Source organism: Brucella oryzae (assembly GCF_041929965.1).
Classification (GTDB): domain Bacteria; phylum Pseudomonadota; class Alphaproteobacteria; order Rhizobiales; family Rhizobiaceae; genus Brucella; species Brucella oryzae.
The window spans coordinates 170,434-227,457 of record NZ_JBHEEO010000004.1 but is presented as its reverse complement, the minus strand read 5'-3'; the positions used below and the strand labels follow the sequence as shown (position 1 = coordinate 227,457).

Below are 57,024 nucleotides of genomic sequence, written 5' to 3'. Positions count from 1 at the left end.
CACACGCCACATCACGTCGGCCTCGACTTCACTCACCTTGCCATCGGCATAGACCATTTCCCACATCAGACCAATCAGGTCTAAACGTGCCTGATAGTCGAGCTGCCGCTTCAGAACCGACGTGAAATCTGACGGGTCGATTGCTTCCTGATCGGCCTTTTCCGCCGCACGGATCAGCCGTTTCAGGCTATCGCCTTTCAAGCCATATTTCAGCGATAGCATGGACGAAAGCTTCTTCCGCTCGCTTTCACGTGTTTCGCCGTCGGCGTCCATGATGTGATAGAGCAGAGCGGCAGCGGCCAGCCTTGGATCGTCATTGGAAAATTTTTCGCTCCGGTCGCGAAAACTATTAGACGGAAGTTCCTTCAAAAAATCCAAGAGACGATCGAACATTTACCCTCGCTGCCACATTCACTGCTTGCCGACTGTAAACCGGTTCCCGGATATTTAGTTAGCAACATCGAAGGTAACGGGCTAAATGCACCAGGCAAGGCGGTAAACTGTCTTACACCGCCGTTTGCCGCCCAAGAGATACGCAGCGTTGTTTTTCGGCAACGATTCGCGGAAAGCCTGATCAGAAAAGCTTCAATCCGCTCTGCGCCTTCTGCGAAGATTTGCTTTCGTCGACGCCCGGATCGTCTACCACGATATGAGCGCGGTGCGGCTCGCCCTCTGCATCGTCTGCCACCACATCGGCCATGGGAGGCCGCGCCTCGTCGGCCTTTTGTGCCGGAGGGACCGGCGTCAGTCTGACAGGCTCGGCAGCAGGAACGACGACTTCAGCTTCCTCCACCTCCTGAACCGGCGGCGTTCGCTCCACAGGGGCAGATATTTCCGCCGCGTCAGCCTTGTCCCGAGGCTCTGTCAGAACAATCTGATTGACCGACTTCGCTTCCACCGGGCCCTTGATTTCGGGCTTTTCCGCTTCAATCGCTGGAGCAAGTTCCACGACGGGAACTTTCCACTCGAAACTGTTGAGCCGCCCTGTAACCGGCGATACCGGTGACCATTGTTCGGAAACATAGCCATCGGCAGTCCACGCGGGATCGCGCGGCGCCTTGACGGCGCGCGCCAGCCATTCACGAACCTTGCCCTGATCGCCGGTTTCAGCTTCTTCAATATCGGCAAGCAGCAGATAGGCGCTTTCACGCGGCGAAGCGCGCAGGACCTGCTCGGCATTGTCGCGAGCAAAACGATAATCGCCTGCCTCATAGGCAGCCCGAGCGAGAACAAGACTGCCTTCGACATTGTTGGAGCGCAGCGATACAAGATGCTTGGCGCGCTTCAGGCGATCCTGTGCTGTATCGCCGGACCGGGCATAGACATAGGTTGAAGCGATATCGGGATGCGGAAACCGCTTCCAGGCCGCTTCCAGAATTTTCGAGCCTTTCCGCACATCACCATCGGCGAAAAGAGCACGCGCAGCAACCACGGCGGCGGGCACCAGGTCGGGCGCGAGCTTGTTCGCCTCCAGCGCCATCGCCTTGGCCCGTGCATGATCGACATCGACCACCGCCATCGCCTTGGCGGTCAACAGTGCGGCGCGTTCCTTCTTCACCACATCCTTGCTATGGCTAAGCGCCTGCTTGCGCGCGTCGACAAGCTTCAGCGCCGCATCCCAATCACCCTCTGCACAAAGCTGCCCCATCATGGCCGACGAGGCCCACTCCAGCTGCGGCGCTTGGGCAGCAGCTTCGGCGGCATAATGATTGGCGGCTTCACGTGCACCGACGCGCTGGGCTTCGATATAAAGCCCACGCAGACCGAGCAGGCGTGTCTCGGGGTCTTCCACCATCGCCTCAAAGCCCCTGCGAGCATCTTCCGTGCGCCCTTCCAGCATCGCGGTCTGCGCTTCGAGAAGCTTTATCAGGGGTTCCTGGTCGGAGCTGAGCAGCTTGCCCGCCTGTTTGGTCATGCGGCGCGCTGCTTCCGCATCGCCGGCACCGGCTGCAATCAATCCGGTTGACAGCGACTGATAGCCACGATCACGCTTGCGCGCGCGAAAATGCCGGCGCAGTGTGTAGGGAGACTGGATAATGCTCTTAATCAGCCACCACAGAATGAGAATGGCCGCGACAATGGCAACGATCCCCGCAACGGCAGTTATCAGCGGCACATTATAATGGTTACCCGCGAAGGTGACATCGAGTTCGCCCGGACGGTCCGCAAGCCAGGCAAAGCCGAAACCAAGCGCAGCAACAATGACGAGATAGAACAGGACACGCAGCATCGGCCCGCCTCCTATTGACCGGAAGAGGCCGGAGCCCCGCTGGTTTCACCTGCCGAAACCTTCGGTTTCAGGCTGTCCGCAACGAGACGCTGTACAAGTATATCCGCATCACGCCGCGCCCGCACCTGGTCGGCAAATTCCTGCGAGGCTGCCTTTGCATCGGCAGGCAGTTGCTCCCATTCGCCAAGAGCCCGCTCCAGATCGCCAGCCTGAATCGCGGCCTCCATGCGGGCCGTGATCGGCCCGACCCCGGTGCCGCTGACATTGCCTGCAACAGGGCGCACACTGACCAGCCCCCTGGCGCTGGCGACAAGCTGGTCCCAAATCCCGGCATCGGCAGGCAGTTTGTTTTCGGTCGCGACAATCCGGTTCGCGACTGCACCAAACCACGCATTCAGATCGGCAACGGTCGGCACGCCCTTGTCGGCGAAAGCGCGCAGTTTTTCGATGGACGCGGCATTTGGAGCAACCGAAGCGTAAGTGTCGAGCTCCGTCTTGAACGAACCGCCACGATCGATCGCCATTTTCAGCGCATTTGCCGCAATGAGCGCCGTCGCGTCGGGCTGGCGTGAAGCCTGAGTGACCTTTTCCTGCAGGGATGTCAGTTTCGATTCGAGCGATGAAATCGTACCGCTGTTTCCCGTCACTCCGGCGCTCGCCTCATCGGCCCGGCTTTGCGTCGCTGAAAGCTTGTTTTCCAGCGCGTCCAACCGCTCTGTCAGGGCAGAGGTATCGGCCGCCACTTCCTGTCCCGCCTCTTTCGGCAAGGCCGCGAATTGCTGCTGAAGATCGGCCAACGAACCTGCGACCGCTTCCGCCTTGATCTCGGCTGCCTGCACATTCTTTTCCAGAGATGCAAGTTGCGCACGGCTTGCATCGTCCAGGGGCGCAGGTGTCGGATTGCTCCGCAGATCGGCGATCTGCTGCTCCATATGCGCCAGCTGTTCCGCTGCCACTCTTGCGCCTGGAGAGGGAATTACATTGCCCCATTGCAGCGCAAGCAAGCCGCCGAGCCCGATAATACCACCGGCGATACCAGCCAGAAGATGCGACGCCCCCGTCCCGTTCTTTTGCGCAGGCTGCTGGGTTTCTGGTTTCACGCCCGAGGTAAAGGGCGGCTTGGTATATGTCGAACTTTCCGGCGTTTCCGTCTTCGGGGTCTTTTCGGCGGTTGCCGCGTCCGGTTTGGGTGATGCAGGCTTCGGGGTTTCCGGCTTTGGGTTCTGAGGTTTCGAAAAATTTCCTACCGGCTCCGCGTCTGGCATCGCCTTCGCCGGTTCGTCAACCCGCTTCACGTCCGATGGATCGAGATTGATCGTCACAGGATTACGGGCCGGTTTGGAATGTCGCGGAGTGCCGGGTTTCGCCATGGATCCTCTCGTAAATGCCGATTGGTTGCCTCAGACTCTAACAGATAAAATCGCCAGATGAAGGAAGGTTGCGCCGAAATGAGTCAAAGTTTGGCAAACAGCCGGAAAAGTCCTGCTTCATCGGGATGGTCTGCCACAAGGGCATTTGCCCGCCAGATCGGCGGCAGGCAGTCAGCCACACGGGCAGAAATGCACAAAAACCGCGTTTTCTCGTCAAAAGGCGGTGTGATTTCACGCATCGCTTCAACGAAGCTCGTCGCAGCAACGCCGGAATAAAGCATGACCGCGACAAAAGGCGCGCCATGAAGCACGTCCAGAAGTGCAGCGGTCGCATAGGAAACCGTCTCCGTATCGTAGACATCCACCACACGCATATCGAGTTTCGCAGCCCGCATCTCGTCTTCGAACACCGGCTGGCGTACGCGACCAGCGAGATAAAGAACACGAGATTGTTGGGGAAGATCGCACCGCATCGCCGCCGCGAGACGAACCGCATCGCCGCCGCCATCGATCACCTGACCGAACCCGGCCTTCCGCGCCGCCTGCGCTGTTCCCTGCCCCACGGCAAAGAGCGGTAAGCCAAGAAACGGCTTCAACTGTTCCGTGTCGATGTGGTGAAAGGCATGGGCGCTCGTTACCGTCAAAGCCGCAAACGGGCCTTCTGGTACAGCAAAAGAAAGCGCAACAGTCCGGCTGAGCGGAAGCAGAACCGGCTCATAGCCCCTCGACGCCAGTTTTGCGGCGGTCCGCGAGCCAGCCGGTTGCGGTCGCGTCACCAGAACGCGGCCGCGAGATGGGATTTGTGCTGGCTCCGCCAAATCTACTCCCAGCCCTCGAAGAATTGGGGACCGGCCTTCGCGCGCAGATATTCTGCGGCTTCCGTACCGAGTGCGGCAGCGTTCGATACCGGACCTTCCGCTCGTGTCTCGTGCGCCTCGGTCCCATCCGGTTTCAAAATCATGCCGTGGAACGAAACCCTATCGCCGTTCACTGTTGCAAGACCGGCAATCGGCGTGCGGCATGACCCGTCAAGCGCGGCCAGAAATGCCCGCTCGCAGGCAAGCGCAATACCGGTTTCGCGATGCGCAAGGGGTTCCAGCAGCGCATCGATGCGCACGTCACCGATACGTGTCTCAATCCCGATGGCGCCCTGTCCCGGCGCGGGCGGGAAACTTTCCGGATCGACGAGTTCGGTAATGACATCGCCAAGACCCAGACGCCGCAAGCCCGCACAGGCGAGAAACGTCCCGTCGACTTCTCCGGCGTCCAGCTTACGCAACCGCGTCTCGACATTGCCGCGGAAAATCACCACTTGAAGGTCAGGACGAAGGCGGCGGATCAAAGCCTGACGGCGCAATGATGACGAACCGACCGTCGCGCCCTGCGGCAGATCGAGAAGGCGGGAAGCCGTACGACCGATAAAGGCATCACGCGGATCTTCGCGCTCAAGGAAAATGGAAAGATGAAGACCATCAGGCAGAACCGTCGGCATATCCTTGGTCGAATGGACGGCAAGATCGATTCGCCCTTCCGTCAGCGCCAGCTCGATTTCTTCGGTAAAAAGTCCCTTGCCCCCGATCTCGGAAAGCGCGCGATCCTGAATGCGGTCGCCCGCTGTCGACATGGGAATGATTTCGATGGCTTCTTCCGGCAGACCATGTGCCTCCATCAGGCGGCGACGTGTCTCGTAAGCCTGGGCGAGAGCAAGCTTGCTGCCCCGCGTGCCTATCTTCAACGTGCCATTCTTCAAGGATGCTGTTTGCATATTGCGTCGTCCATGGTACCGGATTTTTCAATGAATTATGAGACAGGCAGGGTCTAACCGCAAATGCGCATTCTTGGAATAGAAACAAGTTGCGACGAAACAGCCGCCGCTATCGTCGAACGTGACGGGAAGGGCGAAGGACGGATTCTGTCCAATGTGGTTTTAAGCCAGATCGCAGAACACGAACCCTATGGCGGCGTGGTGCCGGAGATTGCCGCCCGCGCCCATGTCGAAGCGCTGGACCGGCTGGTTGCCCGCGCGCTGGACGATGCCGACATGAAACTTGTCGACGTTGACGCGGTGGCAGCTACAGCGGGACCGGGACTGATCGGCGGGCTGATCGTCGGGCTGATGACCGCCAAGGCGCTGGCCATGGCGGCGCAAAAGCCGTTTTATGCCGTCAATCATCTGGAGGGCCACGCCTTGACGGCGCGGCTAACCGATGGCCTGCCTTTTCCCTATTTGCTGCTGCTCGTTTCCGGCGGTCACACGCAAATGGTGCTCGTGCGCGGCATTGGCGATTATGAACGCCTTGGCACCACGATTGACGATGCACTTGGCGAAGCCTTCGACAAGACGGCAAAGCTTCTGGGCCTCACCTATCCGGGCGGTCCGGCGGTCGAACGCATGGCGCTTCAGGGCGATCCGAAGCGATTCGCCCTGCCGCGGCCATTGAAAGGCGAAGCACGGCTCGACTTTTCCTTTTCCGGTCTTAAGACGGCAGTGCGCCAGGCGGCAACCGAACTCGTTCCCTTGTCGGATCAGGACGTGGCTGATATGTGCGCATCTTTCCAGGCGGCGGTTGCCGACACTCTGTCCGACCGGGTGGGCCGTTCGCTCGAACGTTTCAGAAATGAATTCCACGATTGCGAAACACCGGCGCTTGTCGTGGCCGGCGGGGTCGCAGCCAACAAGACCCTGCGCGCAGCACTCGAAACGCTTTGCGCCCGCCACGGTTTCAGCTTCATCGCGCCGCCGCTTGACCTTTGCACCGACAATGCCGCGATGATCGCCTGGGCCGGGGCTGAACGCGCCGCAACCGAGGCTCCCGACAAGCTTGACCTTGCGCCGCGCTCGCGCTGGCCGCTCGATGAAAAGTCCGCACCGCTGATCGGAACCGGGCGACGGGGAGCCAAGGCATGAGCACGAAAATTGCCATTCTGGGCGGCGGCGCCTGGGGCACCGCCCTTGCGGCCATGGCAAGCACCAGCGGCCACGACACATGGCTTTATGCCCGCGACGACGAGACTGTCGAAGCGATCAACCGGACACACCGCAATCCGCGCTATCTGGGCGAAATCGCGCTTTCCCCCGCAATACATGCAAGCACGGATGCGGCGGCTGTCGTCGAACATGCGAATGCGGTTCTGGCCGTCATCCCGGCGCAGGCCATGCGCGCCGGACTGTCTGAATTGAGTGGCCTCATTCCGCAAGGCGCACCCATGGTGCTTTGCGCCAAGGGGATCGAACGCAGCACCGGACGGCTGATGTCGGAGGTCGTGGCGGAAGTCCTGCCAAACCACCGGATCGCCGCCCTTTCCGGTCCGAGTTTCGCCACCGACGTGGCGCGCGGGCTTCCGACCGCAGTGACAGTTGCCTGCGAGGATGCGGCAACTGCCGACCAGCTCGCAGCACTTTTATCCGGCCCGGCTTTCCGCTGCTATTCGACAACCGATCTCAAGGGCGTCGAAATCGGCGGTGCCCTGAAAAATGTGCTGGCCATTGCCGCCGGTGCTGCCGTCGGGCGCGGCTTTGGCGCCAGCGCGCAGGCTGCACTCGTCACACGCGGATTTGCCGAACTGCGCCGCATCGGTCAGGCCATGGGTGCAAGGCCCGAAACCATCATGGGCCTTTCCGGCCTCGGCGATCTGATGCTGACCTGCTCGTCGTCGCAATCGCGCAATTATTCCTATGGATTGGCACTCGGGCGTGGCGAGGATCTGACCAATCGCCCGCTTGCCGAAGGCGTAGCGACCGCACCGATTGCCGCCGAATTATGCCGCAAGCATGCTATCTCCGCACCCATCATCGATGCAACAGGCGCGCTGCTTGACGGCATCATCACCATTGACGAAGCCGTAACGGCTTTGCTCAACCGACCACTCAAGACCGAAGATTAGAGCGTGATCCCGAAAAGTGGGAACCGGTTTTCGGACAAGATCATGCTCGAACGGAAAGGATAATTGACAATGCTTTTTGCTCTTCTGTGCAACGACAAGCCGGACCATTTGCAAGTGCGCCTCGACACGCGCCCTGCGCATCTCGACTATCTCAAGGGTCTTGGTGACGGGTTGAAATTCGCAGGCCCCTTCCTCGGTGAAGACGGCAAGCCGAACGGCAGCCTTGTGGTCGTCGAAGCCGCCGACAAGGCTGCTGCAGAAAAGATCGCCGCCAATGATCCCTATGCACTGGCAGGCCTGTTTCAGGACGTGACCGTGCGTCCATGGAACTGGGCGATCAACAATCCGGCCAACGCTTGAGGCTCATGACTGATGGCTTATTGGCTATTCAAATCCGAACCGTTCAAATGGTCATGGGAAATGCAGAAAGCCCGTGGCGAAAAAGGCGAGCAGTGGGACGGTGTGCGCAATTATCAGGCGCGCAACAACATGCGCGCCATGAAACTGGGCGACAAGGGCTTCTTCTACCATTCCAATGAAGGGCTGGAAGTGGTCGGCATTGTCGAGGTCTGCGCATTGGCGCATCCCGACAGCACGACGGACGATCCGCGCTGGGAATGCGTGGATATCAAAGCTGTCCGCGACATGCCGAAGCCGGTGACGCTGAAAGATGTGAAGGCCAATCCGAAATTGGAAAAGATGGCGCTCGTCACCTCGATGCGGCTTTCGGTACAGCCCGTAACGGAAGACGAATGGATCGAAGTCTGCCGCATGGGCAGACTAGATGCGAACGACATCTGATGCTCGATCCGGCCCATAAAAGCGCGCGCGATTTCATTCTGGCCAATACCAGTCTGCAAGCGCCGCCACACGTGCCGGAAATTCGTCTGCATCTGGCCGATGAAGCCCACGACCTCTGGCACAAGACGGAGGAAGAGCTCGCCACCATCGGCCTGCCGCCGCCCTTCTGGGCTTTCGCATGGGCGGGTGGTCAAGGTGTCGCCCGCTATATTCTGGATCATCCCGAAACGGTGAAAGACAAGACGGTGCTCGATTTTGCATCGGGTTCCGGCCTTGTCGCCATTGCCGCCATGCAGGCGGGCGCATCAAGCGTGCTGGCGTCGGACATCGACCCCTTCGCGCTTCCGGCCATCGAGATCAATGCATCCGCCAATGGTGTGTCGGTTGTTCCCTCATTGGATGACCTTATCGGGAAGGATGATGGCTGGGACATCGTTCTGGCTGGCGACGTCTTTTATGAAAAGCTGCTCGCCGGGCGGCTCATTCCCTGGTTTGCAAAACTTGCCGAACGTGGCGCAAGCATCATCGTCGGCGATCCGGGACGCGCTTATCTGCCAAAGGAGCGGTTGCAGCAGTTTGCCGTCTATACCGTGCCCGTCACCCGCGCCCTCGAAGACGCGGAAGTGAAGCGCACGACCGTCTGGGCGTTTATTTAAGCGAAGCGCTTGGCCCCGGCCACGCAGACGACAACCACAGCCGCCGTCGCCACCATGCCCATGCTGACGGGTTCTCCTGCGATACCGGCTGCCAGCATAAGGCCAAAGAAGGGCTGGAGAAGCTGCAACTGGCCCACCGTGGCCGCTCCGCCCTGCGCAAGGCCGCGATACCAGAAGAAAAAGCCGATCAACATCGAAAACAGCGAAACATAGCCGAGGCTTATCCAGGCGGGTGTGCCAATGCCTGCCCATGTCTCAGGTCGGGTCATGAAGCTCAGCGGCAGCATGACCGGCAGCGAGAACACCAGCGCCCAGCAGATTACCTGCCAGCCGCCGAGTCTGCGCGAGAGTTGAGCGCCTTCGGCATAGCCCAGCCCGCAGACGACAACTGCAGCGAGCATCAGCACGTCTCCCAGAAGCGTGGACTGGCTTCCCTGTCCATAGGCATAGGAAGCGACGATGAGGCTTCCAACCACTGAAAACAGCCAGAACATCGGGCGCGGATGCTCTCCACCGCGCAAGACGGCGAAGATTGCCGTGGCGAGCGGAAGCAGTCCTATAAAGACAATCGCATGGGCAGATGTCATATGCTGGAGGGCAAGACCCGTCAGAAGCGGGAAACCGACAACCACGCCGAGCGCCACCACGATCAACGAGATCGCATCGTTACGGCGGGGAAAGGGTTCCCGAAACGCCAGCAGAAGCGCCAGTCCCAGCACGCCTGCAATCGATGCGCGCGCCATTGTCAGGAAGGTCGGATCGATATCGATCACCGCCATCCGCGTCGCCGGCAGCGAGCCGGAAAAAATCAATACGCCCAAAAACCCGTTAATCCATCCAGCAGTTTTATTCATTGTGTCTTTTCGGCTTTCTCTAAAATCGTATAAGGATTCATGGGACAATGCCGCGAAACGGCCTGAATAATCAGGGACAGTTTGTAGACAATTTTGACAAACTGTACTGGTACGAAGGATAGTACAGATGATTTCGACGGGCCTCTTGCGCAGCCTCGAAGCCGTAGAAGCCGCCTATGCGGGCGGGGAAATCGAGCGCGGCGATGAAAACGCCGCCGCCGACAGGACTCCGCTCGTCGAAAAGGTGATGGGCATCATTCGCGGACGCATCACCGCGATGAGCCTCGCGCCGGGCGCGCGGTTGCCTTCGATCCGCCGCCTTGCGGAAACGATGAACGTCTCGAAATCCACCGTCGTCGAAGCCTATGACCGGCTGGTGGCTGAAGGCATCATCCAGTCACGGCGCGGCGCGGGTTTCTATGTTTCGGAGCGCGCACGCCAGCCCTTTTCGCTCGCCACCAACACGCCGCACAGGGAACGCCAGATCGATCCGTTCTGGGTCATGCGGCAATCACTTGAAGCAGACGACGCCACGCTGAAGCCCGGATGCGGCTGGCTGCCCGACGCATGGCTTCCGCAGGACGCGATCCGGCGCGCCATGCGCATGGTCGCCCGTGACGAGACGAGCAATCTTGCCACCTATGGCGAACCGCTCGGCTTTCGCCCCCTGCGTCAGCATCTTGCGCACCGGCTTGGCGAACAGGGCATCGACGTGTCGAGCGGCGACATATTGCTGGCCGATTCCGGCACGCAGGCCATCGATCTCATCTGTCGCTACCTGTTGCAGCCGGACGATACGGTTCTGGTCGACGATCCCTGTTACTTCAACTTTCAGGCAATACTCCTGACGCACCGGGTAAAACTCGTCGGCGTGCCCTATACGCATACCGGCCCGGACCTCGAAGCCTTTGCGAGAGCGGCCAGCGAACACGCGCCGAAACTCTATATATCCAATGCCGGGCTGCATAACCCGACCGGCGGCTCGATGACACCGGCCACAGCGCACCGGCTGCTGAAGCTTGCCGAAGCGCATGGCGTCACGCTGGTCGAGGACAATATATTCGGCGACTTCCACCCCTCGCCCGCGCCGCTGCTGGCCGAACTCGACGGTTTCGAGCGCGTGCTGCATATCGGCAGCTTTTCCAAGACACTCTCCGCCGCAGCCCGCGTCGGCTATATCGTCGGCCGCCGCGACTGGATCGACGGGCTGACCGACCTGAAACTCGCCACCAGCTTCGGCGGCAATGCATTGTCGCCGCAGATCGTGCACGCCCTTCTGACCGATGGTACCTATCGCCGCCATGTCGACAGCCTGCGCACCAAGCTGGCCGATGCCATGACGCTGACGGCCAACCGCCTGAAAGCGGAGGGCCTCACCCTTTGGACCGAACCGCAGGGTGGCATGTTTCTTTGGGCAAAATTGCCGGGTGGACTGGACTCCGGCCAGATTGCCCGGCATGCTCTGGAAAAAGGTGTGCTGTTGGCACCCGGCGATGTCTTCAGCCCGTCGCGCACGGCAAGCGGCTTTCTCCGCTTCAACGTAGCGCAATCGCTGGAACCGTACATTTTCGCAGTGCTGCGCGATGCGATGAGAGATGTCCGCACCAAAATCGACGGCTGAAAAAATCCTTCAACATTAGCGTTCCCGCATCGAAAACAATTTCAAGCAAAAGAGACACAGTCATCCGGACGGCTGCGGTTATACTCCTGCGACATGTCTTTGGAGGAGACATCGCGCAACTCATCGTCGGTACCGTGTCGAAAGACATGGCGCCATGACGGTTCTGCGCAGGGAGAACGGAGAGAGCAGGTTGGCGATGCGTTCGCGCCTGCTGGGAGGGAGTATCATTGAATACGCACCAGTCCGGGGCGGATACGCTTTCGCGTCCCGAAGATGAAAAACTGTCTGTCACCGCCAATTTGGCTTATGGCTTCCAGCATGTGCTGACCATGTATGGGGGCATCGTGGCGGTTCCGCTGATTATCGGTCAGGCGGCGGGTCTCAGCCCGACTGAAATCGGCCTGTTGATTACCGCATCCTTGTTTGCGGGAGGTGTTGCAACCGTCCTGCAGACCATCGGCATCCCCTTCTTCGGCTGCCAGCTGCCTCTGGTTCAGGGCGTCTCGTTTTCGGGCGTCGCCACCATGGTGGCCATTGTCACATCCAGCCAGACCGGTGAAGCAGGCTTGCAGGTTGTGCTGGGCGCCGTCATCGCAGCAGCCGTCATCGGCCTTATCATCACGCCGATATTCTCGCGCATCACGCGCTTCTTTCCGCCGCTCGTCACCGGCATCGTCATCACCACCATCGGCCTGACGTTGATGCCTGTTGCGGCGCGCTGGGCGATGGGCGGAGACAGCAACAGCCCGGAATTCGGCAGCATGGCCAATATCGGTCTTGCAGGCCTCACGCTGGTTATCGTTCTCATTCTCAGCAAGATGGGCAATGCCACAATTTCCCGGCTTTCGATCCTGCTTGCCATGGTCATCGGAACATTCATCGCCTGGGCGCTCGGCATGACCGATTTTTCGCGGGTCGGCGAAGGTTCGATGGTGGCCCTGCCGGAAGTTTTCCACTTCGGCATGCCGGTGTTCAGCCTTGCGGCAACGCTGTCGATGTTCATCGTCATCATGGTCACGCTCGTCGAGACGTCCGCCGATATACTGGCTGTCGGTGAAATCATCGGTACGAAAGTGGATTCGCGACGTCTCGCCAATGGTTTGCGTGCAGATATGCTTTCAAGCATCCTGTCGCCAATCGTCGGCTCCTTCACGCAAAGCGCTTTCGCGCAGAATGTCGGCCTTGTCGCGGTAACGGGCGTGAAAAGCCGTTATGTGGTTGCAACCGGCGGACTGATCCTCATCACGCTCGGCCTCCTGCCGGTGATGGGCCGGGTGATTGCCTGCGTTCCTCCCGCGGTTCTGGGCGGAGCGGGCATTGTCCTGTTCGGCACAGTGGCTGCAAGCGGCATCCGCACCCTCGCGAAAGTCGACTACGAGAACAATATCAATCTCATCATCGTGGCAACTTCGATCGGCTTCGGCATGATCCCGATCGCCGCACCCCAGTTCTATCACCACTTCCCGACCTGGTTCGAAACCATCTTCCATTCCGGCATCAGCTCGGCAGCGTTGATGGCCATTGCGCTCAACCTGATGTTCAATGAAATCAAGCTTGGTAACAGCAACCAGATGTCGGTCTTTGCGGAAGGAACCGAACGCATCATCCGCCATCACAACATCGCGGAACTGCACGACGGAGATTATTTCCTGAACGGCAAGCTCTACGATGCCAAAGGTAATGAAGTCAGGGTCGTCGCTGCCGCCGCACACTGACACAATTATCTCAGGACGCGGATCACGGTCCGGTCCGTCAAATGAGGCAAAAGGCGCGCCATGTCGGCGCGCCTCAATGCTATGCAGCCTTCAGTCGGGATGTAGCCAGGGCGCGCCAGATGAAAGAAGATCGCACTGCCGCATCCACGACGGCGCGGCGCGATATTCCAGTCCATAACTATGCAGACGTCATAAATATCGTCTCGCCGCCACATATCCTCGTGGCTTGCCGCATAAGGCAACCTTACCGGACGGTTGTAATTGGCGTCAGACGGTGCATCGCACCAGCCATCCAGACGGCGAACACGGCCCAACAGTAGCCGCGATGACGGCAGCAAACCCTTGTCGCCGCGCCGGTATCCGTAGAGCAGCCGCATGGTCGCCAGAGGCGTCGCTCCGTCACCTTCGCGCTTGAAAGCGCTGATTCCCCCCTTGCCAAGAGCGCATTCCAGCACCAGATTGCCCGCAACAAGCAAGCCGCGCGTTTTGTGGCCCGGCTTGGCTCGGACATCGATGATGCCGATTCCCCGGCTGTTTTCGCATCTGGTCAAGCCCCCGCCTCCGTGACATGCATGTTTCGAACCGTTGTCGGCGAGAGCAAAAACCTGTTTCGCGTTTCGCCGCTTCAACTTGTCTTCATTAAATGTCATAAAACACCAAGAGCCATTTAAATCAAAGAGTAACGAGGACAGGCATGACAGGCCGTACGATACTGATTGTGGACGATGACGAAGATCTCCGTTCCATTCTCGTCGAACAGCTGGAGCTGTGCGAAGAATTCCAGATTCTGCAGGAAGACAATGCCACAAAGGGCATACAGACTGCACGAAACGGCATTGTAGACCTCCTGATCATGGATGTCGGCCTGCCGGATATGGATGGACGTGAAGCCGTAAAACTGCTGCGTAAGGGCGGGTTCAAGGCGCCAATTATCATGCTCACCGGTCACGATACGGAATCGGATACGATTCTCGGTCTCGAATCAGGCGCCAATGATTACGTCACCAAGCCGTTCAAATTCGCAGTGCTTCTGGCACGCGTGCGCGCGCAGCTACGCCAGCACGAGCAGAGTGAAGACGCGACTTTTATCGTCGGGCCCTATACGTTCAAGCCGGGCCAGAAGCTGCTTCTCGATGAGAAGGGCAGCAAAATCCGTCTTACCGAGAAAGAAGCGGCAATCATCAAGTATCTCTATCGTGCCGGCGACAAGGTTATCGGCCGCGATGTGCTCCTTGAGGAAGTGTGGGGTTATAATTCGGGTGTGACCACGCATACGCTGGAAACCCACGTCTATCGTCTGCGCCAGAAAATAGAAAAAGATCCGTCGAATGCGGCGCTTCTGGTCACAGAAAGCGGGGGATACAAGCTTGTCCCATGATGGACAGCGCCCGATGCAGGTGTATTGACGATCCATGGCGCTTGATGACGATATTCGCATTCTCGGTACGGTAGGCCTGTTCGAGTCTTTCACGCCCGAACAGTTGCGGTTGCTTGCCTTCGGTGCGGAACGTCTCGTTCTCAGAGCCGGGCGCGAGCTTTTCCGTGAAGGGCAAAGCGCCGATTGTGCCTATATCGTCGTATCGGGCAACATCACTCTGTTTCACGAACAAGACGAAGGGCGGATTGCGATCCGCCCCGTCGGCCCCGGCGCCATGATCGGCGAAATGGCCCTGATCGCACAGACCTCGCGTCTCACCGGTGCGGTCGCTGAAGCGGAAACCGAGGTTATCCGCATAAGCCGCGCAATCTTCCGGCGCATTCTGGAGGAATATCCGGAAGTGGCGGCAGCGCTTCATGCCCATATCAGCCGCAATCTCGTAGAACTGATCGGCGAAATCGAAAAAGTCGCACCGCGCCTTAATGGCGATTAAAGCGCGAACACCCTTTCCATTCCGATAGCATCGAGAAATGTCTGATCGTGGCTCACGACGATCAATGCTCCTTCATAGGCATTGAGAGCGGTTTCCAGTGCCTCAATGGAATCAATATCCAAATGATTTGTCGGTTCATCGAGGATCAAAAGTTCGGGAAGCCTCGTTCCACCGAGAACGCAGGCAAGCGCTGCCCGCAACAATTCGCCCCCGCTGAGACTATCGGCAAGCCGTGAAGCTCCCTCGCCGCGAAACGAAAAACGTGCCAGCGCCGCATGCGCATCATTGTCGTTCGATCCCGGATTGAGACGCCGATAATTTTCATAAAGGGTTTGGCCGCGATCCATCAGGCTCATCTGCTGATCGAACATCGCCACGCGCGCCGGGCGCATAACGGTTCCGGCTACGGGCTGAAGCTCCCCCGTCATCAGCCGCAACAGGCTGGTCTTACCTGCCCCATTCGCCCCCGTGACAACCACCCGCTCGGCTCCGACAATCTTCAGCGACAGGTCGCGAATCACCGGGCAGTCGGCTTGAGGCCCGCCCGAGACATTCTGCATATCCAGCATGACGCGACCGGAAGGCGGAACCGCGCCAGCCACATCGAAATGCATCGGCTTTACCCGTTCGACTTTTGCCTCAGCCTCCCGCAACTGCTCGCTGGCCCGGCTGGATTGGCGCTCCGCCAGTGCATCGCCTCGACCTTTCGACTGCTGGGCGCGGTCTTCCCGGGCATCGAGCAGCATCTTGCTCATCCCCGCATCAGCCCGCGACGCGCGGCCACGCGCATCGCTGCGCGCCTGTCTTTCGGCTGCAGCCTGTGCCTTGCGTTCGACCTGCTTGACCTCGCGTTTCGCCATTGCGAGATCGCGCGCTGCCGTCTCCCGCTCTTCAGTCTTTTTCCCGTGGTAAAAATCCCAGTTGCCGCCATAGAGCCGCAGGCCATCTGGGGATAATTCAGCTATCGCGTCCATAGACTGCAGCAACTCGCGGTCATGGCTGACCACCACGGCTGCACCGCGCCAGGCAGCCAGCAAATCGACCACTGCCAAACGACCGGCGCGATCGAGATTATTGGTCGGTTCATCCAATAGAATCAGGTCAGGCTTCCGGAAAATAAGGGCTGCAAGCGCCGCGCGCGTTTGCTGACCTCCACTCAAGGCGGAAAGGAGAGTATCAGGAGCCATCTCGGGCAAACCCAGTTGCTGTAGCGCGTCGACAAAGCGCTGCGGCAAAAGCCAGTCGGCCTCATTCAGATCGCTGTCACTGGCCAATCCCTCTTCGACACGCGCCAGAATATCGAAATCTGCCCGCGCATCGAAAAGGTCTGCGAGCGTCTCGGGATCATCGCCGCCGGCATTCTGCCGCAGCACACCGATAGTCCCGTTTACGGTCACACTTCCGCTTGCTGGAAGCAGCGCACCACTCATCACGCGCAACAGCGTTGATTTACCCACGCCATTGCGCCCGACCAGACCGATGCGGCCTGCGGCTATGCTGAAATTGATGGATTCGAAGAGAGTACGGCCATCAGCCGTAACGCAGGAAATATCCTGAAGAGTTAGAAGAGCAGACATCGCGAACCATGGAAACGTTGAAAACACTGGTCATTTGAAACAGTGCGCTCCGATCCATCGTTCTTCTCTCCTTCAGAGCGCATCCCGAAAAGTGTAAAACGGTTTTCGGAAAAGATGCGCGGTTCAAAACAAATATTTAAAGCGCCGATCTGATTCAATCAGATCGAAATGCGCTTTGGACTGCTCTCTATATAAGCCTTACGACGCGATCAATCCAGATCGAATGTCGCGATGACCGGCACGTGGTCGGACGGGCGATCCCAGCCGCGCGCATCGCGAAGAATTTGCAGACCCTGCATATGCCCTTCAAGATCGGCAGAACCCCAGACGTGATCCAGCCTGCGGCCGCGATCCGATTCGGCCCAATCCTTGGCGCGATAGCTCCACCAAGTATAGATTTTCTGGTCCGCCGGAATAAGCTGCCGCATCAGGTCGCTCCAGCCGCCCTTCACACGCAGGTCTTCCAGCGTTTCGGTCTCGATCGGCGTATGGCTGACAATCTTCAAAAGCTGCTTGTGCGACCAGACGTCGTTTTCGAGCGGCGCGATATTGAGATCGCCAACGAGAACGGAGGAATGTCCGTCCTGCCGGTCGGCCACGATAGCGCGCATTTCTTCCAGAAAGGCCAGCTTATGCGCGAATTTCGGATTGATCTCCGGGTCCGGCTCGTCACCGCCAGCAGGCACGTAAAAGTTATGAATGCGAAGCTTCTTACCGCCCGCGTCGACCACCGCGCTCAAATGGCGACAATCGCCCATGTCGCAGAAACCGATCTTTTCCACGCCCGTCAGCGGGCGCCGCGATATGGTTGCGACGCCGTGATAGCCTTTCTGACCACTGATGGCGATATGTTCATAGCCGAGAGCTCGGAAACCCTTCGACGGAAACAGATTGTCAGGGCATTTCGTTTCCTGAAGACACAGAACATCCGGCTGATAATCACGCAGAAACTGTTCGACCAGCGGCATACGCAAACGAACGGAATTGATGTTCCAGGTAGCAACGGAAAAAGCCATGGAGATAAGTCTCGCAGCAACGAAAAAGATGCCGCGAACCTAATCATTTATCCGGCAAATGCAAACAGCTTGGCTATCACAAACTGACGATTACCGACCTTTGCGCTTCATGGCGATGCGCTGATAATCGATCTTGAACATATCGTTGGTAAACCGCACACCTGTACGCACATTGAAGATCATCACGGTCGTATCGAGCTTCTGTGCGTCGGTGATGGTCCACTGCTTCAACTCGTAGGATTTGGGGTCGAACATCATGGTGATTTTCGAATCGCCGAAGATCGACTTGTCGCCAAGCACCAGCGTGGTCATGTCCGGTTCCTGCTTCACATTCTGAAGACGACCGCCGCCCAGATCGATCCGGTCGGCCAGAAGCAGCTTCAAGGGCGTCTTCGACAGCGGATAGAGGTCCCAGGTGTCAAGCTTGCGATTGTTGATGACGACCGATTCGCCATCAGAAATCACCCGGATCGGGGAATTGTTGTAGTTGAAGCGAATCTTGCCCGGACGCTCGATATAGAAGGTGCCGCCCGTCTGCTCGCCCTTGGGGCCAAACTGCACGAACTCGCCGGTCATGGTGCGCACCGAGGAGAAATGATCGGCAATCTGTTGCGCCGCCGCACCGGCGCCCGCACCCTGCGCCATCGCGGCAACGGGAGCGAGAACCAGCGACGTCATGCCAAGCCCAAGCGTTCCCATTCCCAGCACGGCTGCAAGGCGACCAGCTTTCGCGAAGGCGGAGAAACGGGAGAACATCATCGGCAAACTTTCTCTTTTCATCATTCTGTTTCACTACGCCGCCAGTTGGGCGCGAGTATGGCGTCCCGCCATCATAGGGGCGATGAGATTTTGGCTATGGCAGCCTGCAAATGGTGGGGTTCGAGAACCGGAGCGGAGTGTACTTGAGGTACATGAGCACCGGAAGCGCAGATCCACGCCATTTGCAGGCTGCCAGAGCCGAAATATCCCGCCCCTAGAAGTCGTCGTCACCGGTCGGCACCAGAATTTCACGCTTGCCCGCATGGTTGGCGGGACCGACAATGCCCTCCTCTTCCATGCGTTCGATGATCGAGGCAGCGCGGTTATAACCGATACCGAGACGGCGCTGGATGTAGGAAGTCGAAGCCTTCTTGTCACGCAGAACCACAGCCACGGCCTGATCGTACGGATCGTCGGAATCCTCCAGATTGCCGGTTCCAGCCGGGCCGCTGCCGCCGCCTTCGTCCTCGTCTTCATCCTCGGTGATCGCATCGAGATATTCCGGCACGCCCTGAAGCTTCAGATGCTGCACGATGCGTTCCACCTCGTCGTCGCCAACGAATGGACCGTGCACGCGCTGAATGCGACCGCCGCCAGCCATGAAGAGCATATCGCCCTGACCGAGCAGCTGCTCGGCACCCTGCTCGCCCAAAATGGTGCGGCTGTCGATTTTCGACGTCACCTGGAACGAAATACGGGTCGGGAAATTGGCCTTGATCGTGCCGGTGATGACATCGACTGAAGGACGCTGCGTCGCCATGATGACGTGGATACCAGCGGCACGTGCCATCTGCGCCAGACGCTGCACCGCGCCTTCAATATCCTTGCCAGCGACCATCATCAGATCGGCCATTTCGTCGATGATCACGACGATGTAGGGCATTGGCTCCAGATCGAGCTCTTCCGTCTCGTAAATCGCCTCACCGGTATTACGGTCAAAACCGGTCTGCACAGTGCGGGCAATTGGCTCGCCCTTCTTCTGCGCCAGACCGACACGCTGGTTGAAACCGTCAATATTGCGTACGCCGACTTTCGACATCTTGCGATAGCGGTCTTCCATTTCGCGCACGGTCCATTTGAGCGCGACGACCGCCTTCTTCGGATCGGTCACAACCGGTGTCAGCAGATGCGGAATGCCGTCATAGACGGAGAGTTCCAGCATCTTGGGGTCGATCATGATGAGGCGACATTCCTGCGGCGTCATGCGATAGAGCAGCGACAGGATCATGGTGTTGATAGCCACCGACTTGCCCGAACCGGTTGTACCGGCCACGAGCACATGCGGCATCTTGGCAATATCGGCGATGACCGGCTCGCCATTGATGGTCTTGCCAAGCGCCAGCGCCAGTTTCGCCTTCGATTGCTCGAAGTCGCGGCTTGCCAGCATCTCGCGCAGATAAACCATTTCGCGCTTCGGGTTCGGCAGTTCGATACCGATGGCATTACGCCCCGGAATGACCGCAACGCGCGCGGCAATCGCGCTCATCGAGCGGGCAATGTCGTCGGCAAGGCCGATGACGCGCGAGGACTTGATGCCGGGGGCCGGTTCAAGCTCATAAAGCGTAACCACCGGGCCGGGTTTCACATTGATGATTTCTCCGCGCACGCCGAAATCTTCCAGCACGCCCTCAAGCAGACGCGCATTCTGTTCCAGTGCATCCTTGGAAAGCGACGGATCGCGCTGCACGAGCTTCGGCTCGGCAAGGAAATGCAGCGACGGCATTTCAAAAACGCCATTGTCCTTGAGGAAGGATGGTTGCGCCTCGCGCTGAGCGCGCGGGCCGGGCTTCGGCGATGGTGCGGCCTGTTCCACACGCGCCTTGCGGCTGCGGGACGGCGGCGCATCATGCCATTCCTGACCGGCGAGCGGCGTGCCGTTATCCATTTCATCCATATCGAAAGGCGGCTCGTCATCGACGGCGGCAGGCGCCCCGAACCCCGGTTCCCGGCGCGGCGCATTGCGCGTTTCGGCGTTGCGGCGCACAACACGCATATCGTCGAAATCTTCCTCGCGTGGGCGGCGACGGCCAAGCCCTGTCAAGCGCTTGAAATTCGCGGTCGTGGTCAAAGCCAGATGGGTGAGCGCACCGACGAGCTGGAAACCACCACCGGCAGATGCTTCATCGTCTTCCTCATCTCCGATAAAATCACCTTGCTCTGCACCACGACGAGCTGAGGGCTGCGCAGGATTGATGATCCCCGCACCGCGCCCGATGATGCCGCTGGCGAAAAGGCAGAGCCAGACAGCCGGCACGGCAAGGATGAGCGCAATACCCGATGCAATGGCACCTTGTGGAAAACTGCCGAGGAAAAGGCCCGGAAACTTCAGGATCATGTCACCGAAGACACCCCCGAGACCGATCGGCATCGGCCAGCTTTCCGGCACGGCAAAGCAGCTGGCGATTGCTGCAAACAGGAGTGCGGCGCCAAGCCACGCGAAACTGCGTTTAGCTATGCGCCCGATACCGCCACGCGTCATCAACAGCAGCGACCAGACGGCAAGCGGAAGCAAGGCGGGAACGCTGGCCAAACCGAAAAACTGCATGGCAATGTCGGAGAACACTGCGCCGGGATAACCAAGCGCATTCGTTACCGGATTGTCGGTCGCATGACTGAAGCTCGGATCGGCAACATTCCACGTCGCAAGCGCGCCGACAGCCATGCCGGTGAGCGCGAGAAGGCCCAACCCGAACAGGATATAGAATTGCCTGCGGAAGAGATTGGCCAGTTTCAGCCTGTCTTCCGTAATCCGCTCGTCACGCAGCGGGTATGAGGGCGAATATCCTTGCCGCATATAGCCTGTCCCGAACCGAAAATATTTGCTGGCCCTGAGCAGAAATGCTCCGGGCACATTGAATCGGTCCGATCCTAATTGCCGGATGGTTAATTCCTCATTAACCATGCACAAGGCCCGGCAAATAAAGAAAAGGCGCGGGGAATCGCCCGCGCCTTTTCAAAAGCCCGACAAGCAGGGAAACACCTTCCTACTCCCCTACTCCCGTTCTCACTGCACCGACTCCCCATGCAGCGCGATATCCAGCCCCTCGATCTCGGCCTGCTTGCTGGGGCGCAGGCCCATGAGGACCTTGACCACGTAAAGAATGATCGCGGTGGCAATTGCCGTATAGACGATCGTTATGGCGGCACCGAAGAACTGCTTGCCGATGGTCGCCCCTTCGCTGGCCGGATTGATTGCCGCATCGGCGAAGAGCCCTGTCAGCACCGCACCGACAAAGCCGCCGACGCCATGGACGCCGAAAGCATCGAGCGAATCGTCATAACCGAGTACATGCTTGATCTTTACCGCCGCCACATAACAGACCGCACCGGCAACAATGCCGATGATGAGCGCGCCCATAGGGTTGACGAAACCGGCGGCAGGCGTGATGGCAACCAGACCTGCAACAGCGCCTGAAATGATGCCGAGCACACTCGGCTTATCAGCTATTGCCCATTCTACGAACATCCAGGCGAGAGCCGCACCGGCGGTCGCAACCTGCGTGTTGAGCATGGCGACGCCAGCGAGCGCATTGGCACCGGCAGCGGAACCGGCGTTGAAGCCGAACCAGCCAACCCACAGAAGGGCAGCGCCAATGACCGACAGGACGAGATTATGCGGAGCCATATTCGTGTGGCCGTAACCATCGCGCTTGCCGATGATGAGCGCAGCAACCAGACCGGCAACACCGGCATTAATATGAACGACCGTACCGCCTGCAAAATCAAGCACCCCATCCGACGCCATGAAGCCGCCGCCCCAGACCCAATGCGCGACCGGGATATATACGATGAACAGCCACAACGTCAGGAAGACCAGCATGGAGGAAAACTTCATGCGCTCGGCAAACGAACCGGCGATGAGTGCGGGCGTGATAATGGCAAACGTCATCTGGAAGGTGATGAACACATATTCGGGGATGGTTCCGGTCAGCGATTCCATCGTGACGCCGGAAAAGAAAGCCTTGGAAAGGCCTCCTATGTAGGAATTGAGCGATCCGCCATCCGTAAAGGCGAGCGAATAGCCTGCAACCATCCACAGAATGGACATGAGACAGGTAATCGCAAAGCTCTGCATCACCGTGGACAGCACGTTCTTCTTGCGCACCATGCCGCCATAGAACAGTGCGAGACCCGGTATGGTCATCATCAACACAAGCGCGGTTGAAGTCAGCATCCATGCCGTATCGCCCGTATCGAGGGTTGGTGTCGGCGCGGCGTCCTGTGCCATTGCTGCTCCGGCCATGGCAACGAGGGCAGGCAGGGTAACCAGAAGGGCCGTTTGCTTGTTTCTTCCTGTTATGAGCATCGAATATCTCCGTCGAAGGGCGGCTTCAAACGCGGCTGCGCTGAAGGGCCGGTTCAAACAGAGAAACAAAATTCATGCCAGTTGCGCGAAACTGCGCCAATAGGCACGATTTTTCGCGTTTCGCACCCCAAAAGAATTGCACGGAAAGTGCGAAGCCTTTCACGCAAATCCCAAATTGATTACAATTTAATCGTCGTAAAAGTTGATGATTAAATAATCATCATTTCTCTTTCTCATGGACACGGATCAGCCCCTCCTGCGCGACCGACGCGATCAGCACGCCGTCCCGCGTATAAAGCGCGCCACGATTGAAGCCCCGCGCGCCGGAAGCGCTCGGCGTATCCTGCGTGTAGAGAAGCCAATCGTCGAGCCTGCAGGGGCGATGGAACCACATGGCATGATCGAGGCTGGCCACCTGCATATCGCGGTCGAAGATGAAACGGCCATGCGGGTGAAGCGAGGTATCGAGCAGCGTCATATCGGAGAGATAGGCGAGAATGGCGGCCTGCAAGGCGCGGTCATCGGGAACGAGCCCCCTTGCGCGCACCCAGACATGCTGCACCGGCTCCAGCTTCTCGCGCGAGAAATAATGCGTGAGCGAGACCGGCTTGATCTCGATCGGACGCTCCCGTTCCCAATATTTGCGGACGCTGGGCGGCGCCATATCGAGATATTTTTCCTTGATGTCATGATCGCCGACTAACTGCTCCGGTTGCGGCAGCCCTTCGGGCATCGGCATCTGATGATCGAGCCCGCCTTCATCGATCTGGAAGGAAGCGGAAAGCGAAAAGATCGCCTTGCCATGCTGTTTGGCCAGCACGCGGCGCGTGCTGAAGCTGGAGCCGTCGCGGATACGATCCACCTCATAGATGATGGGAATGGCAGGATCGCCCGGACGCACGAAATAGGCGTGCAGCGAATGCACATGCCGCTCGGGATCGACGGTACGCTGTGCTGCAATCAGCCCCTGGCCGATGACCTGCCCGCCAAAAACGCGCTGCCAGCCAACCTGCGGGCTGTTGCCGCGAAAAAGATCCATTTCAAGCGTTTCGAGATCAAGGATCGACAGCAGTTCGCGCATTGCCGCTGTCTGCTCGATCCCGGACTTTTCTTCATCAGACATGGACAGCCTGTCTCCTGGAACCATATATATGCTTTGGTTCTTGTTTGAGCCGGAGCATTGGAACCTGTCAAGAACCGCGCAGGAAAACTGTATCGGCGGAGGCTCGGATGCTCCGTTTCGGCAGTTCGCGTTACGATATGCGCCGCGGCAAAATATCGGGTTTCTTGAACAACGATATATGCCAAACAGCGCGAGAGCGGTTCCAGTTAAACCAGAATCGTGGAACCGCTCTACCTCTTTGTTTCTAAGCATTTGCCTCACGCAAAACCGCTTCGCACTTTTGCTGGAAATGCTATCGTGAGATGGAATCTCGAAAGGAAATGACAATGGCCGCCCGGAAGAAGCAGGAAGCAGCGCACAATAACGATGTGGTGATTGCAGGCGGCGGCTATGTCGGGCTCGTCACGGCAGTTGCGATCAAATCAGCGGCACCGCATCTTTCCGTCACTGTGATCGATGGCGCACCGGCTGGCGCCTGGAAGAACGACCCGCGTGCTTCCTCCATTGCCGCTGCTGCATCACGTATGCTTGACCAGCTCGGCTGCTGGCAGGAAATCCTTCCCGAAGCCCAGCCCATCACGGAAATGGTCATCACCGATTCGCGCACTTCCGATCCGGTGCGCCCGGTTTTTCTCACCTTCGAAGGTGAAGTCGAACCCGGTGAACCTTTTGCCCATATGGTGGAAAACCGCGTCCTCAACACCGCCCTCCACAACAAGGCTGACGCGCTTGGAATCGTCTTCCTTGAAGCCACCAGCGTAGAGAATTTCAACACGCTCCCTGAAGGTGTGACCGTTACTCTCTCCAAGGGCGATACGCTTGAAACGCGCCTGCTGATCGCTGCCGATGGTGCGCGCTCCCGCCTGCGTGACCTGGCAGGCATCAAGACCGTGAACTGGGACTATGGCCAATCCGGCATCGTCTGCAATGTGACCCATGAGCGTCCGCATGGAGGCCGCGCCGATGAGCATTTTCTGCCCGCCGGTCCATTTGCGATCCTTCCGCTCAGGGGCAATCGCAGCTCGCTGGTCTGGACTGAACGCACATCGGATGCGGAACGTCTTATCCGCGAAGACGACTTCGTGTTCGAGGCTGAACTGGAACAGCGCTTCGGTCATCGTCTGGGTGTCCTTCATGTCGAAGGTCCTCGCCGCGCCTTTCCGCTCGGCCTGACGCTGGCACGGGAATTTGTGAAGCCGCGCTTCGTGCTGGTGGGCGATGCGGCACACCGTATCCATCCTATCGCCGGTCAGGGTCTCAATCTCGGCTTCCGGGATGCCGCCGCAATCGCCGAGGTGGTGGTCGAAACAGACCGCCTGGGGCTCGACATCGGTTCGTTTGCTGCTTTGGAGCGTTACCAGTCCTGGCGTCGCTTCGATACCGTTCAAATGGGTGTGACGACGGACATCCTGACCAAGCTTTTCTCCAACGACAATCCGGCTATCCGCTCTATCCGCGATATCGGCCTGGGGCTCGTCGACCGGGTGCCGGCATTGAAATCCTTCTTCATCAAGCAGGCAGCCGGACTTTCAAGCGATACCCCACGTCTGTTGAAAGGACAGGCTATCTGAATTCTGGCCCAGTTCCGGCTGATTGCTGGAAGCTGTGGTCAAGCGCCCTATATCGGTAGCGGAATTCCCAACCGAGAGGAGAGCTTCCCATGGACAGAAAAGCAACCGCCGTCTGGCAAGGTACGTTGAAGGAAGGCAAAGGCACACTCAACACGCAAAGCGGCGCGCTGAAAGACCTTCCCTATGATTTCAAAGCCCGTTTTGAGGACGAAAGCGGGCGCGCAGGCACCAATCCGGAAGAACTTTTGGGTGCTGCCCACGCGGGCTGTTTCGCCATGCAGCTCTCCGCCTTTTTAACGGAACACGGGACGCCACCGGAGAAACTGGAAGCGACCGCAGCAGTCACCGTCGGTCCCGCAGCCGGCGGCGGCTTTGAGATCAGCCGCAGCGCACTCACGCTTAACGCCACGATCCCCGGAATCTCGGTCGAGGATTTCGAGGCGCTCGCCAACAAGGCCAAGCAATCCTGTCCCCTGTCGAAAGCATTGGGCGCTATTGAAGTGACGCTCGACGCAAAACTGCTCTGAACAGTTTCAAGACACGGAAACGATAAGCGGGCTTACGCCCGCTTATCTATTCAGGCAGGTGGCAAACCGCCTCGATATTATGGCCATCCGGATCGATCACGAAAGCTGCATAATAATCGGGATGGTAATCGGCACGCAAACCGGGCTTGCCATTATCGGTCCCCCCGGCAGCAATGGCCGCTTGATAGAAGCGATCAACCTCAGAGCGGGTTCCAGCCGAAAAAGCGACGTGAAGCACGCCCTCCAGCTTCGCTCCCTTCTGCTTGCCGATCCAGAATTCCGGCTTGCCGTTGCGACCATAGCCAACCCAGTCGCCAAACTCCATTGCGCGGCTTATGCCAAGGGGGGCGAGTGCCGCATCATAGAAAGCTCGCGACTTGGGCATGCTGGAAATGTTGAAACCGATATGATCGAGCATGATTGCCCTGTCTCCGATGGACCTATTCTCCAATGAAATATCGGCGCGGCTACAAAGATCAAGCCTTCTGCGACGGCAACCAGAGCTCAGATCAAGAAAAAGGGGAAGGTTTGCACCTTCCCCCTTCTCAAATTCCAGATCAGTCACGCTACTAGACGCGGCGTTCGACCATCATCTTCTTGATTTCGGCACAAGAGGCGTGGAGGCCGCAGGCCGACAGGGATCGTAGATAAAAAGCGATTGCCGCGATTACACGCGGCGCTCGACCATCATCTTTTTGATTTCGGCAATCGCCTTGGCCGGATTCAATCCCTTCGGGCAGGTCTGCGCGCAGTTCATGATCGTGTGGCAGCGATAGAGCCGGAACGGATCTTCGAGATTGTCGAGGCGTTCGCCCTTGGCTTCATCTCTGGAGTCAATCAGCCAGCGATAGGCCTGGAGCAGCACGGCGGGGCCGAGATAACGGTCGCCGTTCCACCAGTAGCTCGGGCACGAGGTCGAGCAGCAGGCGCACAGAATGCATTCATAGAGGCCGTCGAGCTTCTGGCGATCCTCATGACTCTGCAGCCATTCCTTCTGCGGCTCCGGCGAAACCGTCTTGAGCCAAGGCTCGATGGACCGGTGCTGGGCGTAGAAATTGTTGAGGTCCGGCACAAGATCCTTCACCACCGGCATATGCGGCAGCGGATAGACCTTGATGGCGCCCTTGATATCATCCATGCCCTTGGTGCAGGCTAGCGTATTTGCGCCATCGATATTCATGGCGCAGGAACCGCAAATGCCTTCACGGCACGAACGGCGCAGCGTCAGCGTCGGGTCGATCTTGTTCTTGATATAAAGCAGACCGTCCAGAACCATCGGGCCGCAATCGTCGCGATCGACATAATAGGTGTCGATGCTCGGATTGGCGTCGTCATCCGGCGACCAGCGATAGATCCGGAATTCGGTAACCCGCTTCGCACCGTCGGGGCGCGGCCAGGTCTTGCCCTCTTGCGGGCGCGAATTCTTGGGAAGTGCGAGTTCAACCATTGCTCTTTCCCTTAATCAATAAACGCGCTTCTTCGGCGCAATCTTGGCGAGGCTGATGCCGCCTTCCTCTTCCGTCGTTAACGGATCAAGGTGAACAGGACGGTAGTCAAGCTTGACCTTGCCGTCTGTCGACAGCCAGGACAGCGTATGCTTGCGCCACTCGGCATCGTTACGATCCGGGAAATCCTCACGCGCATGGGCGCCGCGGCTTTCATGACGCGCTTCGGCGGAAACAACCGTCGTCAGCGCATTAGCCATCAGGTTTTCCAGCTCCAGCGTTTCCACCAGATCGGAGTTCCAGATCATCGAACGGTCGGTGACCTTGATATCCGGCAGTTCATGCCAGAGCTTTTCCATGCGCTCAACGCCCTGCTTGAGCGATTCCGACGTACGGAACACCGCGGCATCTTCCTGCATGGTGCGCTGCATCTTCTCGCGCAGTTCTGCGGTCGGCTGGGAGCCGTTGGCAAAACGCAGACGATCAAAGCGTTCCATGATCTTGTCGCAGGCAGCGATGTCGAGGTCCGGAATCTTCGACTTGCGATCGATGACCTGCCCGGCGCGGATTGCAGCCGCGCGGCCAAACACGACCAGATCGATCAGCGAGTTGGAACCGAGACGGTTCGCACCGTGCACCGAAGCGCAGCCCGCTTCGCCCACCGCCATCAGGCCCGGCTGTACACGGTCCGGATCGGCTTCGGTCGGGTTTAGCACTTCGCCCCAGTAATTGGTCGGAATGCCGCCCATATTGTAGTGAACGGTTGGCAAAACCGGGATCGGTTCCTTCGTCACATCGACGCCTGCGAAAATCTTGGCCGATTCCGAAATACCCGGCAGGCGTTCATGCAGAACGGCCGGATCGAGATGATCGAGATGCAGGAAGATATGATCCTTGGCCTTGCCGACGCCACGACCGGCACGGATTTCCATGGTCATGCAGCGCGAGACAACGTCACGCGAGGCAAGGTCCTTGGCCGAGGGGGCATAACGCTCCATGAAGCGTTCGCCTTCGGAGTTGACCAGATAGCCGCCTTCGCCGCGCGCGCCTTCGGTGATGAGGCAGCCCGCGCCATAGATGCCGGTCGGATGGAACTGCACGAATTCCATGTCCTGCAGCGGCAGGCCCGCACGTGCAACCATGCCGCCGCCGTCGCCGGTGCAGGTATGGGCGGACGTTGCCGAGAAATAGGCGCGGCCATAACCGCCCGTCGCCAGAACCACCATCTTGGCAGAGAAGCGATGGATGGTGCCGTCATCGAGGTTCCACGCCACGACGCCGGTGCAGACACCGTCGGTCATGATGAGGTCGAGCGCAAAATATTCGATGAAGAACTGCGCATTGTTCTTGAGCGACTGGCCGTAGAGCGTGTGCAGGATCGCATGGCCGGTACGGTCGGCAGCAGCACAGGTGCGCTGCACCGGGGGACCGTCGCCAAAATTCTGCATGTGGCCGCCGAACGGGCGCTGATAGATCTTGCCTTCTTCCGTACGCGAGAACGGCACACCGTAGTGCTCCAGTTCGTAGACGGCGGCAGGCGCTTCACGCGCCAGATATTCCATCGCATCGGTATCGCCAAGCCAGTCCGATCCCTTGACGGTATCGTACATGTGCCATTGCCAGCTGTCCGGACCCATATTCTTGAGCGAGGCGGCAATACCGCCCTGTGCGGCAACCGTGTGCGAGCGCGTCGGGAAAACCTTGGTGATGCAAGCCGTCTTCAGGCCCTGTTCGGCCATGCCGAGCGTTGCGCGCAGACCTGCACCGCCGGCTCCGACCACCACCACGTCGAACTTGTGATCGACATAGGTGTACTTGCTTGCCACAGCGGCATCAGCCGCGTTGTTTACTGCACTAGCCATCGGGCTATCAACCTCCGAAGCTCAGCTTGAGAATCGCAAAAATGCAGGCAAAGCCGACCACCGCCGTAAAGAAGGTGTTCAGCATCACCAGCACGACCTTCATGCCTTCGCCATGCACATAATCTTCGATAATGACCTGCATACCCAGACGCATGTGATAAACGCCGGTCAGGACGAACAGCGCCATCACGATTGCCGTGAAGGGATGCGACAGAGCAGCCCGGGCTTCCGCATAGCTGGCGCCATTGAGCGAAATAACCAGACCGATGAAAAACATCACCAGCGGCACCAGAGCAACCGCACTCAGGCGCTGATACCAGAAATGACCGGTGCCTTCCTTGGCCGACCCAAGCCCCCGAACCTTGCCGAGCGGGGTACGCATATCATTGTTCATACCGTTCATGAAACCTGCTCCCCTTAACGCACCGAATAGGCAACGACCCAGACGAGGATCGTGGCGATGATGGAGAAAACAACGGTCGTCCAGGCGATCTTCGAAGCCGTGTGCTTTTCAAGACCTGCGCCCGTATCCCAGATCAGGTGACGAACGCCACCGGCCAGATGGTGCAGAAGCGCCCAGGTATAGCCGAACAGGATCAGGCGACCGATCCAGGACGAGAACAATGCGCTGACGAAATTGAAGCACTCTTCGCTGACTGCAGCCGAAATCAACCAGGCCGCCAGCAACAAGGTGCCGAAGTAAAGTGCGCCGCCTGTGATGCGATGGACGATGGACATCGTCATCGTAATGACAGGCTTGTAGATGGACAGGTGCGGCGACAAAGGACGCTGACGCGTTACAGTCGGTTGTGTCATGGCTCTGTAGGCTTCCCTGACGTTTCTCTCCGGCAACACCCCGCTGACGAAGATCAGCGAAGCAGCCGGATTGCGGGTTCTCCCGAACCCTCGTTCGATGTCATCCAAAGCGCAGGGAACCGGACTTTACGATCCCGCGCCGGTACGACCCAATAAATTATGGCTGGACCGTGGCGTACGGCCCTATGTGGCGCTTTCTACTGCGCTTTTACCATCACGTCAAAGAAGCTTTTTCACGAAAAGACTAACAATTGGTCGCACCTGGGCGACACATTCGCGTGATTGCGGCATTCAAACGATTGAAGACCGCAATAGGCAAAAACATGTGTAATTTCATCAACTTTCGGGAAATCGATTAATTACCGAATCGAATCACATAGCTCGACCAGTCCGCAGCCGTGGCAATCTGTTCATAGAGCTTGCGCCCGTCTTCCGGCACACGCGGCGCATTGAGCACCAGCTTGGACCAGCTGCGCTCTTCGGCCTTGTCGGCAAGCACGTCGATCAGCGCCTTGGCTATGCCTTTTCCACGATGATCGTGATGCACGTAGATATGATCCACCTGCCCGGCACGCAGCCCCGTCACGGGTTCGGGCAGATCATAGAAGATCACAAAGCCGACCAGATTGCCGTCAACCCTGGCCCCCAGCGTTTCAGCGGCGCGATCCTGAAGCAGGTGCTCGGCATAAAAATCATCGGGGCGACGTGGAGCACCGCGCTTCAGCGCCTGCGCATAGCTTGCCAGCAGCGGCGCAAATTCGTGGGCATCACGCAGATGGAGGAGCGCAATATCGACGGCATGATCTTGGGTCATTCAACGTTCCTTGGCGTTTCCAACTCTTCCGCCTGCAACCTGCTAAGCAGTAGCGCACGGGAAGACCGGTTCGATTTTAGCCAGCACGGATGACAAAGGTAAAGAAAGAGTTAAGATAGTCCTCATTCTCTTTGGGATCATGCATGATGAGGCTCTATCAACGATGGCAAACCGCAAACGGATGACGCTTGGTCTGGCTGTCGTCGGCGCTCTTGCGCTGACCGGTCCCGCGCTTGCCGAAGAAGCGGTGCGCTCTCTTGATGCATCGGGAAATCTTGTCATCCAGATGCCGGACAACGGCGCGAAGATCATTCGGATCGGGGTAGCACGGAAAACGGTTTCGCCCTCGCCGCAGCGCGTCAGGATCATTTCCGCGCCCCGCGATAATGCCGTCGCCTATATCGTCGCCAGACCCAACAACACCTGCGAAAGCGCAATCGTGCTGCACGGACGCTCTTTCATGTATGGGATCGACCGCGGAGAAACGCCGGTTCTGGAACATCCCGACTGCGGCTATCGATAAGCTTCGTTCAACGCCCGGTCTTTGAGCGGAATTCCACAACGTTCTCGTCTATCAGTATCGGCAAAGCGGTGCGGACACAGTTGCGTCCGCTTTTCTTCGCTTCATAAAGCGCGCCATCGGTCCGTTTGTAGAGATCGGAGAACACATCGTCGAATTCCATTTCGGCGACACCGAAGCTCGCCGTGAATGCGATAACGCCGTTCTTGCCCTGAATATGGATATCGGGGCAGGCAAGTCGGGCCCTGTCGGCAAATCGCCAGGCGGATTGAACCGTATTGCCCGGCAGGATAACCGCGAATTCCTCGCCGCCCACGCGGGCAGCAATTCCGCCTTTGGCGCTGGCCGCTTGACGCAGCTCGGTGGAAAAGGCCGCAATGACGCGGTCTCCCAGAGCATGACCATGCGTGTCGTTGATTGCCTTGAAGTGATCAATATCGCACAAAACAAGCGACAAAGCCTGCCGCATGCGCTTCGATTTTTCGATTGCGGCTTCGGCACGGAACTCGAAACCGCGCCGGTTGAGCAAGGTCGAAAGCTGGTCCGTTTCCGAACGGATCAGCATATTGGTAATCAACTCTCGCATCAGACTCAAAAGCAGGAGCAGCCCACCCGCAACGGAAAGAGCCGCACCAATCGACTGCGAGAACATCGCGTAGGTCGTATCAGTATAATCGGCAGGTTCAGCTCCTGTGCCTCCCGACAACATGGCGATAACCGGCTTGAACAGAAAATGGATTGCGCTGATGCCGAACAGCACCGCCATCAAGGTGTCGATACCGTTGCGATCCACACGCAGGATCACCCATACCGCAAGAAGGAGCACCAGGAAATAGGGCGCCTGATAAAGCAGCATGCCCGCCATCTGGCTGCGGGCAATGTCATATATTCCGTAGACCACGGCAAAGGACGCAATTGTCAGCAGACCGAGCGCAATCCACGGCACCGGTCGGGCATACATTCGAGCCAGACCGACGACCAGACATGACAATGTCAGATAGTAAGTCGCAAAGGCGAGCATATAGCCGAGACGAGGATTGGGAATGGAGGGCATGGCAAGCTCTGTCAGGAAATAGAGCATTGCGAAAATAAAGCCGAAGGCGAAGACAGGCGCTGCCGCATTATCCCGCGCATAAACGGCAATGCCGAGAAATGCGAAAGCAAACAGACCGGAAACGGTCATGTTGATCAGGAGGATAAAGTCGGCTCCATTCATCGATGCTCTTCCCCGTGCCGACCCTCAAAGACTCTGGACGCCAGCCACCCGCCCCCTCCTACAATCAAAGCGTGAAAAAGCTGCTAATATGCAGCCAAAGAAAAACCGCCGGGATGAGCCGGCGGTTTGATCTTTCGGAAAGCGCTTCAAAAACGCCTCATCTGATGTGAACCCTCAGTTCCACTCGCGAATATCGACGAAATGTCCGGCGATAGCAGCAGCGGCGGCCATGGCTGGCGACACAAGATGTGTGCGGCCCTTGAAGCCCTGACGACCCTCGAAATTACGGTTCGAGGTCGAAGCGCAACGTTCGCCCGGCTTCAGGCGGTCGTCGTTCATGGCAAGGCACATGGAGCAGCCCGGCTCACGCCAGTCAAAACCGGCTTCGATGAAGATCTTGTCGAGGCCTTCGGCTTCCGCCTGCTCCTTCACCAGACCGGAGCCCGGCACGATCATGGCGTTTACGCCAGCAGCAACCCTCTTGCCTTCGGCCATGCGTGCAGCATCGCGCAAATCCTCGATGCGGCCATTGGTACAGGAGCCGATAAAGACGCGGTCGATCTTGATGTCGGTCATCTTAGTGCCCGGCTTCAGGCCCATGTAATCAAGAGCACGCCACTTCGATGCACGCTTGGTTTCGTCCTTGATATCGTCCGGATTCGGCACGATGTCGGTAACGAACACAACGTCTTCCGGCGAAGAGCCCCAGGAGACGACCGGCGAAATCTTGGCCGCATCCAGCTCGACGATCTTGTCGAAATGCGCGCCTTCATCCGAATGCAGCGTCTTCCAGTAGGAAATCGCCTGTTCCAGCGCTTCGCCCTTCGGCGCGCGCGGCTTGCCCTGCACATAGGCGAATGTCGTCTCGTCCGGTGCGATCAGACCAGCGCGAGCGCCGCCTTCAATCGACATGTTGCAGACGGTCATGCGACCTTCCATCGACAGCGAACGAATGGCGCTGCCCGCATATTCGATCACGTAACCGGTGCCGCCTGCGGTGCCGATTTCGCCGATGATGGCGAGCGTGATGTCCTTGGCAGTGACACCTGGAGCCAGTTCACCCTCAACACGCACCAGCATGTTCTTGGCTTTCTTCTGGATCAGCGTCTGGGTCGCGAGCACATGCTCGACTTCCGACGTGCCGATACCATGCGCCAGCGAACCGAAGGCACCATGCGTCGAGGTGTGGCTGTCCCCGCAAACAATCGTCATGCCCGGCAGGGTGAAGCCCTGCTCCGGTCCGACGATGTGCACGACGCCCTGACGGCGATCACGCTCGGAATAATATTCGACGTTGAAATCGGCAGCATTCTTGGCCAGAGCCTCGACCTGAATGCGGCTTTCCTCGTTCTTGATGCCGTTGATGCGGTCCGGCGAGGTCGGAACATTGTGGTCGACCACGGCCAGTGTCTTTTCTGGATGACGCACCTTGCGGCCCGCCATGCGCAGCCCTTCAAAAGCCTGCGGACTCGTCACTTCGTGCACAAGATGGCGATCAATATAAAGGAGGCAGGTTCCGTCTTCCTGCTGATCCACTACATGGTCGTCCCAGATCTTGTCGTAAAGTGTACGCGGCGCGCTCATTGCGAGAGGTCCTTTGAATAGTTCGTAGAGCATTTCCAGCAAAAGTGTGAAACGGTTTTGCGTGGGCAAATGCGTGAAAAAAATAGTTAGGGCGGTTCCGACGATTCAGGCCTTGACTGGAACCGCTCTAACTTCCTGTCATATGCACCCGCCGCCACGGTTCGTCAAGAAACTGAAACCGCAACAGGGTGTCGCAGTAACAATCTTGCGAGATATTGGCAGAATTAAGCAATATGTTACGCAGCCCTCTGCCTTTGGCAAATAAAAAAGGCGACCCGAGGCCGCCCTTTTCAAACAGATTGCTGTGAAGCTTATTCAGCAGCAGCCTTTGCGGCGGCGTCACGTTCGGCGGCGCGCTTGTCAGCTTCGCGCTCGGCCTTGGTGCGGTTGTCCTTCTTCTCAGCAATACGTGCAGCCTTACCGGTGAGGCCACGCAGGTAGTAAAGCTTCGCACGGCGGACCTTGCCGCGGCGAACGAGTTCAACGCCTTCGACGACTGGCGAGTAAACCGGGAATACGCGTTCTACACCTTCGCCATACGAAATCTTGCGAACGGTGAAGTTTTCATTGAGACCAGCGCCGGAACGGGCAATGCAGACGCCTTCATAGGCCTGTACGCGGGTACGCGTACCTTCGGTGACGCGAACCTGAACGCGAACGGTGTCGCCTGGCTGGAAATCTGGAAGCTTGCGCTTTTCTTCGATCTTTGCTGCCTGTTCGGCTTCAAGCTGACGAATGATATCGGTCATCGTCTGACTCCTTCTGAATTCTTCTCAAACAGTCAGAGCGCTCTACACTTGCCGCCAAGCAATCCTTGGCCCTGCGGCTATGCCTTCAATCTCAGGCAGGAGCGGTACACCATTTATTGGTTTACGGACGTCTCGGGCTTTGCCCGAACGAGATATTAGTATCGGGTTTCCCCGAACTGGCAGGCACATACAGCATCACGGAGGATTTGTCACGCCCTGTCATAAATTTTCGTAGCCAGCCCCGCAGGACTGTGCCACAATTATCGTCAACAATAAGAAATTAAATCGTAAACAACTATAAAAGTTGTTACTAAAATGGGGACAATATGACAATCACGAATCCATCACCCTCTTTGTACAACGAGGATCTGGCACCAGCAGAAGAGCGTAAATGGGGCGCCTTCAGTATTTTCAACGTCTGGACATCGGATGTTCACAGCCTCTGGGGCTATTATCTTGCCGCAAGCCTGTTTCTTCTGTGCGGGAGTTTCTTAAACTTTGTCATAGCCATCGGTGCGGGATCACTGGTCATTTTCTTCCTGATGAGCCTGGTTGGCAATGCCGGCGTGCGAACAGGCGTGCCTTTCCCGGTGCTGGCTCGTGCATCTTTCGGCACATTTGGAGCCAATTTTCCAGCACTCGTTCGCGGCGTCGTCGCCTGTTTCTGGTATGGCGCACAGACGGCTGCCGCTTCCGGCGCGCTCGTCGCGCTGTTTATACGCAACGAAAGCATGCTGTCCTTTCATCAGAACAGCCATCTTCTTGGCCACTCCACCCTCGAAGTCATCTGCTATGTTCTGGTTTGGGCCGCTCAGCTTCTCATCATCCAGCGTGGTATGGAAACTGTCCGCAAATTTCAGGACTGGGCCGGTCCGGCAGTCTGGATCATGATGCTTATCCTGGCTGTTTATCTGGTCATCAAAGCTGGTACTTTCTCCTTCGGCAGCGAAATTCCACGCGATGTGCTCATCGAGAAAACGCGCGATGCAGGTGTTACAGGCGAGCCGGGATCTTTTGCAGCTCTCGCCGCCGTTGCGGCCACCTGGATTACCTATTTTGCGGCACTCTATCTGAATTTCTGCGACTTCTCGCGCTATGCCAAAGATGAAGCATCCCTGCGGCGTGGCAATCTATGGGGCCTGCCGGTCAATCTTCTGGCCTTCTGCCTTGTCGCCGGCGTCACCACGACCGCTGCCTTTACCGTTTATGGGGAAGTTCTGCTCCATCCGGACCAGATTTCGGCAAAGTTCGATAGCTGGTTCCTTGCGCTCCTTGCCGCACTCACCTTTACCGTCGCAACGCTCGGCATCAATGTGGTTGCAAACTTCGTTTCCGCAGCATTCGATTTCTCCAACACATTTCCGCAAAAAGTCTCGTTCAAGCGGGGCGGTGTTATCGCGGCGCTGATCGCGCTGATCCTCTACCCGTTTGCGCCATGGGAAACCGGTGCAGCGCATTTCGTCAACTTCCTCGGTTCCACCATGGGGCCTATCTTCGGAATCATGATGGTCGACTATTATCTGCTCCGTCGCGGGCAACTCAATGTGGCCGATCTTTATCAGGAAAATGGTGAATTCCGGTTCCAGAATGGCTGGCACGTCAAGGCTTTCATCGCTTTCGCCATTGGCGCACTGTTCTCGTCTGTCCTGCCAATGACCACCAATCTCCTGCCTAGCTGGTGGGCAACCTATGGCTGGTTCTTCGGCGTGGGCATTGGCGGCAGCGTCTATTTTGTGCTGCGCAGGTCGCAGACAGAACTTCGCAGTCCTGCAAATCAGCACTCTGCCTGATCAAGAAAACGAAAATGTCCGGCATAAAAACCGGGCATTTTTATTTAGAGCGCATCCCGAAAAGTGTGAAGCGCCTACACAGGGAAATCAGTACACTGGACTGATTTCTGATCCTGCTTCGATCAGAAGATACGCGTCAAAACAAAACGTTAGGGCACCGATCTGATCCAATCAGATCAAAACGCGCTCTAACGGCCAATCCGGCCAAGATGCGTATCCTGAAAACCTGATCCATATTTGAGACCGAAGCCCAGAGCGCGGTCGATACCGATATGCACGGACCAAATCAGGGCCATGGCGATGCAGACCTGCCAGTTCATCGCCCAACCCAGCACTGCCAAAAGTACAACACCGATCCAGCTGTGGGCGATATTGTAGACAACCGCACCTGTGCGCGGACCTTTGAGATAACCGAAGAACGAAAGATCGGGTGCCAGAATGAATATCGCGAAAAGCCACCAGCTTGCGCCACTGACCCAATAGGCTCCCAGCGCCAGCAGCGCGAGGGAAAGACTTTCAAGCCGCTGGATCAGGTTCATTTGCGTTTGCCCTCGCAATAGACTTCCCAAAGATCGGGGCGCCGTTCCCTGGTGATCCGTTCGGCCTGTCCGTGCCGCCATTTATCGATGGCGCCATGATTGCCGGAGGTCAGGATTTCGGGAATGGACCGATCTTCCCAAACCTGCGGACGCGTATAATGCGGATGTTCGAGCAATCCTGTCTCGAAACTTTCGGTCTCACCGGATTCGCGATTGCCCATCACGCCCGGCAAAAGCCGGACAATTGCATCCAACAGAACTATTGCTGCAGTTTCTCCGCCCGACAGAATATAATCACCGATCGATACTTCCTCGAGATTACGTGCCTCGATCACGCGCTCATCCACGCCCTCGAACCGTCCGCAGAGAATGATCGCGCCCGGTCCATCTGCCAGTTCACGCACACGCTTTTGCGTCAGCGGTTTTCCGCGCGGGCTCATCAGAAGCATCGGGCGATGGCCATCGGCAACGGAATCGAGTGCGCGGGCGATGACATCCGGCTTCATCACCATGCCAGCACCACCGCCAGAGGGTGTGTCATCGACCATACGATGCCGCCCTTCCGCAAAATCGCGAATCTGCACCGCATCGAGCTGCCATTTGGCCTCACCGAGCGCCTTGCCGGCAAGCGAAGCGCCAAGCGGCCCAGGAAACATTTCAGGATAAAGCGTCAGCACGGATGCATGAAAGAAATCAGCTCTGTCATCGACCTTGGAAACTTCGATCATGACTTCTTCGGCTTTTTCTTTTCGCTCTGCGGACGCTCATCCTCATCCTCGGCAATCAATCCGGCGGCATAGGGCTCGACCAGCAGCGTGCCCTTGTCCAGATCGATCTCCGGCACGGCAGCCTCCGTGAAAGGAATAAGCATCGGGCGCTTGCCCTTTTCGCTAAGCTCGATGAGGTCGCCGCCGCCGAAATCGAAGAGCGCGCTCACCACACCATAGGTCTTGCCTTCGGCATCCACCGCCAGCAAACCGATCAGGTCGGTCTGGAAGAATTCGTCTTCATCCAGTTCGTCGTCCGGCAGCTGCGAACGATCGATGAAAAGCTCCTTCCCGTTCAACGCCTCGGCGGCATTGCGGTCGTTGATGCCCTTGAAGCGCACGACCACGACCGTCTTGGCCGGGCGGGCTTCCAGAACCTCATAGCTCTTGCCCTGTTCGTCATAGAGCAGGCCGTAATCGGCGATGGCCAGCGGATCGCCGGTAAAAGTCTTCACGCGCACTTCGCCGCGCGTGCCATGGGCGGCGCCGATAACGGCGAGCTGGATCGGGTTTTCTGGACGCGGCATTGCCAACCTTGTTTCTGCTGCTCGGATGGAACTATTTTTTGTTCCATAGCTCTTTCGTCAGCTCAATTCACCTCATTTCGTAAGAATAGTGCTTTTCACTCCACGAACAACCAGCCGGTAACCTATCGCTGGCAGACTATCCGCAAATCCAGAACTAAGACCGGCTTGATTATGACGACGAACAGCGAATTTCTGATCCCCGCCCGTGCCGATCTCGCAGCGGCGCGTGAAGAATGGCTGAAGATGCTGAAAGATGCGCGCCGCCTGTCGGAAAATACGCTCGAAGCCTATGAGCGCGACACACGCCAGTTTCTCAATTTCCTGACCGGCCATCTGGGCGAACCGCCATCGCTGAAAGATGTTGGCAATCTGCGGGTCGCCGATCTGCGCTCCTTCCTGGCCAGCCGCCGCAATGAAGGTGTTGGTGCCCGAACGCTCGGGCGCGGGCTTGCCGGTGTGCGCTCGCTTCTGCGCCATCTGGAAAAGCGCGGCCTTGCCAATGCAGCAGGCGCAAGCGCCATGCGCGCACCGCGTCAGCCGAAATCACTGCCAAAGCCGCTGACCGCCGAAGACGCCCGGCGCGTGGTTGCCGCCGATGGCCAGATGGCAGAGGAGCCATGGATCGCCGCGCGCAACGCTGCCGTCCTGACCTTGCTCTATGGCTGCGGCCTGCGCATATCGGAAGCGCTCGGCCTCATGGGCGATGCGCTATCCGACGGCGCCGCCCTCTCGATCACCATCACCGGCAAGGGTAACAAGGCCCGCCTCGTGCCCTTGCTGCCCATCGTGCACCGCGCCGTCGCGCAATATCGGGCGCTGTGCCCGTTCGATCTTTCGGCCGACAAGCCGCTTTTTCGCGGGGCCAAGGGCGGTGTTCTGCATGCCGCGATCATCCAGCGCGAAATGCAGAAGCTGCGCGCCGGGCTCGGCCTGCCCGACAGCGCCACACCCCATGCGCTGCGCCATTCCTTTGCCACCCACCTTCTCGGGCGCGGTGGCGATCTCAGGACGATCCAGGAACTGCTTGGCCATGCAAGCCTATCGACCACTCAGGTCTATACCGGCGTGGACACCGAGCGGCTTCTGGAGGTTTACGACAAAGCGCATCCGCGGGCTTAATATTGGTCTCGCATCGGCGAAAACCGGACCTATATTACCCTTATGAAAAAGCTGCTTCTCATTCTTCTTTATGCATGTCTGGCAGGCGCAACATCTGCCCGTGCCGACGATGCATCTGCCATCTGCGCCATGCACGGCGTCAATCTCATTGACGGGCTTGAGACCAAGAATCCGGCAAGCTGGAAGGAATTGCAGCGCGAAGCTGATGCCGTTCCCAATCGAAAAGGACTTCTCTGGAAAATTGATAAGGACGGCATCCAACCATCCTATCTCTTCGGCACGATCCATCTTTCCGATCCCCGGGTGGTAACATTGCCAGAGGCCGCCGACACGGCCTATCGGTCGGCGAGTACTGTTGTCATCGAAACAACAGATATTCTGGATCCCAAGGTCTTCCTACGCCTCAAGCTTGAACAACCCGACCTGCTGCTCTTCACCGATGGCAGCACGTTGAAGTCGCATCTTCCGGCAGAACGGCGTGAAGAAATAGAACAGAAACTCGCGGACCGCGGTATCGTTCTCGACGCGGTCGCAAAAATGAAGCCATGGGTTCTGTCCAGCCTGCTGGCACTTCCAAAATGCGAGCGGGAACGCAAAAGCGAAGGCGAGAAATCGCTCGATGAGCGTCTGGCTCTTGATGCGCAGGCCGAAGGCCGCAATGTGCAGGGGCTTGAAAGCGCTGCCGAGCAGCTTGAGGCCATGAACAGGATGCCGCTCGACTTCCATCTCCGAAATCTGGTCGCTTCCGTCGACTATGGCGACAAGATCGAGGACGCCATGGAAACGACAACCGCATTATACCTTGCGGGCGAAATCGGGATGATTATGCCCGCGCTTCGGAAAATCGTGCCTGACGGACTTTCCGAAGCAGACTATGAACTATTTCTAAAATATCTCATTTCCGACCGTAATCACATTATGGCAGAGCGTGCTGTTCCGATCATCGACAAGGGAAATGCCTTTATTGCCGTCGGCGCCCTGCACCTGCCCGGCAAGGACGGGATAATCGAATTGCTGCGTACAAAGGGCTATCGAGTGACCCCGCTATAAATTCTGTGCGCTTGAATATTGCTAACCGGCTTTCAGATCGGTGATGCTGTTTTCAATAGCCGTAATATTGAGTTCGAGTTCGGCAATCTGTCTCAGTATGGATTTTCCCGGAAGTGCTTCTTCCCTAGCCGCCTCGTCCAGAAGCTTGAACTGTTCATCGCGTAGAAGCGAAGAGAGCCTTTCGAAACGTTCAATGGTTTTCAGATTTTCTTTCGACGGCATAATGTCATTCCTCAAATTTCGGTATGGTTTCTGAACGCTTATCAGTGCTTTACAGTGATAAAGCCTGGATAGCCAGTTGATCGACCATAATCCTGCTTACCGAAGCACTTCCATGGTTGAATATACATAGCAATATGCAGTTTCGTCCGGGTTAACGGCACCCTCGTCGCACGCCTTCGTACAGCTATTAATCCATATCCCTTCTTATATTGGAGTTTTGGGAACTATCTACTTTTTTTTGCATTAATATACACCGGGTTTGTTATCACAACGCAGGACGACACGCATCAGAAACGGTCAGAGCACGGATTGTCTCATGAATGACCGCAATGCCCGGTCAACTGTCGCTTCCAACTATCACTTCGATAACGGAAGAGACCATTGGAGGAACCCATTATGGTTGATCCCCTTGATCCACGAAACACCGATCCGCGGTCTTCAGACCCGTCCGGCCAATCGGGAATGCCGCCACCCCCACCAAACCGCGGCGGAAGCGGTTATCTGCTGGGCGCTGTGCTTCTGGCTGCGATCATCATTCTCGGTTATTTCTTTTACCGGAATGGCAGCGGAACCGACAGCGCCGCCCCACCCTCGCCGCCACCGGCAACGCAGAGCGAGCCCGCAACACCGGCTCCAGCCCCGCCAGCACAAAATTAAATATCGAAAAAGGCCCGCTCGCGCGGGCCTTTTCACAATCACTGAAATGGCAGCCAATCACATATGGATCGGCTTGGCGAAGGTTGCCAGAGCCGATTCGCGCACGGCTTCCGACATGGTCGGATGGGCATGGCAGGTGCGGGCCAAATCTTCTGACGAACCGCCGAATTCCATCAGCACGGCCAGTTCGTGGATCATTTCACCGGCATTGTAGCCGAGAATATGCGCACCCAGAACGCGATCCGTCGCCTTGTCGGCCAGGATTTTCACGAAACCGTCGGTGTGCAGCATGGCGCGCGCGCGACCATTGGCCGTGAACGGGAACTTGCCGATCTTGTATTCGATACCGGCAGCTTTCAGTTCTTCCTCGGTCTTGCCGACGGAAGCCACTTCCGGCTGCGTGTAGACGACGCTCGGAATGACATCGAAATTCACGTGACCGGCCTGACCGGCAATGATTTCGGCAACCGCAATGCCTTCGTCCTCAGCCTTGTGCGCCAGCATCGGCCCCTGCACCACATCACCGATGGCATAAATGCCTTCGACATTGGTGCGCCAATGATCATCGATCGAAACGCGGCCGCGATCGTCGACATTTACGCCCACTTCCTGCAAGCCGAGACCATCGGTGTACGGACGGCGGCCGGTCGCGATCAGAACCGCATCGGCTTCAAGCGTTTCAGCCGCGCCGCCCTTGACCGGCTCAAAAGTCACTTTCGCGCCCTTTGCGGCCTTTTCCACGCCCGTCACCTTGGCGCCGAGCTTGAAGGCAATGCCCTGCTTTTCGAGAAGGCGCTGGAACTGCTTCGACACTTCGCCGTCCATGGGGCCAAGCACCTTGTCGAGATATTCGACCACCGTGACCTTCGCCCCGAGACGCGCCCAGACGGAACCGAGTTCCAGACCGATCACGCCGCCGCCGACAACAATCAGGCTGCCCGGAACCTTGTCAAAGGAAAGCGCGCCGGTCGAGGAAACAATGACCTTCTCGTCAATATCGACCTTGACGCCCGGAATGCCCGCCACGTCCGAGCCGGTTGCAATGATGATGTTCTTTGCTTCGATTTCCTCGACCTTGCCGTCTTCGGCGGTCACAGAAACCTTGCCCTTGGCGACGATCTTGCCGGTGCCGATGTAAGGTGTGATCTTGTTCTTCTTGAACAGGAACTCGACGCCCGAGACATTGGCCTTCACGGTCGTGTCCTTGTGCGCCAGCATCTTTTCCAGATTGAGCTTCGGCGTTACTTCCACGCCGAGTGTGTCGAAGGAATGACCGGCTTCGGCAAACACTTCCGACGCATGCAGAAGCGCCTTGGAGGGAATGCAGCCGATATTCAGGCAGGTGCCACCGAAGGTCTTGCGCTTTTCCACCACGGCAACCTTGAGGCCGAGCTGTGCAGCCTTGATCGCGGCGACATAACCGCCGGGACCCGTACCGATGACAACCACATCGTATGACATTGAACTATCCTTCTTCAGTCTGTCCTGAACGTTTTCGAACCCCCGGTTCATCCGGGCCCGTTCTCTCATTCGCAATTATATCCATCCAACCGGCCCCCATGGGCTGCCGGTCATTCCTCGTCGGGCGTGCATCCCTGAAAGCGGAATGCTTCCCACTGAAGCGGCTTTTCGGGCTTTGCCGCTCCAAAATCATAACCATCGAGCGCCGTCACCAGATCAGGCAGTAGGATCGCCTGCGCCGCCGGTTCATCCGCCTTGGGCAGGACATCGGCTTCCGCGCCGTCCTTCAGCGCGTAGATGACGCTCTGCCAGATGCTGCAATCGTCAAGATCCTCCGGATTGGAACCATCGCCCTTGCAGTTGAAGGTCAGCAGCGCATAGGGACGCGCCACGCCCTCCTCCGGCCAGATCACCATGCCGTTCAGCTTGAACTCCGGCTTGTCATTGGCCGTAATGGTGAATTCATTCGTCGGGGCCGGTGTCATTTTCAGGTCGTTCGGCTGTTCCGGGCGGAAGGTCAGTGTATAGGCATCGTCGCGATCGCGATAAATCGCCCGGTTCTGGGTGCAGGCTGCCTGAACCGCAGTGGAGAAAACCGTGAGCGCCAGCACCGACATGGCCGTGACGTTGAGAAACTTTTTCGCGGTATGCATCTGTCGGTTCTCCCTGAATGTTCCGGCTGAGCTTTTCCGGCAGCGAATCTTCGGCATCCGAAGATAAGGATTACATAGCCTTTTCGGTGGCAAGTTTCAGCCCCAGCGCGATGAAGACAACACCGCTGGCCCGATCGATCCATTTGGACGCGCGCGAGAAGGCCGCGCGCATCTTCGGCGTCGTCATGAAAAGGCTGACGCCGACGAACCAGGAGATCAAGGCGGTTGCCATCACAATACCGTAACCAAGCTTCACTTCGGTCGGTGTATGGGCATGAACGACGGTGGAGAAAATCGACAGGAAGAAGAACACGGCCTTGGGGTTCAGCGCATTGGCGGCAAAGCCGAGGCCGAATGCCTTGGCAAAACTCTGCTGCTTGCGCAGTTCCTTCGGCGCCGTTTCCACGTCGATCTTCGTCGTTCCCGCCCGCAGCGCCTTGATCCCGATATAAACCAGATAGGCCACACCGCACCATTTGACGATGTTGAACAGATAGATCGATTTGGAAATGATGAGCCCGAGACCCAGCACCGTATAGGTGACATGCATCATCAGGGCGGCACCAATGCCGAAGCTCGTGATGATCGCCTCGCGGCGGCCATGCAGCAGCGATTGCCGGATAACCATGGCGAGATCGGCGCCAGGGGAAACGATGGCAAAGACGAAAATCGCCATCAGGGATGCAAGTTCGAACAGATAGGGATGCATCGCGTTTCCTTCATTGCACGCATTTCACGCGCAGGCTGTCATCACAGAACCAAAGCCAGAAGCATCACTCCGAGCCCCACCAGACCAATGAGCCAGACGAAGGAACGGAAATAGGGAATGCCCGCCAGATAAAGCGGAATATAGATAATGCGGCTGAAAAACCACAGCCACGCCCCGAGGATACCCCATCCGGACGGGTCGCCTTTCAGCACGAGCGCCAGCGCCAGACCGATGAAAGCCGGATAGGTTTCACGGAAATTGGCAGAAGCCCGCTCCGCGCGACCGGCAAACTTGCCGGAGGGTTTCAGCCCCTCGTCGCGCGGACCGGCATTCCATTGAGAGCCGAGTTCCTTCGTCGCCGCAAAGCCCTGCAGGAGGATATGAACCACCAGCAGAACAACGCTCAAGCCGACCAGCGGCAGAAACGGCGATGCGGAGAAGATGCCCGGCTCCATCATTTTTCCTTAGAGGTCGAGAACCAGACGTTCCGGATCTTCCAGGCTTTCCTTGACGCGCACAAGGAAGGTCACGGCTTCCTTGCCATCCACGATACGGTGATCGTAGGAAAGCGCCAGATACATCATCGGGCGGATCACGATCTGACCGCCGACGACAACCGGACGTTCCTGGATCTTGTGCATGCCGAGGATACCCGACTGCGGAGCGTTCAGGATCGGCGAAGACATCAGCGAACCGTACACGCCGCCATTGGTGATGGTGAACGTGCCGCCCTGCATGTCGGCCATGGACAGCGAACCGTCGCGAGCGGCCTTGGCCAGACGTCCCAGTTCCTTTTCGATCTCCGCAATCGACATGCTGTCGGCATCACGGATGACCGGAACCACAAGGCCCTTGTCCGTGCCGACGGCCATGCCGACATGGGCGAAATTCTTGTAGATGATGTCGGTGCCGTCGATCTCGGCATTGACCGCCGGGATTTCCTTCAGCGCATGGGTCACGGCCTTGGTGAAGAAGCCCATGAAGCCGAGCTTCACGCCATGCTTCTTCTCGAAGATGTCCTTGTACTTGGTGCGCAGTTCCATGACCGCAGACATGTCGACTTCATTATAGGTCGTCAGCATGGCGGCGGTGTTCTGGGCATCCTTCAGACGCTTGGCGATGGTCTGGCGCAGGCGGGTCATCTTCACGCGTTCTTCGCGCGATGCGTCGTCAGCCGAAGATGCCGGGCGGGCAGCAGCCGGTGCGGCCGGAGCCGGTGCAGCCGATACACCCTTTGCGATGGCGTCGAGAACGTCACCCTTCAGCACCTGGCCGCGCTTGCCGGAACCGTCCACCTGGTCGGCGGAAAGGTTATTTTCTGAAAGCAGCTTGGCAGCGGCAGGCGCTGGCTGCATCGCCGGGCCCGACGAAGCCGAAGCGATGGGTGCTGCAGCCGGTGCGGCAGCAGCAGGCTTGGCTTCTTCCTTCTTCGCAGCAGGAGCCGCAGCGACGGCAGAGCCATCGGTGGAAATCTGGCCCAGAAGCGCATTGACCTCGACCGTGTCGCCTTCCTTGGCCGTGATTTCAGCCAGCACGCCAGCAGCAGCAGCCGGAACTTCCACTGTCACCTTGTCGGTTTCCAGTTCCACCAGCGGTTCGTCGATAGCGATGGCATCGCCGACCTTCTTGAACCATTTTCCGATGGTTGCCTCAGTAACGGACTCCCCAAGCGTGGGAACGCGAATTTCGGTGGCCATGGTTTCTTCTTCCGTTGATCTTCAAACTTTGGATTTTGTGTTCAATTCAGGTTGGAGCAGTTTCGAAAAACTGCTCCAAAACTCTAACCCGGATCAGTTACCGAGCGCATCCTCAAGGAAAGCGGCAAGCTGCGCAAGATGCTTCGACATCAGACCCGTTGCAGGCGATGCCGCGGCCGGACGGCCCGCATAGCGGACGCGCTGATGCTTGGCGTCGATATGGGCCAGCACCCATTCCAGATACGGGTCGATGAACGACCACGCGCCCATGTTCTTCGGCTCTTCCTGACACCAGACCATTTCCGCATGGCGGAAGCGCGACAGCTCATTAATGAGCGCCTTGGCCGGGAACGGATAAAGCTGTTCGACACGCAGCAGATAGACATCATCGATGCCGCGCTTTTCACGCTCTTCGTAAAGGTCGTAATAGACCTTGCCCGAGCAGAGCACGACGCGACGGATTTTTGCGTCCTTCTGGAGCTTGATGCCTTCGTCCTTGTTGTACTGCGCATCGTCCCACAGCAGGCGGTGGAACGAGGATTCACCCGACATTTCGGCAAGCGTCGAAACGGCGCGCTTGTGACGCAGCAGCGACTTCGGCGTCATCATGATGAGCGGCTTGCGGAAATCACGCTTCATCTGGCGGCGCAGAATATGGAAGTAGTTGGCTGGCGTCGTGACGTTTGCCACCTGCATGTTGTCTTCGGCACAGAGCTGGAGATAGCGTTCCAGACGAGCCGAGGAGTGTTCCGGACCCTGACCTTCATAGCCGTGCGGCAGAAGGCAGACGAGGCCGGACATACGCAGCCACTTGCGTTCGCCGGACGAGATGAACTGGTCGAACACGACCTGTGCACCATTGGCGAAATCGCCGAACTGGGCTTCCCACAGAACCAGAGCGCGCGGATCGGACAGCGAATAACCGTATTCGTAGCCAAGAACGGCTTCTTCCGAGAGCATCGAGTTGATGACCTCGTAGATCGCTTGGCCCTTCTGGATATTGTTGAGCGGAATATAGCGATTCTGGCTCTCCTGATCGTAGAGAACCGTATGACGCTGCGAGAAGGTGCCGCGCTCGACATCCTGACCCGACAGGCGGATCGGATTGCCTTCGGCAACCAGCGAGCCGAAAGCCAGCGATTCTGCCGTCGCCCAGTCAATCCCTTCGCCCGTTTCCATCATCTTGGCACGGTTGTCGAGGAAGCGCTGGATCGTGCGGTGAACGTGGAAGTCCTTCGGCACTTCGACCAGCTTCTTGCCGATTTCCTTGAGCGTCTTCATCGGAACGGCAGTCTTGCCGCGACGCTGTTCGTCGGCATTGTCGGCAGTACGCAGACCAGCCCACGCGCCATCCAGCCAGTCGGCCTTGTTCGGCTTGTAGCTCTGTCCGGCATCGAATTCAGTTTCCAGATTTTCGCGCCACTGCGCTTTCATCTGGTCGATCTCTTCCTGCTTGATCAGGCCTTCCGCGATCAGCTTGTCGCTATAGAGCTGAACCGTGGTCTTGTGCGCACGGATCGCCTTGTACATCAACGGCTGGGTGAAGGACGGCTCGTCGCCTTCGTTGTGACCGAAGCGGCGATAGCAGAACATGTCGATGACCACCGGTTTGTGGAAGGTCATGCGGAACTCGGTCGCAACCTTGGCGGCAAACACCACCGCTTCCGGGTCGTCGCCATTGACGTGGAAGATCGGCGCTTCGATCATCTTCGCCACATCCGACGGATAAGGCGACGAACGCGAGAAGGCCGGATTGGTGGTGAAACCGATCTGGTTGTTGATGATAAAGTGAACCGTACCCGCGACCCGGTGGCCTTTCAGGCCCGAAAGACCGAGACACTCGGCCACGACACCCTGACCCGCAAAGGCGGCATCGCCATGCAGGAGCAGCGGCAGAACCTTGGCGCGCGTTGCGAGCGGCACCATGTCGTCACGATTACGGCCGGCCAGCAGATCCTGCTTGGCGCGGGCCTTGCCCATCACGACAGGGTTGACGATTTCCAGATGCGATGGGTTGGCGGTCAGCGACAGGTGGACCTTGTTGCCGTCGAACTCACGGTCCGAGGAAGCGCCCAGATGGTACTTCACGTCGCCCGAGCCTTCCACGTCGTCCGGCGCATAGGAGCCGCCCTTGAATTCGTGGAAGATGGCGCGGTGCGGCTTGCCCATGACCTGGCTGAGCACGTTCAGACGGCCACGATGGGCCATGCCGAAGATGATTTCCTTGACGCCCATGGCGCCGCCGCGCTTGACGATCTGCTCAAGAGCGGGAATCAGCGATTCACCGCCGTCGAGACCGAAACGCTTGGTGCCCTTGTACTTGACGTCGATGAACTGCTCGAAACCTTCCGCTTCGATAAGCTTCGACAGGATTGCCTTCTTCCCTTCCGGCGTGAAAGCAACCTTCTTGTCCGGACCTTCGATACGTTCCTGGATCCAGGCCTTTTCAGCCGGATCGGAAATATGCATGAACTCGACGCCGATCGTGCCGCAATAGGTACGCTTCAAAATGTCGAGCATTTCCGGCACGGTTGCATATTCGAGGCCGAGCACGTTGTCGATGAAGATCTTGCGATTGTAGTCGGCAGGCGTGAAACCGTAGTTTTCCGGCTCCAGCTCGTTATAATCGTTTGGCTTTTCGGAAAGACCGAGCGGATCGAGATTGGCGTGCAGATGGCCGCGCATGCGGTAGGCGCGGATCATCATGATGGCGCGAACGCTGTCGCGTGCAGCCTGCGTGATCTCTTCGCTGGTAAGGGCTACGCCGGTCGCACCCTTCGCTTCGCCCTTTGCAGCCTTGCCTTTCAGCTTGTCGGTGACATGCTTTTCGACCTCGGCCCAGTTGCCGTCGAGCGCAGAAACGAGCTCGCCATTGGCAGCAATCGGCCAGTTCTTTCTGGTCCAGCTGGGACCTTCCGCATTCTTCTTCACATCGTCGGCATTGTCGCCCAGCTTCGCGAAGAAGTCGCGCCACTGTGGATCGACCGAATTCGGATCGTCCTCATATTTGGCGTACAGCTCCTCGATATAGTCGGCATTGCCGCCATAGAGGAATGAAGTGAGGGCGAAAACGTCGTTGGCCCGATCTGGGGCTTGTTCCTGCCTTGCCATAGCCTATCCGGAGCAGTGCTCCGTCTCCTTGTCAGCGGCTCATCTGCGCGGGCCGGAAGCTTTTGACCTTCATCCCTCACGCCGCCGGGGAGGAACCGCTACAGACCCCGGCATATAACTAAACTCTACGCGTCGGAACGGATATCCGCTCCTCCAGGCCGGATCACATGACCCGCTTTATGCTAAACCCGGCAGCGGCTTTCGCCGCCGCCGGGATATTCAGACCGATACGCGATCTCAGCCCTTGAGGACTTCAACCAGCGTCTTGCCGAGCTGCGCCGGCGACGGCGACACGCGAATACCAGCCGATTCCATGGCTGCAATCTTGTCTTCCGCGCCGCCCTTGCCGCCGGAGATCACGGCGCCGGCATGGCCCATGGTGCGTCCGGCAGGCGCCGTACGGCCAGCGATAAAGCCGACCATCGGCTTCTTGCGACCGCGCTTGGCTTCGTCCTTGAGGAACTGAGCCGCATCTTCTTCAGCCGAGCCGCCGATTTCACCGATCATGACGATCGACTTGGTTTCGTCGTCGGCCAGGAACATTTCCAAGACGTCGATGAACTCGGTGCCCTTGACCGGATCGCCGCCGATACCGACAGCCGTGGTCTGGCCAAGGCCCTCATTCGAGGTCTGGAACACTGCTTCATAGGTAAGCGTGCCGGAGCGGGATACAACACCCACCGAACCCTTCTTGAAGATATTGCCCGGCATGATGCCGATCTTGCATTCTTCAGGGGTCAGGATGCCGGGGCAGTTCGGTCCGAGCAGGCGCGACTTCGAGCGTTCCAGACGCTCCTTGACGCGAACCATGTCCATGACCGGAATGCCTTCGGTGATGCAGACGATGAACGGGATTTCAGCTTCGATGGCTTCGATGATCGCGTCGGCTGCGCCTGCTGGCGGAACATAGATCACGGATGCGTCGGCACCCGTGCGTTCCTTGGCTTCGGCGACGGTTGCGAAAATCGGGAGCTTTTCGCCCTTGGAGCCTTCCCAGGTTTCGCCACCCTTCTTCGGATGGATACCGCCGACCATCTGCGTGCCGTAATAGGCAAGCGCCTGTTCGGTGTGGAAGGTGCCGGTCTTGCCGGTCAGGCCCTGTACGAGAACCTTGGTGTCCTTGTTGACGAGAATGGACATGCCTTAATTCCCCTTCACTGCAGCGACGATCTTCTGCGCCGCATCGTCGAGATCGTCGGCCGAAATGACGTTCAGGCCGCTCTCGTTGATGATCTTCTTGCCAAGCTCGACATTGGTGCCTTCGAGACGGACAACCAGCGGAACCTTGAGGCCGACTTCCTTGACCGCGGCGATCACGCCCTCAGCAATGATGTCGCACTTCATGATGCCGCCGAAGATGTTGACCAGAATGCCCTGGACAGCCGGATCGGCGGTGATGATCTTGAACGCAGCCGTCACCTTCTCCTTGGAAGCGCCGCCACCAACGTCGAGGAAGTTGGCAGGTTCAGCACCGTAGAGCTTGATGATGTCCATCGTCGCCATGGCAAGGCCTGCGCCGTTGACCATGCAGCCGATATTGCCGTCGAGAGCGACGTAAGCGAGGTCGTACTTGGAAGCTTCGATCTCTTTTTCGTCTTCTTCCGACAGATCGCGCAGTTCCTGAATGTCAGGATGACGGAACAGCGCATTGCCGTCGAACGACACCTTGGCGTCGAGAACGCGCACGCGGCCATCGGTCATGACGATCAGCGGGTTGATTTCGAGAAGGCTCATGTCCTTTTCGGTGAAAGCCTTGTAGAGGATCGGGAACAGCTTGAGGCCGTCTTCGCGAGCCTGACCTTCAAGCTTCAGCGCGTCGGCGAGCTTGCCCGCGTCTTCGTCCGTCACGCCCTTGGCCGGGTCGATGGCAACGGTGACGATCTTTTCAGGCGTTTCTTCGGCAACGGCTTCAATGTCCATGCCGCCTTCGGTCGAAACGACGAAAGCCGGACGACCGACGGTGCGGTCGATCAGGATCGAGAGATAGAGTTCGCGATCGATATCGGCGCCGTCTTCGATGTAGAGACGGTTGACCTGCTTGCCGGCAGGGCCGGTCTGCTTGGTGACCAGCGTGTTGCCCAGCATTTCCTTCGCATTGGCAACCACTTCCTCGACAGACTTGGCGAGGCGCACGCCGCCCTTTGCATCGGCTGGCAGTTCCTTGAACTTGCCCTTGCCGCGTCCGCCAGCATGGATCTGGCTCTTGACGACATAAAGCGGTCCGGGAAGCGTCTTTGCCCATTCTTCCGCCTGTTCGACGGAATAGACAGCCACACCATTGGCGATCGGCGCGCCGTAGGTGTGGAGCAGGCGCTTGGCCTGGTATTCGTGAATATTCATCTGGTTGTCCTCTGCGGATTCCCGGTCCGTTGCCTATTGGGATTGAACGGAACCGGTACGGATTGACAGCCGGAAAAGGCCGGAGCCGCCCGCAAGCAACAATCCGGCCTTGTCTGGAATTTTACTTCAGCGACGGAGCGATTCCGATGCAGGCTTCGCAAAGACCGGCGACGGATGCCACCGACTTGTCGAACTGCGTCTTCTCGTCCTTGTCGAGATCGATTTCAATGATGCGCTCAACGCCATTGGCACCGATCACGGTCGGCACGCCGACATACATGTCCTTGACGCCGTACTGGCCAGAAAGCTGGGCAGCGACCGGCAGGACGCGCTTCTTGTCCTTGAGGTAGGATTCAGCCATCTGGATTGCCGATGCAGCCGGAGCGTAGAAAGCCGAACCGGTCTTGAGCAGGCCGACGATTTCCGCGCCGCCGTCACGGGTGCGCTGGATGATCTTGTCGAGCTTGTCCTGGCTGGTCCAACCCATCTTGACGAGGTCGGGCAGCGGGATACCGGCAACGGTCGAGTAGCGAGCCAGCGGAACCATGCTGTCGCCGTGGCCGCCAAGCACGAATGCGGTGACGTCTTCAACCGAAACGTTGAATTCTTCCGAGAGGAAATAACGGAAGCGGGCGCTGTCGAGAACGCCAGCCATGCCGACAACCTTGTGAGCCGGAAGGCCCGAGAACTTCTGCAGGGCCCAGACCATCGCATCGAGCGGGTTGGTGATGCAGATGACGAAAGCTTCAGGCGCATATTTCTTGATGCCTGCGCCAACCTGCTCCATCACCTTGAGGTTGATGCCCAGAAGGTCGTCGCGGCTCATGCCCGGCTTGCGCGGCACACCGGCGGTCACGATGACAACGTCCGCGCCTTCGATGGCTGCGTAATCGTTGGCGCCGGTAAACTTCGCATCAAAACCGTCAACCGGAGAAGATTCGGCGATATCCAGTCCCTTACCCTGCGGGGTGCCTTCCGCAATGTCGAAAAGGACGACGTCGCCGAGTTCCTTCAGACCAGCCAGATGGGCGAGCGTGCCGCCGATCATGCCGGAGCCGATGAGGGCAATCTTGTTGCGTGCCATGATTGTTTCTTTCCTCACTTTTGATCCAGAAACGCATCAAGCCATCCGGAATCCTCCCCGGAAACGCTCAAGCGTTGGAACTGCGAGATAGGACTCTTTGGCGATAAACTCAACTCATTATTTTGCGACTAATGTTTTCAATCGGTTAGAATTAATGGTTCTTACGTAAACGTAAGATAATTTGTCAATATCAAGGCAAAACAACCCTTCCCTACCGTCGCAGACCATCCCCGGCGAAGCGGTGAAGGAGCGACCGGCAAGCTGCCAATTCCAACCTCGTTATGCACCCGTTAAAAACCGGCCCCGATTTAAAACCGATGCTGTATCAGAAGCTGGCACGAATGCGCCAAGCCTTCCAAATGAATTGCGTGAGCAACATAGCCCACCGGGCTTATAAGTCCAGTCTGTGGCAGTCTGATGATAGGGCAGTTGATGTGCAGGCTGCTTATCCGGCCTTGCCGGGCGGCTCGGCCAGATAGTCAGCGCTCTGCATCTCGAAGAGACGGGAAGCGGTACGGTCGAACTCGAAGGCCTCCGTGCCCTTGCTGGCAAGATAGAGCTTTTCCGGCTGGGCTTCTGCGGAAATGAACACGCGCGCGTGATGATCGTAGAGCACGTCGATCAGCAGAATGAAGCGCTTGGCCTCGTTGCGGCGCGAATAGTCGAGCACCGGAACATCATCGATGAACAAGGTCGGATAGTGCTTCACGATAGAAATATAGTCCGAGGCACCAAGCGGCTTCGAACAAAGCGCATCGAAAGTGAAGCGCGCCGCGCCATGCACAGTGCGTGGGACCTCTATGTCGCGCCCCTTGATGCGGATGACGTCCGGCTTTTCATGCGCGCCGTCCTTTTGCGCCGTCCAGGCCGCATCCATGCGCCTGGTCGTCTCGGACCCCAGCGGCGACAGATAGACCGGCTGGCGGTCGAGCTTTTCGAGGCGATAATCGGTGCGGGAATCCAGATTGATCACATCGACATGCTGCTTGAGAATATCGATGAAGGGTAGAAAGAGCTGGCGGTTCAGCCCGTCCCGATAAAGATTATCGGGCGCCACGTTGGATGTGGCTACCAATACAACGCCACGTGCAAACAACGCACTGAAGAGGCGCGACAGGATCATCGCATCGGCAATGTCCGTCACGGTGAATTCGTCGAAACACAAGACCCAAGCCTGCTGGCTCAAGGCATCGGCGACCGGCGGGATCGGGTCGTCCTGCTTGGTCTCGCCGCGCTTATGCGCCTGACGATGCGCATAGATGCGCTCATGCACATCGGCCATGAAATCATTGAAATGCGCGCGGCGCTTGCGTTCCACCGGCAGAAGCGAAAAGAACATGTCCATCAGCATGGTCTTGCCGCGCCCGACCTCGCCGTGCACGTAAAGCCCCTTGATGATGCTCGTTGCTTCCTTGCGCTTGCCGAACAGCCAGCCGAGCGCGCTCGACTTGCGGGACAGGCGTTTGGTGCAGATTTCCTCGATCAGCCGGTCGTAACGGACAGTGAGTTCGAGTTGAGCGGGATCGGCTTCCACATCACCCGCCGCGACCATCGCATCGTAATGTTCACGAACAGAGGGGAACGCCTTGAGATTGCCGTCGAAAGACATGATTGCGTCCGTTCAACCTTTCAATTGCAAAAACGGCGGACCATCTCGCGATGATCCGCCTGTCTTTAAAGCGCATCCCGAAAAGTGTGAAACGGTTTTCGGGCAAGATGCGCGGCAGAACAAAACAACTGAAGCGCCAATTTGATTCAATCAGATCGAAATGCGCTCCAAGCGAAACAATGTCTTAGCGCGAAAGCGACACAGCCTGACCGCCGGAGGTCTGTCCATCGAAGCGGCTCTGTCCCGAAGAATAGAGCGAAGCGACGGTGCCGCCATTCGCATCATAGAGAACGAGCTGCTTGCCGTTGACGGCCCATGAAGCGAGATTGCCCAGTTCACCCGGGCAGCGTAACGGACCCGCGCGATAGCCCTGGCCATATTTGGTCTGCGGCGTTGCGATCTTGCAGCTCTGGCCGCCAAGCGATGCGTTCCAGACGCCGGCAACAGAGCCTGGTGTCAGATCGGGCGCGGATGCCGGCGGCAGGCTTGCAACCTGTGTGCCGGGCTGCTGCGCATTTGGGTCCGTGCCTGGAGCCGTCGGGAACTGCGAAGCATTGGGAGAAGAAAGATTGCCCTTCTGCACCGTGCCTGCCGGAGCGGCCCTGACCGGCGGTGGCGGCGGCGGTGGTGAAACCGTGTCGAGATTGCCGAACCGGGAGCTCTGGCACCCGGCCAGGACAATGCCAGCCGCCGCGAGGCTGAGCAGACTTGCTTTCGAAATTCCCATCAGGTTCTCCATTTCCGCATTTCTCATCAGGGGTGGGGGCGCCCCGGGCTATCTACCGAAGCCGTGCAATATGACAATATTGGACCGATAAAATGGCTATATGGTTAAAAAAGCAACAGCGACATTTGTCATTTTTGCCCTCAAAGCTCTTCAAGAAGGCTTGAAACGACCTAATAATCTTGAAACTGGGACAGGAAGGCCACAGTTTCCCCGATATTGGCGTTTGTTCTGGGACATGTCTGCGTCGCAACTTCTCGCAATCTGACGCGGGTACTGGCAATTTGCAGGCTTTTCCGCCATATAGACGCTAATTGTCCCATAGGCTTTATCGACCAAAGCCACAGGAAAACGGAACCACGATAGTTATGGCCACCAAGGCAGCCTTCGCCAAGATGAACGGGCTCGGCAATCAGATCATCGTTGCCGACATGCGCGACCGCGCGGACCGGATTACGCCTGAAGCCGCGATCCGTCTTGCGAGCAACAGCGAAACTGCCTTCGATCAGATCATGGCGATCCACGATCCGCGCACAGCAGGAACCGACAACTATATCGCCATCATCAATTGCGACGGCACGGAAGCACAGGCTTGCGGCAACGGTACGCGCTGCGTCGTGCAGGCGCTGGCCGCCGAGACCGGCCGGCAGGCTTTCACGTTTGAGACCCGCGCCGGAATTCTGACCGCGACCGAACACGAAGACGGCCTGATTTCGGTCGATATGGGCAAGCCGCGCTTCGACTGGCAGGACATTCCACTTGCCGAAGAATTCCGCGATACCCGCATGATCGAACTGCAGGTCGGTCCCATCGACGCGCCAGTGCTGCATTCGCCGTCGGTTGCTTCCATGGGCAACCCGCATGCAATCTTCTGGGTAGACCGCGATGTCTGGTCCTATGAGCTGGAGAAGTTCGGACCGCTTCTGGAGCATCATCCGATCTTTCCGGAGCGCGCCAATATTTCCATCGCCCATGTCACTTCGCCCGAAACGATGGACCTGCGCACATGGGAGCGCGGTGCGGGCCTCACCCGAGCCTGCGGTTCCGCCGCCTGCGCCGCCGCCGTTTCGGCAGCGCGCACGCGCCGCACCGGGCGCACGGTCACCGTCCATGTTCCGGGCGGCCCGCTCAGGATTGAATGGCGCGACGACGATCACGTTCTGATGACCGGCCCCGCCGAATGGGAGTTCTCAGGCACTTTCGATCCTGCAACCGGCGAATGGAGCCGCGACGCCCAGAATGACAAGCCAACTGACAGGGGTGCGGCCTGATGTCGGTAGAAGTCGTAACATTCGGATGCCGCCTCAACACCTATGAATCCGAGGTGATGAAGCGCGAAGCCGACGCCGCCGGACTGGGCGAATTGAAGGACGGCGCGATCATCTTCAATACCTGCGCCGTGACGGCGGAAGCCGTGCGTCAGGCGCGTCAGGCGATCCGCAAGGCCCGCCGTGAAAACCCGGAAGCGCGCATCATCGTCACCGGCTGCGCAGCACAGACCGAGGCGGACAATTTTGCCGCCATGGACGAAGTCGATCTCATTCTCGGCAATGAGGAAAAGCTCAAATCCAATTCCTACCGGATGCTGCCGGATTTCGGCGTCAACCAGTTCGAGAAGGTTCGCGTCAACGACATTATGGAAGTGCGCGAAACCGCAAGCCATATGGTCGATGCCATTGAAGGCAGGGCACGCGCTTTCGTGCAGGTGCAAAATGGCTGCGATCATCGTTGCACCTTCTGCATCATTCCCTATGGCCGCGGTAATTCCCGCTCCGTTCCGATGGGCGCGGTGGTGGATCAGGTCAAACGCCTTGTCGGCAACGGTTATGCCGAAGTGGTGCTGACCGGCGTGGACATGACCTCCTATGGTCCCGATCTGCCGGGAAGCCTGCGTCTCGGCAAGCTGGTGAAGACTGTTCTCACTCAGGTGCCGGATTTGCAGCGGCTGCGTCTTTCCTCCATCGATTCCATCGAGGCCGATGACGATCTGATGGATGCGATTGCCAATGAAAAGCGCCTGATGCCGCATCTGCATCTATCGCTACAGGCCGGCGACGACATGATCCTGAAGCGCATG

General features: G+C 58.1%; 55 protein-coding genes (2 of these 55 cut by a window edge). 18 read left to right on the top strand and 37 right to left on the bottom strand.

The window, feature by feature from the left end; all coding sequences use genetic code 11:
• The 5 genes from JNC70_RS05980 to hemC form a co-directional block, all read right to left on the bottom strand.
• Window positions 1-393, bottom strand: partial view of a tellurite resistance TerB family protein gene (locus tag JNC70_RS05980; protein WP_104755009.1) — the 5' portion only. It extends 87 nt beyond the left edge of the window; 393 of the gene's 480 nt are visible here — the first part of the coding sequence; its start codon is at window positions 391-393; the stop codon falls past the left edge of the window.
• A 181-nt stretch (window positions 394-574) separates the two neighbouring features.
• Window positions 575-2,230, bottom strand: a complete 1,656-nt coding sequence (locus JNC70_RS05975; protein ID WP_104755010.1) for a heme biosynthesis protein HemY — start codon at window positions 2,228-2,230, stop codon at window positions 575-577.
• An 11-nt stretch (window positions 2,231-2,241) separates the two neighbouring features.
• Complete coding sequence (locus tag JNC70_RS05970) at window positions 2,242-3,600, bottom strand: COG4223 family protein (RefSeq protein ID WP_104755011.1); 1,359 nt, start codon at window positions 3,598-3,600, stop codon at window positions 2,242-2,244.
• Between the two features lie 83 nt (window positions 3,601-3,683).
• Window positions 3,684-4,418, bottom strand: a complete 735-nt coding sequence (locus JNC70_RS05965; RefSeq protein ID WP_104755012.1) for a uroporphyrinogen-III synthase — start codon at window positions 4,416-4,418, stop codon at window positions 3,684-3,686.
• Window positions 4,419-4,420: 2 nt separating this feature from the next.
• The gene (gene hemC / locus JNC70_RS05960; RefSeq protein WP_104755013.1) at window positions 4,421-5,365 is read right to left on the bottom strand and encodes a hydroxymethylbilane synthase; all 945 of its coding nucleotides are present in this window, start codon (window positions 5,363-5,365) and stop codon (window positions 4,421-4,423) included.
• 63 nt (window positions 5,366-5,428) lie between these two features.
• Between hemC and tsaD the strand changes: the two genes are divergently transcribed.
• The 5 genes from tsaD (at window position 5,429) to JNC70_RS05935 (ending at window position 8,942) form a co-directional block, all read left to right on the top strand.
• Window positions 5,429-6,508 (top strand): tRNA (adenosine(37)-N6)-threonylcarbamoyltransferase complex transferase subunit TsaD, encoded by a 1,080-nt coding sequence (gene tsaD / locus JNC70_RS05955; protein WP_104755014.1) that lies wholly within the window; start codon window positions 5,429-5,431, stop codon window positions 6,506-6,508.
• Window positions 6,505-7,485, top strand: coding sequence for an NAD(P)H-dependent glycerol-3-phosphate dehydrogenase (locus JNC70_RS05950; RefSeq protein ID WP_104755015.1), 981 nt, complete (start codon window positions 6,505-6,507; stop codon window positions 7,483-7,485). The genes tsaD and JNC70_RS05950 overlap by 4 nt, the downstream gene beginning before the upstream one ends.
• Window positions 7,486-7,554: 69 nt before the next feature.
• Window positions 7,555-7,845 (top strand): YciI-like protein, encoded by a 291-nt coding sequence (locus JNC70_RS05945; RefSeq protein ID WP_104755016.1) that lies wholly within the window; start codon window positions 7,555-7,557, stop codon window positions 7,843-7,845.
• Window positions 7,846-7,857: 12 nt separating this feature from the next.
• Complete coding sequence (locus tag JNC70_RS05940; protein WP_104755017.1) at window positions 7,858-8,286, top strand: EVE domain-containing protein; 429 nt, start codon at window positions 7,858-7,860, stop codon at window positions 8,284-8,286.
• Window positions 8,286-8,942: a class I SAM-dependent methyltransferase gene (locus tag JNC70_RS05935; RefSeq protein WP_104755018.1), complete on the top strand. Its 657-nt coding sequence runs from the start codon at window positions 8,286-8,288 to the stop codon at window positions 8,940-8,942. Before JNC70_RS05940 ends, JNC70_RS05935 begins: the two co-directional genes overlap by 1 nt.
• On the opposite strand, the gene JNC70_RS05930 is transcribed toward JNC70_RS05935, so the two are convergent.
• Complete coding sequence (locus JNC70_RS05930; RefSeq protein WP_104755019.1) at window positions 8,939-9,796, bottom strand: DMT family transporter; 858 nt, start codon at window positions 9,794-9,796, stop codon at window positions 8,939-8,941. The genes JNC70_RS05935 and JNC70_RS05930 overlap by 4 nt on opposite strands.
• Before the next feature lie 127 nt (window positions 9,797-9,923).
• Between JNC70_RS05930 and JNC70_RS05925 the strand changes: the two genes are divergently transcribed.
• A complete protein-coding gene (locus JNC70_RS05925) occupies window positions 9,924-11,417 on the top strand; it encodes an aminotransferase-like domain-containing protein (protein WP_104755020.1) in 1,494 nt (497 codons plus the stop codon).
• 227 nt (window positions 11,418-11,644) lie between these two features.
• Entirely contained in the window at window positions 11,645-13,132 is a 1,488-nt protein-coding gene (locus tag JNC70_RS05920; protein WP_104755021.1) for a nucleobase:cation symporter-2 family protein, read from the top strand.
• 5 nt (window positions 13,133-13,137) lie between these two features.
• Here the strand turns inward: JNC70_RS05920 and JNC70_RS05915 are convergent, their stop codons facing one another.
• Window positions 13,138-13,683, bottom strand: a complete 546-nt coding sequence (locus tag JNC70_RS05915) for a L,D-transpeptidase family protein (protein WP_104755213.1) — start codon at window positions 13,681-13,683, stop codon at window positions 13,138-13,140.
• Window positions 13,684-13,826: 143 nt separating this feature from the next.
• Here JNC70_RS05915 and optR point away from each other — a divergent pair, with 143 nt between their 5' ends.
• Both optR and JNC70_RS05905 read left to right on the top strand, forming a co-directional pair.
• The gene (gene optR / locus JNC70_RS05910; RefSeq protein WP_104755022.1) at window positions 13,827-14,510 is read left to right on the top strand and encodes a response regulator OptR; all 684 of its coding nucleotides are present in this window, start codon (window positions 13,827-13,829) and stop codon (window positions 14,508-14,510) included.
• A 34-nt stretch (window positions 14,511-14,544) separates the two neighbouring features.
• The gene (locus JNC70_RS05905) at window positions 14,545-15,003 is read left to right on the top strand and encodes a cyclic nucleotide-binding domain-containing protein (protein ID WP_104755023.1); all 459 of its coding nucleotides are present in this window, start codon (window positions 14,545-14,547) and stop codon (window positions 15,001-15,003) included.
• Here the strand turns inward: JNC70_RS05905 and JNC70_RS05900 are convergent.
• The 6 genes from JNC70_RS05900 to tesB all read right to left on the bottom strand — a co-directional run bounded on the left by JNC70_RS05900 (window position 15,000) and on the right by tesB (window position 23,784).
• Window positions 15,000-16,580, bottom strand: coding sequence for an ABC-F family ATP-binding cassette domain-containing protein (locus JNC70_RS05900; protein ID WP_104755024.1), 1,581 nt, complete (start codon window positions 16,578-16,580; stop codon window positions 15,000-15,002). The genes JNC70_RS05905 and JNC70_RS05900 overlap by 4 nt on opposite strands.
• A 209-nt stretch (window positions 16,581-16,789) precedes the next feature.
• Window positions 16,790-17,596, bottom strand: a complete 807-nt coding sequence (locus JNC70_RS05895; protein ID WP_104755025.1) for an exodeoxyribonuclease III — start codon at window positions 17,594-17,596, stop codon at window positions 16,790-16,792.
• Between the two features lie 90 nt (window positions 17,597-17,686).
• Entirely contained in the window at window positions 17,687-18,355 is a 669-nt protein-coding gene (locus tag JNC70_RS05890; protein ID WP_208623440.1) for an outer membrane lipoprotein carrier protein LolA, read from the bottom strand.
• Between the two features lie 214 nt (window positions 18,356-18,569).
• Window positions 18,570-21,149 (bottom strand): DNA translocase FtsK, encoded by a 2,580-nt coding sequence (locus tag JNC70_RS05885; RefSeq protein WP_104755027.1) that lies wholly within the window; start codon window positions 21,147-21,149, stop codon window positions 18,570-18,572.
• Window positions 21,150-21,359: 210 nt separating this feature from the next.
• Entirely contained in the window at window positions 21,360-22,661 is a 1,302-nt protein-coding gene (locus JNC70_RS05880) for an ammonium transporter (RefSeq protein WP_104755028.1), read from the bottom strand.
• A gap of 220 nt (window positions 22,662-22,881) precedes the next feature.
• Complete coding sequence (gene tesB, locus JNC70_RS05875; protein ID WP_104755030.1) at window positions 22,882-23,784, bottom strand: acyl-CoA thioesterase II; 903 nt, start codon at window positions 23,782-23,784, stop codon at window positions 22,882-22,884.
• 326 nt (window positions 23,785-24,110) lie between these two features.
• On the opposite strand from tesB, the gene JNC70_RS05870 reads away from it, so the two are divergent.
• Both JNC70_RS05870 and JNC70_RS05865 read left to right on the top strand, forming a co-directional pair.
• Entirely contained in the window at window positions 24,111-25,355 is a 1,245-nt protein-coding gene (locus JNC70_RS05870) for a ubiquinone biosynthesis hydroxylase (protein WP_104755214.1), read from the top strand.
• An 89-nt stretch (window positions 25,356-25,444) separates the two neighbouring features.
• A complete protein-coding gene (locus tag JNC70_RS05865; protein WP_104755032.1) occupies window positions 25,445-25,882 on the top strand; it encodes an OsmC family protein in 438 nt (145 codons plus the stop codon).
• A 46-nt stretch (window positions 25,883-25,928) separates the two neighbouring features.
• Here the strand turns inward: JNC70_RS05865 and JNC70_RS05860 are convergent, their stop codons facing one another.
• The 6 genes from JNC70_RS05860 to JNC70_RS05835 form a co-directional block, all read right to left on the bottom strand.
• The gene (locus JNC70_RS05860; RefSeq protein ID WP_104755033.1) at window positions 25,929-26,300 is read right to left on the bottom strand and encodes a VOC family protein; all 372 of its coding nucleotides are present in this window, start codon (window positions 26,298-26,300) and stop codon (window positions 25,929-25,931) included.
• A gap of 249 nt (window positions 26,301-26,549) precedes the next feature.
• Window positions 26,550-27,329: a succinate dehydrogenase iron-sulfur subunit gene (locus tag JNC70_RS05855; RefSeq protein WP_104755034.1), complete on the bottom strand. Its 780-nt coding sequence runs from the start codon at window positions 27,327-27,329 to the stop codon at window positions 26,550-26,552.
• A gap of 15 nt (window positions 27,330-27,344) precedes the next feature.
• Window positions 27,345-29,189, bottom strand: coding sequence for a succinate dehydrogenase flavoprotein subunit (gene sdhA / locus JNC70_RS05850; RefSeq protein ID WP_104755035.1), 1,845 nt, complete (start codon window positions 29,187-29,189; stop codon window positions 27,345-27,347).
• Window positions 29,190-29,196: 7 nt separating this feature from the next.
• Window positions 29,197-29,592 (bottom strand): succinate dehydrogenase, hydrophobic membrane anchor protein, encoded by a 396-nt coding sequence (sdhD, locus tag JNC70_RS05845; protein ID WP_104755036.1) that lies wholly within the window; start codon window positions 29,590-29,592, stop codon window positions 29,197-29,199.
• 14 nt (window positions 29,593-29,606) lie between these two features.
• Window positions 29,607-30,005 carry a succinate dehydrogenase, cytochrome b556 subunit gene (sdhC, locus tag JNC70_RS05840; RefSeq protein WP_104755037.1) on the bottom strand — a complete coding sequence of 133 codons (399 nt, stop codon included), beginning with the start codon at window positions 30,003-30,005 and terminating at the stop codon, window positions 29,607-29,609.
• A gap of 355 nt (window positions 30,006-30,360) precedes the next feature.
• Complete coding sequence (locus JNC70_RS05835; protein WP_104755038.1) at window positions 30,361-30,819, bottom strand: GNAT family N-acetyltransferase; 459 nt, start codon at window positions 30,817-30,819, stop codon at window positions 30,361-30,363.
• A 163-nt stretch (window positions 30,820-30,982) separates the two neighbouring features.
• Here JNC70_RS05835 and JNC70_RS05830 point away from each other — a divergent pair, with 163 nt between their 5' ends.
• Window positions 30,983-31,342, top strand: coding sequence for a hypothetical protein (locus tag JNC70_RS05830; RefSeq protein WP_104755039.1), 360 nt, complete (start codon window positions 30,983-30,985; stop codon window positions 31,340-31,342).
• Window positions 31,343-31,349: 7 nt separating this feature from the next.
• On the opposite strand, the gene JNC70_RS05825 is transcribed toward JNC70_RS05830, so the two are convergent.
• From JNC70_RS05825 to rplS, 3 genes are all read right to left on the bottom strand, one after another.
• Window positions 31,350-32,555, bottom strand: a complete 1,206-nt coding sequence (locus JNC70_RS05825; protein ID WP_104755040.1) for a GGDEF domain-containing protein — start codon at window positions 32,553-32,555, stop codon at window positions 31,350-31,352.
• Between the two features lie 174 nt (window positions 32,556-32,729).
• Window positions 32,730-34,139, bottom strand: a complete 1,410-nt coding sequence (gene leuC / locus JNC70_RS05820) for a 3-isopropylmalate dehydratase large subunit (RefSeq protein ID WP_104755041.1) — start codon at window positions 34,137-34,139, stop codon at window positions 32,730-32,732.
• Window positions 34,140-34,450: 311 nt separating this feature from the next.
• Window positions 34,451-34,888, bottom strand: a complete 438-nt coding sequence (rplS, locus tag JNC70_RS05815; protein ID WP_104755043.1) for a 50S ribosomal protein L19 — start codon at window positions 34,886-34,888, stop codon at window positions 34,451-34,453.
• A gap of 326 nt (window positions 34,889-35,214) precedes the next feature.
• On the opposite strand from rplS, the gene JNC70_RS05810 reads away from it, so the two are divergent.
• A complete protein-coding gene (locus tag JNC70_RS05810; RefSeq protein WP_104755044.1) occupies window positions 35,215-36,678 on the top strand; it encodes an NCS1 family nucleobase:cation symporter-1 in 1,464 nt (487 codons plus the stop codon).
• Between the two features lie 188 nt (window positions 36,679-36,866).
• Here JNC70_RS05810 and JNC70_RS05805 read toward each other — a convergent pair whose 3' ends face one another.
• From JNC70_RS05805 to rimM, 3 genes are read right to left on the bottom strand one after another with little or no spacing between them, the layout of a single operon-like run.
• A complete protein-coding gene (locus JNC70_RS05805) occupies window positions 36,867-37,217 on the bottom strand; it encodes a DUF4260 domain-containing protein (protein ID WP_104755045.1) in 351 nt (116 codons plus the stop codon).
• Window positions 37,214-37,945 (bottom strand): tRNA (guanosine(37)-N1)-methyltransferase TrmD, encoded by a 732-nt coding sequence (trmD, locus tag JNC70_RS05800; protein WP_104755046.1) that lies wholly within the window; start codon window positions 37,943-37,945, stop codon window positions 37,214-37,216. Before trmD ends, JNC70_RS05805 begins: the two co-directional genes overlap by 4 nt.
• A complete protein-coding gene (rimM, locus tag JNC70_RS05795; protein ID WP_104755047.1) occupies window positions 37,942-38,511 on the bottom strand; it encodes a ribosome maturation factor RimM in 570 nt (189 codons plus the stop codon). Before rimM ends, trmD begins: the two co-directional genes overlap by 4 nt.
• 171 nt (window positions 38,512-38,682) lie before the next feature.
• Between rimM and JNC70_RS05790 the strand changes: the two genes are divergently transcribed.
• Window positions 38,683-39,630 carry a tyrosine recombinase XerC gene (locus JNC70_RS05790; RefSeq protein ID WP_104755048.1) on the top strand — a complete coding sequence of 316 codons (948 nt, stop codon included), beginning with the start codon at window positions 38,683-38,685 and terminating at the stop codon, window positions 39,628-39,630.
• Between the two features lie 42 nt (window positions 39,631-39,672).
• Complete coding sequence (locus JNC70_RS05785) at window positions 39,673-40,680, top strand: TraB/GumN family protein (RefSeq protein ID WP_104755049.1); 1,008 nt, start codon at window positions 39,673-39,675, stop codon at window positions 40,678-40,680.
• A 21-nt stretch (window positions 40,681-40,701) separates the two neighbouring features.
• On the opposite strand, the gene JNC70_RS05780 is transcribed toward JNC70_RS05785, so the two are convergent.
• Window positions 40,702-40,902: a hypothetical protein gene (locus JNC70_RS05780; protein ID WP_104755050.1), complete on the bottom strand. Its 201-nt coding sequence runs from the start codon at window positions 40,900-40,902 to the stop codon at window positions 40,702-40,704.
• A gap of 396 nt (window positions 40,903-41,298) precedes the next feature.
• Here JNC70_RS05780 and JNC70_RS05775 point away from each other — a divergent pair, with 396 nt between their 5' ends.
• A complete protein-coding gene (locus tag JNC70_RS05775) occupies window positions 41,299-41,559 on the top strand; it encodes a hypothetical protein (RefSeq protein ID WP_104755051.1) in 261 nt (86 codons plus the stop codon).
• A 57-nt stretch (window positions 41,560-41,616) separates the two neighbouring features.
• On the opposite strand, the gene lpdA is transcribed toward JNC70_RS05775, so the two are convergent.
• The 11 genes from lpdA to JNC70_RS05720 all read right to left on the bottom strand — a co-directional run bounded on the left by lpdA (window position 41,617) and on the right by JNC70_RS05720 (window position 54,950).
• A complete protein-coding gene (gene lpdA / locus JNC70_RS05770; RefSeq protein ID WP_104755215.1) occupies window positions 41,617-43,020 on the bottom strand; it encodes a dihydrolipoyl dehydrogenase in 1,404 nt (467 codons plus the stop codon).
• A 110-nt stretch (window positions 43,021-43,130) separates the two neighbouring features.
• A complete protein-coding gene (locus tag JNC70_RS05765) occupies window positions 43,131-43,673 on the bottom strand; it encodes a hypothetical protein (protein WP_104755052.1) in 543 nt (180 codons plus the stop codon).
• 70 nt (window positions 43,674-43,743) lie between these two features.
• Window positions 43,744-44,382, bottom strand: coding sequence for a LysE family transporter (locus tag JNC70_RS05760; protein ID WP_104755053.1), 639 nt, complete (start codon window positions 44,380-44,382; stop codon window positions 43,744-43,746).
• Between the two features lie 41 nt (window positions 44,383-44,423).
• Window positions 44,424-44,837 carry an MAPEG family protein gene (locus JNC70_RS05755; RefSeq protein ID WP_104755054.1) on the bottom strand — a complete coding sequence of 138 codons (414 nt, stop codon included), beginning with the start codon at window positions 44,835-44,837 and terminating at the stop codon, window positions 44,424-44,426.
• A gap of 9 nt (window positions 44,838-44,846) precedes the next feature.
• Window positions 44,847-46,079, bottom strand: coding sequence for a 2-oxoglutarate dehydrogenase complex dihydrolipoyllysine-residue succinyltransferase (gene odhB, locus JNC70_RS05750; protein ID WP_104755055.1), 1,233 nt, complete (start codon window positions 46,077-46,079; stop codon window positions 44,847-44,849).
• 93 nt (window positions 46,080-46,172) lie between these two features.
• Window positions 46,173-49,190, bottom strand: coding sequence for a 2-oxoglutarate dehydrogenase E1 component (locus JNC70_RS05745; RefSeq protein WP_104755056.1), 3,018 nt, complete (start codon window positions 49,188-49,190; stop codon window positions 46,173-46,175).
• Window positions 49,191-49,427: 237 nt separating this feature from the next.
• Complete coding sequence (gene sucD, locus JNC70_RS05740) at window positions 49,428-50,330, bottom strand: succinate--CoA ligase subunit alpha (protein WP_104755057.1); 903 nt, start codon at window positions 50,328-50,330, stop codon at window positions 49,428-49,430.
• 3 nt (window positions 50,331-50,333) lie between these two features.
• The gene (gene sucC / locus JNC70_RS05735) at window positions 50,334-51,530 is read right to left on the bottom strand and encodes an ADP-forming succinate--CoA ligase subunit beta (RefSeq protein ID WP_104755058.1); all 1,197 of its coding nucleotides are present in this window, start codon (window positions 51,528-51,530) and stop codon (window positions 50,334-50,336) included.
• Between the two features lie 121 nt (window positions 51,531-51,651).
• Entirely contained in the window at window positions 51,652-52,614 is a 963-nt protein-coding gene (gene mdh, locus JNC70_RS05730) for a malate dehydrogenase (protein WP_104755059.1), read from the bottom strand.
• A gap of 445 nt (window positions 52,615-53,059) precedes the next feature.
• Window positions 53,060-54,223: a cell division protein ZapE gene (gene zapE / locus JNC70_RS05725; protein ID WP_104755060.1), complete on the bottom strand. Its 1,164-nt coding sequence runs from the start codon at window positions 54,221-54,223 to the stop codon at window positions 53,060-53,062.
• 184 nt (window positions 54,224-54,407) lie between these two features.
• Complete coding sequence (locus JNC70_RS05720; RefSeq protein WP_104755061.1) at window positions 54,408-54,950, bottom strand: protease inhibitor Inh/omp19 family protein; 543 nt, start codon at window positions 54,948-54,950, stop codon at window positions 54,408-54,410.
• Window positions 54,951-55,315: 365 nt separating this feature from the next.
• Between JNC70_RS05720 and dapF the strand changes: the two genes are divergently transcribed.
• Together dapF and mtaB are read left to right on the top strand one after the other, a co-directional pair.
• Window positions 55,316-56,218 (top strand): diaminopimelate epimerase, encoded by a 903-nt coding sequence (gene dapF / locus JNC70_RS05715; RefSeq protein WP_104755062.1) that lies wholly within the window; start codon window positions 55,316-55,318, stop codon window positions 56,216-56,218.
• Window positions 56,218-57,024, top strand: the 5' portion of a protein-coding gene (gene mtaB, locus JNC70_RS05710; RefSeq protein WP_104755063.1) for a tRNA (N(6)-L-threonylcarbamoyladenosine(37)-C(2))-methylthiotransferase MtaB. The gene runs 477 nt beyond the window's last position; 807 of the gene's 1,284 nt are visible here — the first part of the coding sequence; its start codon is at window positions 56,218-56,220; the stop codon falls past the right edge of the window. Before dapF ends, mtaB begins: the two co-directional genes overlap by 1 nt.

Coding starts and splice junctions, on each gene's coding strand:
- JNC70_RS05970 (WP_104755011.1), bottom strand. CDS start 3,600: ATGGCGAAACCCGGCACTCCGCGACATTCCAAACCGGCCCGTAATCCT.
- JNC70_RS05785 (WP_104755049.1), top strand. CDS start 39,673: ATGAAAAAGCTGCTTCTCATTCTTCTTTATGCATGTCTGGCAGGCGCA.
- JNC70_RS05855 (WP_104755034.1), bottom strand. CDS start 27,329: ATGGTTGAACTCGCACTTCCCAAGAATTCGCGCCCGCAAGAGGGCAAG.
- JNC70_RS05790 (WP_104755048.1), top strand. CDS start 38,683: ATGACGACGAACAGCGAATTTCTGATCCCCGCCCGTGCCGATCTCGCA.
- zapE (WP_104755060.1), bottom strand. CDS start 54,223: ATGTCTTTCGACGGCAATCTCAAGGCGTTCCCCTCTGTTCGTGAACAT.
- JNC70_RS05975 (WP_104755010.1), bottom strand. CDS start 2,230: ATGCTGCGTGTCCTGTTCTATCTCGTCATTGTTGCTGCGCTTGGTTTC.
- JNC70_RS05945 (WP_104755016.1), top strand. CDS start 7,555: ATGCTTTTTGCTCTTCTGTGCAACGACAAGCCGGACCATTTGCAAGTG.
- rimM (WP_104755047.1), bottom strand. CDS start 38,511: ATGCCGCGTCCAGAAAACCCGATCCAGCTCGCCGTTATCGGCGCCGCC.
- JNC70_RS05880 (WP_104755028.1), bottom strand. CDS start 22,661: ATGCTCATAACAGGAAGAAACAAGCAAACGGCCCTTCTGGTTACCCTG.
- JNC70_RS05775 (WP_104755051.1), top strand. CDS start 41,299: ATGGTTGATCCCCTTGATCCACGAAACACCGATCCGCGGTCTTCAGAC.
- JNC70_RS05885 (WP_104755027.1), bottom strand. CDS start 21,149: ATGCGGCAAGGATATTCGCCCTCATACCCGCTGCGTGACGAGCGGATT.
- trmD (WP_104755046.1), bottom strand. CDS start 37,945: ATGATCGAAGTTTCCAAGGTCGATGACAGAGCTGATTTCTTTCATGCA.
- tesB (WP_104755030.1), bottom strand. CDS start 23,784: ATGTCTGATGAAGAAAAGTCCGGGATCGAGCAGACAGCGGCAATGCGC.
- rplS (WP_104755043.1), bottom strand. CDS start 34,888: ATGACCGATATCATTCGTCAGCTTGAAGCCGAACAGGCAGCAAAGATC.
- JNC70_RS05930 (WP_104755019.1), bottom strand. CDS start 9,796: ATGAATAAAACTGCTGGATGGATTAACGGGTTTTTGGGCGTATTGATT.
- JNC70_RS05950 (WP_104755015.1), top strand. CDS start 6,505: ATGAGCACGAAAATTGCCATTCTGGGCGGCGGCGCCTGGGGCACCGCC.
- JNC70_RS05905 (WP_104755023.1), top strand. CDS start 14,545: ATGGCGCTTGATGACGATATTCGCATTCTCGGTACGGTAGGCCTGTTC.
- JNC70_RS05940 (WP_104755017.1), top strand. CDS start 7,858: ATGGCTTATTGGCTATTCAAATCCGAACCGTTCAAATGGTCATGGGAA.
- hemC (WP_104755013.1), bottom strand. CDS start 5,365: ATGCAAACAGCATCCTTGAAGAATGGCACGTTGAAGATAGGCACGCGG.
- sucC (WP_104755058.1), bottom strand. CDS start 51,530: ATGAATATTCACGAATACCAGGCCAAGCGCCTGCTCCACACCTACGGC.
- JNC70_RS05810 (WP_104755044.1), top strand. CDS start 35,215: ATGACAATCACGAATCCATCACCCTCTTTGTACAACGAGGATCTGGCA.
- JNC70_RS05835 (WP_104755038.1), bottom strand. CDS start 30,819: ATGACCCAAGATCATGCCGTCGATATTGCGCTCCTCCATCTGCGTGAT.
- JNC70_RS05900 (WP_104755024.1), bottom strand. CDS start 16,580: ATGTCTGCTCTTCTAACTCTTCAGGATATTTCCTGCGTTACGGCTGAT.
- odhB (WP_104755055.1), bottom strand. CDS start 46,079: ATGGCCACCGAAATTCGCGTTCCCACGCTTGGGGAGTCCGTTACTGAG.
- lpdA (WP_104755215.1), bottom strand. CDS start 43,020: ATGTCATACGATGTGGTTGTCATCGGTACGGGTCCCGGCGGTTATGTC.
- JNC70_RS05825 (WP_104755040.1), bottom strand. CDS start 32,555: ATGAATGGAGCCGACTTTATCCTCCTGATCAACATGACCGTTTCCGGT.
- JNC70_RS05765 (WP_104755052.1), bottom strand. CDS start 43,673: ATGCATACCGCGAAAAAGTTTCTCAACGTCACGGCCATGTCGGTGCTG.
- JNC70_RS05925 (WP_104755020.1), top strand. CDS start 9,924: ATGATTTCGACGGGCCTCTTGCGCAGCCTCGAAGCCGTAGAAGCCGCC.
- sucD (WP_104755057.1), bottom strand. CDS start 50,330: ATGTCCATTCTCGTCAACAAGGACACCAAGGTTCTCGTACAGGGCCTG.
- JNC70_RS05805 (WP_104755045.1), bottom strand. CDS start 37,217: ATGAACCTGATCCAGCGGCTTGAAAGTCTTTCCCTCGCGCTGCTGGCG.
- JNC70_RS05935 (WP_104755018.1), top strand. CDS start 8,286: ATGCTCGATCCGGCCCATAAAAGCGCGCGCGATTTCATTCTGGCCAAT.
- sdhC (WP_104755037.1), bottom strand. CDS start 30,005: ATGACACAACCGACTGTAACGCGTCAGCGTCCTTTGTCGCCGCACCTG.
- JNC70_RS05780 (WP_104755050.1), bottom strand. CDS start 40,902: ATGCCGTCGAAAGAAAATCTGAAAACCATTGAACGTTTCGAAAGGCTC.
- JNC70_RS05720 (WP_104755061.1), bottom strand. CDS start 54,950: ATGGGAATTTCGAAAGCAAGTCTGCTCAGCCTCGCGGCGGCTGGCATT.
- JNC70_RS05870 (WP_104755214.1), top strand. CDS start 24,111: ATGGCCGCCCGGAAGAAGCAGGAAGCAGCGCACAATAACGATGTGGTG.
- sdhA (WP_104755035.1), bottom strand. CDS start 29,189: ATGGCTAGTGCAGTAAACAACGCGGCTGATGCCGCTGTGGCAAGCAAG.
- JNC70_RS05755 (WP_104755054.1), bottom strand. CDS start 44,837: ATGGAGCCGGGCATCTTCTCCGCATCGCCGTTTCTGCCGCTGGTCGGC.
- mdh (WP_104755059.1), bottom strand. CDS start 52,614: ATGGCACGCAACAAGATTGCCCTCATCGGCTCCGGCATGATCGGCGGC.
- JNC70_RS05860 (WP_104755033.1), bottom strand. CDS start 26,300: ATGCTCGATCATATCGGTTTCAACATTTCCAGCATGCCCAAGTCGCGA.
- leuC (WP_104755041.1), bottom strand. CDS start 34,139: ATGAGCGCGCCGCGTACACTTTACGACAAGATCTGGGACGACCATGTA.
- tsaD (WP_104755014.1), top strand. CDS start 5,429: ATGCGCATTCTTGGAATAGAAACAAGTTGCGACGAAACAGCCGCCGCT.
- JNC70_RS05895 (WP_104755025.1), bottom strand. CDS start 17,596: ATGGCTTTTTCCGTTGCTACCTGGAACATCAATTCCGTTCGTTTGCGT.
- sdhD (WP_104755036.1), bottom strand. CDS start 29,592: ATGAACGGTATGAACAATGATATGCGTACCCCGCTCGGCAAGGTTCGG.
- JNC70_RS05760 (WP_104755053.1), bottom strand. CDS start 44,382: ATGCATCCCTATCTGTTCGAACTTGCATCCCTGATGGCGATTTTCGTC.
- dapF (WP_104755062.1), top strand. CDS start 55,316: ATGGCCACCAAGGCAGCCTTCGCCAAGATGAACGGGCTCGGCAATCAG.
- JNC70_RS05745 (WP_104755056.1), bottom strand. CDS start 49,190: ATGGCAAGGCAGGAACAAGCCCCAGATCGGGCCAACGACGTTTTCGCC.
- JNC70_RS05890 (WP_208623440.1), bottom strand. CDS start 18,355: ATGATGTTCTCCCGTTTCTCCGCCTTCGCGAAAGCTGGTCGCCTTGCA.
- JNC70_RS05865 (WP_104755032.1), top strand. CDS start 25,445: ATGGACAGAAAAGCAACCGCCGTCTGGCAAGGTACGTTGAAGGAAGGC.
- optR (WP_104755022.1), top strand. CDS start 13,827: ATGACAGGCCGTACGATACTGATTGTGGACGATGACGAAGATCTCCGT.
- JNC70_RS05830 (WP_104755039.1), top strand. CDS start 30,983: ATGGCAAACCGCAAACGGATGACGCTTGGTCTGGCTGTCGTCGGCGCT.